The following is a 57671-nucleotide window of genomic DNA, read 5'->3' as shown; positions in this document are numbered from 1 at the left end:
CCTGATATTGCTGGTAAAGGAATTGCAAATCCATCTGGTCTTCTTCATGGGGCAATTATGATGCTCGTGCATATTGGACAGCCTGAAGCAGCAGAGAAGATTCATAACGCCTGGTTGAAAACAATTGAGGACGGTGTCTTAACAGGTGATATTGCAAAAGGAAAAGACGCTGTTGGAACGAAAGAATTCGCTAATGCTGTTGTAGAGCGGCTTGGTCAGTCTCCTTCAGTGCTAGAACCTGTCGTATATAGTAAAGAAGTGGCTGATGATCAAGAAGAAACAAATCGTCCAAACTATGTTCCTGAACGTGAACTTGATGGAACAGACGTGTTTTTATTTAATAATACATTAACGATTGACGAGATTGCTGAGAAGCTTACGCGTGCAGCATCAGCTAGCAATCATGAATTTGTGATGATGACAAATCGTGGTGTTAAAGTATATCCAAACGGATTCTCTGAAACATTTTTATCCGATCACTGGCGCTGTAGATTCCAACCAATTGAAGGAAAGAAAGAAACGCAGGGCGCAATTCGTGAGTTATTAACACAAGTTGAATCGGAGGATTTAGACTGGATTAAGATTGAGAATTTATACCGCTTTGATGGGAAAATTGCCTATTCATTAGCACAAGGACAATAAGGAACGAAAGCGTGCCAAATCGGCACGCTTTTTTATTTTACTGCACATTTTTTAGGAATTGGATAAATTAAACTGAATTGCAAAAACTACATGGAGAAACCGTGAATGTGTGGTGAATAAAATGTTTCGATGGTTGAAAAAAAGTCGTTCTCCAGAAAAATTAAAAAACCTACCTGAGCTTATTCGCAATCTCCAGGACTCAGGCGATTTTCTCCATTATGAAAGCAAGCAACAGGATAGTTCATTTTTTATTTACTACTTTAAAACGCTTGTTCACGAAACGGAATTAAATGATCATATCCTTCCATACCTAGTAGAAAAACCATTAAAGACATTGGAGGATATACCAGAAAGGGTGCCGATCCCAGGTGTTATTCTTTCGAGCGATCTGAAAGAGATCTGTGAGAAGGTGATGCGAGGCTACGTCATTATTCGATTAAATGCAAATGCAACAGAATGTGCCCTTATTCCATCACAAGTTAAAAAGGCAAGGGCTGTTACCCAACCAGAAGTAGAATTTACAGTGGTCGGCTCCAAAGAAGCATTTGTTGAATCACTTGATACGAACTTGCACTTAATTAGAAAGCGCCTGCCTGTTTATGAACTAAAAGCCTATGAAGTAACGGTTGGCAAGCTGACAAACACAAAAGTTGTCGTTCTCTACCTTGATGGTATTGCAAACGAAGAGAACGTTAATACGGTTAAACAAAGACTTGAAGATATAAAGGTCGATCAAATTGTGGATAACTCTGTCATTATGCAGTTAATTACTGATAATAAAAATTCTCCTTTTCCGCAACTGATTGATACTGAGAGGCCAGATCGGGCTACATCTGTTTTATGTGAAGGGAAGGTTGTGGTACTCTCAGATGGTTCACCACAGGCATTGATCGGGCCAACAACTCTGGTCGAGTTTTTCTCTGCATTTGAAGACTATTTTGTTAACTGGATCGTAGCATCCAGTGCTCGTTTGATTCGTATTTTTGCTATTTTATTCTCCATACTTGTTACGCCTGTTTATGTAGCGACGTTAACCTATCACTATGAATTAATTCCAAAAGATTTACTCGGTACGTTAGTTAGTTCAAGGCAGCGCATTCCGCTTCCACCAATACTAGAAGCGATCTTTCTAGAATTATCAATTGAACTATTAAGAGAAGCTGGAGCAAGGTTACCTACCAAAGTTGGGCAAACCATTGGTATTGTAGGAGGTATTGTGATTGGGACAGCGTCGGTTGAAGCTGGATTAACAAGTAACGTATTGCTGATTATTGTCGCGCTGTCAGCACTGGCCTCTTTTACAACCCCTGTTTATCGAATGAGTAATACGATTCGTTTAACACGCTTTCCGTTTCTTCTATTCGCTCATCTGTGGGGGCTTCTTGGGGTAACCATATGCTTTTGCTTCTTAATCGCTCATCTTCTTAAGCTCAAATCCTTAGGTCGACCTTTTCTTGAGCCGCTTTATCCCCTACGTGTTCAGGATTTAAAAGATGCGATTATCAGACTGCCTTTAAAATTCCAGAATAAGCGTCCGCTTCATTTGCAATCAGAAGATACCGTGCGATTTAAACCTGTTACTGAAAAAGAGAAAAATGATTTTCATGAATAAGATGAGAAAGGAGATGCTTCTTATATGGCAGGACCAGAAGTAAAAGATCAATATAAGGTATCTCCATTTCTCGTCTTTTACCTCGTCCATTCTGTCCAAGTAGGCGTAGGGGTAATGGGATTTCAACGAATTAGTACCAAATATGCAGGCAACGATGCCTGGATTTCAGTATTGGCAGCGGGACTTAGCTTGAACCTTATCATTTTTCTGATTTATAAAATTATGATGAAGGAAAAGGGGGATCTCATCTCCTTACACCATAACCTTTTCGGAAAATGGATCGGTGGATTACTAAGCTTGATTGCTATCGCTTATTTTATTGCGATGGGTATAACGGTTCTACGAACGTATATTGAGGTGGTTCAAGTTTGGATGTTTCCAGATTTAAATAAGTGGATTTTTGGAACAGTGTTCTTACTCCTCGTTTACTATTGTTTATCTGGAGGTTTTCGAGTGGTAGCTGGGATCTCCTTTTTTGGGGTTGTCATTCCTTTTTACCTGGTTCTTACCATGATATTTCCTTTGTTCTATGGACATTTTCGTGATCTACTTCCTATCTTCAATCACTCCTTAATGGAGTTGTATGAGGGAGTCAAAGGAGCTTCCCTTTCCTATTTAGGTTTTACAACTCTTTTCATGTATCTGCCATTTATTAAAGAGCCAGAAAAATCACATCGTTGGGCGCAAGGTGGTCATTTATTGACTGTTTTTATTTATACGACTGTCATGATCACGACAATCGCGTTCTTTAGTCCTGAACAACTCCAAAAAACGATTTGGGCAACATTAACGACTTGGAAAATTGCTGAAATGCCTTTTGTACAGAGATTTGAATATATCGGAATTGCTTCATGGGCACTTGTGATCTTACCGAATCTTTGCATCACCATATGGGCTGCTGGTAGAGGGATTAGAAGGTTGTCACGCGTTAGTCAGCAAAACGCAACCATTCCAATACTAGTCCTTATCTTAATTAGTAGCAGTTTGTTTGCACGACGAGAAAGTATCGACCTTTTGAATCAATATACAAGTAAGGTCGGTTTCTATTTTGTCTACATTTATGTACCATTTGTATTTGTCTTTCAGTACATCAAAAGTAAGGTGGGAAGATCGGGATGACTCGACTGTTCATTTTCATTGTGAGTATCTTACTCCTAACAGGATGTGTTCAAAGAAGTATCCTGGATGATATTCAAATGGTTACGATTATTGGCTATGATCTTCCAGAAGAAGAAAGCGAGGAAGGTCTTATAAAAGGGGTTGCGGTAGCCCCTCAATATCAAGCTGATGGAAGAATTGATAATAGTGTTTTTGTTCAAACAGCAGCACTTAGTAAAGAAATAAGAAGTCAATACAATTCAGAATCTCCTAAACCGTTCGTAAGTGGGAAACTGGAAGTCGCGCTATTTAGTAAAGACATTGCGGAGACAGAAGGCATTATTCAATTAGTAGATACGCTTCAAAGAGATCCTTCTATAGGATCGAGAGTTTTTTTAGGGGTTTCAAGTAGCGATATGGAAACGTTGCTAAGGACAAACTATGGTAATGTCGACACAGGTACATTTATTCATGATACCCTGAGTCACAATAGCAAGCATGGAATGCTCCCGGAAACTAACCTTCATGATTTTTTGTACAATTATTATTCTGAAGGCAATGATCCTTTCCTTCCTCTAGTTGAACTGGATGAAGATAAGGTGAAAATCACTGGGCTTGCTCTATTTCAAGGAGATCGAATGGTTGGATCAATTGATGCCAAACATCTTTTCACGTTTAAAGTTCTTCATCAGAAATTTTCGAGCAATGATTCTTTTACTGTCAAAATAAATGAAGAAGAACATGCAGCTATATATAATATTGCTTCAAAGCGAAACCTTAACTTAAAGAAAGTGGGGAGTAATAAAATTGAAATTCATGGAAAAGTTCTTGGGGTTATTAAAGAATATTCCGGTCAGAAGCTTACGCCTGCTAAGTTAAAAGAAATTGAAATGGCGATGGAAGAAGATATAGAAAAAAGGGGAATGGAAATGATTGAAGAATTTCAAACCCAAAATATTGATCCACTTGGACTTGGTAATGCTGTAAGAAGTGTCACGAGAGGAGATTTTAATAAGGAGGATTGGAGACAGAAATATCCTGACATGGATATTTCATTTCAAATGAACGTAACGGTTACGGAATCTGGCGTGATTGAATAAAAAATGAATCTTATAGCGCACTTAATCAAGTACGCTATAAAGTGGTTATTTTACTTCAATTTTCTTCTCGATTACTGACGTCAAGGAAACAAGCTCATTCACTACGATTGTAAGTCGTTCCTTTGCTTTTGTTTCAACCATATAGCCTTTCTCATCAAAGCATGTTGGATCTGCACAGAACTGATCAGGTATCACTAAAGCATATAGACCTCTCATAACGGTTCTCATATTATTAAGAGCATTAATGCCACCTTTTCCACCGCCACCAACAGACGCTAAAGCGGTAGGTTTAGATTTGAAATGAGAACCTCCTAAGAAATCAAGGGCATTTTTTAATGCTCCACTCATCCCGTTATGATACTCAGGTGAACAGATGACAAACGCATCTGCTTTTGTAGCATTGGTGATGAGTCGCTGGACTTCTGGGTGATCCAGATCTTCTTTTTTTCCTTTAAATAATGGAAGGTCATGGAAGCCAGCATCGAATGTAAGGACCTCAATTCCTTTCTCATCTAACTGATCAGTCACAGTATTTGTTAAATTTCGTGTCATAGACTTGTCTCTAGGACTGCCATTCATAACCATTACTTTCATTGTGAAGCTCCTTTCTACTATCTCTATATTCTTTTCATACCTCAATTGTGAGTAAATCAATCTCCTATTAGCGTATTAAAAATTTGTGAAACTTGCATCGGAAATAAGGAGGGGGAATTCTCGTACTTTAGTCTTAGGAATCTTTAAACCAGTTGAATTTTGTTGCATAGAGAGCAGCTTGAGTCCGGTCGTGGAAATTGAGTTTTGATAGTATGCTACTCACGTGTGTTTTAACGGTTTTTTCCGTAATATATAAAGCTGATGCGATTTCTTTATTGCTTTTTCCTAACGTGATCTCTTTTAATACATCTTTTTCCCTTGGGGTAAGCAAGGAGAGTTTTCGCTCTTCTTCTGCCGGGCTTTTCTGAGTCAGGTGTGACATAAGCTGATTTGTAGCAAGTGGGTGGAGGTGGCGATTACCACGATTGGCTTCACGAATCGTGTGAATCAATTCATCAGGATCAATATCTTTTAATTGATAGCCTTCTGCGCCAGCCCTTATGGCTGGAAGAACATGATCTTGATCTGAAAAGCTTGTTAAGATAATAATTTTGATATGAGGAAGACTTTTCTTTAATTGTTTAGTTGCTTCAATGCCATCCATTTCTGGCATAATTAAATCCATTAATATAACATCAGGGTTTAATTCTTTAGCTAGTTTGACTGCGTCCGTTCCGTTTGCTGCTTCTCCGATAATCTCAATATCCTGCTGTGTTTCAAGAAAAAAGCGCAATCCTTTTCTTACCATAAGGTGATCATCGGCTAGTAGTAGTTTTATTTTTCTCTCCATGTTAATCCCTCTTTCATATTGGAAGTCTAACTTGAACTTTTGTTCCATTCTTTCGTTTACTAACAATCGAAAAGGTACCTCCAAGTAGTGAGGCTCTTTCCTTCATTCCTTTAAGCCCAAGTGTGAAATCTCCAACCGCTTCTGGATTAAAACCGCTACCCTTATCAAAAACTGTAAGACAGACCTCTTGTTCAGTAATTTGGAGGTAAAGGGTAACTTCACTTACTCCTGCATGCTTATGTATGTTGTTAAGTGATTCTTGTCCGATTCGAAAAAGCGCTTCTTCAATTGGTCGAGGAAGAAGTTTAAAGCCAGAGACGTCACAAGTGGGAGAGAGACCTAATCCAATCGCGTAGGTTTTAAGCGATGTCATTAGACCGGCTTCAATCCCTACAGGTCGAAGTTGCCAAATTAATGTTCTCATTTCTTGCATCGCTTCTTGAGAGAGCTGTTGAATATCTTGTAATGCATCACTTAGTACACTTGGCATGTTAAGAATATTTCGTGCACCACGTGCAGTCATAGATAATGAAAAAAGTTTTTGGCTCACTGAATCATGCAAATCTCTTGCAAGTCTATTTCGTTCTTCTGAAAGGATAAGCTCCTGTCTTTTCTCATTAACACGTGATTGCTCGATGGCCAGAGCCATATGGTCGGCAACTGCTCGTAAGATTTCCCTATCACTTTTAGAGAAGGATTCCTCAATCACAAATAATATACCGATATGCTCGTCTCGAACCTTCACTTCTAATGCGTGAATGATAGAAGGATTTGGGTGAAGGAGGAAGGTGTTCTTTTTGAGCGCAACTGGTTTTTCGTTTTGAACAGCCTCGTTCATTTCTTGCATGGTTTCTGCAGAAAAAGCTTCGTTCACCACGCTTAGTTTTCCATCTTTATAGATCGAATGGAGAACATCATTCGGTTTGCTTTTCAGAAAGTAGCCGACTAAAGGCCAGTTGAATGACTCTCCAGTACGTTGCACAATAGCACTAATGAGATCATCGGCACATTCGTGACGCCATAATTCTCTCGTTAATGTTTCTAATTTTAAATAATTTTCCGCTCGCTTCTGTTCATCTTGATAAAGTTGTATTCGTTTAATAGCAGTACCAATTTGAAAAGCAACGGACTCAAGAAGTGTCAACTCATCGTTAGAAAACGACTCTTTACCTGGGGAACCAACGTTTAATAATCCAAATGATTCTCCGGCAGCTGTTAATGGGACGGTCGCATGGTGCGTCAGTCCTTCCGTATCACCCGTTTTAAAATGCACAGCATCTTCTAGGCGTTTACATTCTATAATATTAACGGCCTGATTTAATCGCCCGTCCCAATATTTATTTAAGCACCAACACGTGCCTTTGCACATCGGTTCTTTATCGTGTTGAGCAAGAGCAGCGGGTAGTCTGACATCAGCTTCACACGTAAATTTGTTTTTATCAGTTGATAAGAAAATCCAACCAGTCTTTAATCCGGTAACACTTAATAAATCTTCAAGAACAGCTTGAAGCATAGGCTTCAAATCTGTCGAACGATTTAATGTTTCTGCAATCGTTTTTAAGGTATATAATTCTCGTTCATCACCCATTGCTATTCCCCCAATATTCGAACAATTGACAACGTTTATTATACTATAGACGAGGTTATTCTCTAAAGAGTGGTATTTACAAGAGAGCTTGTTAGCGTCATGATCATGCTAGAGAACGGGGAGGGAAAGAATATGAAAATTAAAGAAAAAGCTACAGAACTTTCTTCAGTTCAACTGATTGTTCTTTTCTATTTATTGGCTGTTGTACTGTCGACAGTTCTCTTAAGTCTCCCAATTGCCCACCAAGCAAATGTTGAGTGGGACTTTATCGATGCCTTGTTTACAGCGGTAAGTGCCATTAGTGTGACGGGATTGACGGTTGTTTCAACCGCTGATACGTTTAGTACGGTCGGAACTTACATACTCGCGTTTGTTCTTCAATTCGGTGGAATTGGCATTATGACTCTTGGAACTTTTGTTTGGTTGTTAATGGGTAAAAAAATCGGAATGAAAGAACGCCAGTTGATTAGTACGGACCAGAATCGTGGGACATTAGCTGGACTAGTAAAATTAATGAGACAAATCCTTGGACTCATTCTCTTATTTGAGGCGATTGGAACAATAATTCTTGGCATCTACTTATTAAAGTATTATGATTCGTGGCAAGATTCATTTCTGCAAGGTTTTTTTGCTGCAGTAAGTGCTACAACTAATGCAGGATTTGATATTACGGGAAGTTCACTTGTTCCATATGCAAATGATTATTTTGTTCAAACGATCAACATGATCTTACTTATTTTGGGTGCGATCGGATTCCCTGTTCTAATTGAATTGAAAGATTATTTATTTCAAAAGAGAGAAACTGTAGCTTATCGATTTACTTTGTTTACCAAGGTTACAACCGTCACATTCTTTGCACTTATTATAATAGGAACTGTACTCATATGGATTTTAGAAGCCGGAAATTTTATGGCGGATAAATCTTGGGATCAAGCACTATTCTATTCCCTGTTTCAATCCGTTACAACGAGAAACGGCGGGCTTGCTACGATGGATGTAAGTGAATTTACTCTCTCAACTCAGATGGTATTAAGTTTGCTCATGTTTATCGGAGCATCTCCTAGTAGTGTTGGAGGAGGAATTCGAACAACTACATTTGCTGTTGCTGTTTTAACAGTTATTCATTTTGCAAGAGGCAAAAAGAGTATCAAAGTTTTTGGAAGAGAGCTTCTTCATGATGATATTATTAAATCGTTTATCGTGATTTTTACGGCGACGGGTCTTTGTGGTCTAGCAGTCGTTGTTCTTTCAGCAACAGAAACATTTTCGTTGGCTGAGATTGTGTTTGAAGTAACCTCAGCTTTTGGAACGACTGGTTTATCACTTGGCATTACTTCTGAGCTCAGTACTGCTGGAAAATGTGTGATTATCTTTCTAATGTTTGTAGGAAGAATCGGTATTATTTCCTTTTTGCTAATGATGCGTGGGAATGCTCCTGTTGAACATTATCACTATCCGAAAGAACCAATTATTACCGGATAATGAGACTTGTGTGACAAATATATCGTTAGGAATACGTTTTCATTAGAGCTGTTATTTTCTTCTAGGCAGGGGTATATGTATACTACTTCTAATTCCTAAGGAGGAAGGTATCATGTATTCAAAAATAGTAGTCGCTTATGATCGTTCTGAAGATAGTGAAAAAGCTTTACATCAAGCGGTTAAATTAGCAGAACTAAGCAAAGCTTCTATTCATTTAGTGCATGTATCAAAAGAATCAAATAAACTCTCGGCTCAACCAGCGACAAGAATACCCTATGGGACAGGCAGTATTGGCAATGAAGGACATGCTGGTGTTCCATCTCCAGTTCCTGAGGAGCAGAACGGCGTTATGATTGAAAGAAGCGAAGGAGAAGCCATACTCCGTGAAGTAAAGGAAACGCTTCATCACATGGGAGTGAATGTTCACTCTGAAGTAAGAGGCGGTGATCCTGCTAAAGAGATTGTGGACCTAGCTGTAATGATAGAGGCAGATTTAATTGTAATAGGAAGTAGGGGGTTAAGTGGGATAAAAAAATGGATGCTTGGAAGCGTTAGTGAAAAAGTTGCCCAACATTCTCCCTGTCCAGTATTAATCGTAAAATAGGAATTTCTAGCCTGGGAAACCAGGCTTTTTTTTTGTGAAAGAATGTTAAATAAAAATAACTAAAAGTTATGTTTACTTAACATTATGTTTGGTATAGAATAGATTTATAAGAGAAGAGATATGTGAGGAGTTAAGATGATGCTGAACAATCGAATTAGAGAATTAAGGGCACGTTTTCGCTTCACACAACAGGAGCTGGCTTCAAAAGTTGGGGTGACAAGACAAACGATTGCCGCTGTGGAAAAGGGAGAGTATGTCCCATCTTTACTACTAGCAATGAAGATTTGTCGTGAATTTGACATGGTTATGGAAGAAGTATTTCAATTACAGGAGGAATCAGAATGAAGTTATCTGTGATTTACATGATGAATGTCATTGTTCTTGGACTTTTTGGATGGGCAATGGTTACGTACTACGATGCAGCGTCTCAATTCCAACGGTTAATGAGTGGAAGTGGAGATGATGTCATCATTAATATTACGCCTATTTTTATTACTCTCCTGATTGTTAGCATCATCGGATTCATGATTACTCGTAATAAGAGAAGAAATAACAAAGGATGGAAAGAAGCTCTCCTACTTCCTTCCGAACTGTGTGAAGATGATGAACGGGAAAAAACGTTAACAGCTCACGCTTGTCGAAATGCCTATATTGCCATGATGTTTACTTCACCACTTTTAATTGCAGCAATGACTTTGCAACCGGTAGTGTCAAAGCAATTTCCGGCTTATCCTATTCTTGTCTTACTATTCTTACCATTTGTTCAAATTAGCGTGTTCTATTTTTCTCTTCGTAGAAAGTTGAGATGATCGGTTACCAGCAAAGCTTCACAGTTAGCTCGCTACAACTATCTTCGTTTCCAGTGTTAAGATCGACACGAAGGGCATCTGGTGTATAGGCAATGTGGAAGGGAGAAGTGATACCGGCACGCTGAATCAAGGCATGAACATGAGATTGATCATTTTTTTGAGCGGCATCTTTTAATTCATGAGCAAATTGAGCATCCTGATTCACTTTATCCAGAAGTTTTTGTCCTTCCTTCATAAGATTCGTACACGCTACAGCTGAATGCTGGAAACGGGTAACTTCAATAGGAGGAAAGTTGCGGTAATAAGGATAAGTATAGGGAGAATAAGCCCATTTGCTATAACGATCGTCTTTAAATGCCATTATCGTCCTCCTGCATACGTGATATTGTTACTGTATTACGTTCCTTAAAAAGGTGTGCGTCTACTTTGAATTTGTGAAATCTGTTTCAAACAGGTTACAATAATTCAGAAGACGTTTGAGAAGGAGCATGATGTTTTGAAGAAATATATTATTTTTACGATTAGCCTTGTATGCCTTTATTTCATCTTAAATTTAATTATTGGTTCGATTGTGAATGCAGTCTTTCAACCAGAGTGGTTAACTGCTTGGAGTAAGGGGCAGGAATTAACTGGCACAGTGACATTCGGTCTTTTATATAATCCTATTGATCTTATAAGTTTAGTGTTATCATTTGTCATCAGTGCGATCATCACATCAAAAATCAAGTACACCTAAATCGTGCCAAGGCACGATTTTTTGTTTTTATAAATGTAGAACGTATGATAAGCCTATAATCGGAAACTAGCAAGGAGAATCCATAATGAGGATAAAGCAAATAACGAAGGCATTTCCTTATGCGCTTCTACTTGAAGCTGATCCATTTCTGACTCATATCGAACATTATTTGAAAGAGGGATACTGTTACGTTGCGGCGGAAGAAGAGGAAGTAATTGGCGTCTATGTTTTAGTAATAAAAGAGGACAAAAAAGTTGAGATTATGAATATTGCTGTGAGGGAAGATAGAAGGGGAGAGGGAATAGGGAAACTTCTTATTCATGATGCAATTAATAGGTCTAGGGATCATGGAGCAAGGAAGGTTTTAATTGGGACTGGAAATTCGAGTCTCGATCAATTAGCGCTCTACCAAAAATGTCAATTTCGTATAACAGAGATTATTGAAGGGTTTTTTGATCACTACCCTGAACCTATTATTGAAAACGGAATTCCTTGTCGGGATATGATTCGACTAAGTTACGAGATAGAGTAAGCAAGATATATTTTGAATGTGAGGAAATGGATCTTTTGGAATATTCCATGTGGAAGACGACCGTCTAAAAAAGATGGTCTTTTTTCTGCTGAAACAAAGATGAATGGAGTTAAATTATTTCCTGTTAAAAGAGCAACATGATTTCAATGTTACAATGGTTAGTAGATGCGATAAAGGAGTGGCTAACGTGAAACCCGGTGAGCTAACGAAGAAGTGCAGTATGTTAGAGACAATAATTGATAACGCTTACGAATGGCTTGTCGTTGTAGATAAGGAAGGCACTATTAATTTCATGAACAAAACGTATTGTGAATTTCTAGAAGTGGATAGCTCAGAAGTTATTGGTAAGCACGTAACGGATGTCATTGAGAACACACGCATGCATATTGTTGCAAGAAGTGGAAAAGTAGAAATAGCGGACTTGCAGTATATTCGTGGAAACTACATGATTGCCAATCGTGTTCCCATTTATCACAACAAAGAACTAGTCGGAGCTGTTGGTACAGTTATTTTTCGCGATACGGAACAGTGGAAGCAAATGAATACCCATATTAAGGAGCTATTATCCGAACTGGAATATTACCGTAGCGGGTCTGCGAGGGAAAACGGCGCGAATTATTCCTTATATGATATTGTAGGTGTAACAGAATCGATTCAGAGTTTAAAAGAGAAGGTGAAGCAAGTAGCAAGCGGAAATGTTTCGGTTCTCATTCGTGGTGAAAGTGGAACAGGCAAAGAACTTTTTGCGCATAGTATTCATCAACTTAGTGAGCGTAGCAATAGACCTTTTATTAAAGTGAACTGCGGTGCCATACCGGATCAACTTCTTGAATCTGAACTTTTTGGATATGAGGAAGGTGCTTTTACTGGAGCGAAAAAAGGAGGTAAGCCTGGAAAGTTTGAGCTTGCTAATACGGGTACTATTTTTCTAGATGAAATTGGAGACATGCCACCTAATATGCAAGTGAAATTATTACGTGTTCTGCAGGATAGAGAAGTAGAGCGTGTTGGCGGAGTATCATCGAAAAAAGTTGATGTAAGAGTGATCGCAGCTACAAACCGACCTTTAGAAGCGATGGTAGAGGAACGTCGCTTTCGCGAAGACTTATTCTATCGAATCAATGTGATGCAATTGCATATTCCACCATTAAGAGAAAGAATTCAAGATGTAAAAACGCTTGCAGAATCTTTTGTAAATAAAATTTCCATGAAAGCTGGGAAGCGCGTCATAGGAATTGGAGAGGAAGCCTTTCAATTATTAAAAAAGCATAATTGGCCTGGTAACGCTCGAGAGCTAGAGAATGCGCTAGAAGCTGCTGTTCATTTAACACGTAGTGAAACAATAGAAGTCAAGTCGCTTCCCGATTACTTAAAAGATAAAGCGGGCATCATCGCGGGAAATAGGAAGTTAAGAGATATTTTAGAAGAGGCTGAAGCAGAAGCGATCCGGAAAACGCTCGTTCAATGTGAGAATGATAAAATGATTGCGGCTGAAATACTTGGTATAGGGAAAACAAGCTTATATGACAAAATCAAGAAGTATAATCTTAATTAAATTCCAGAAATCCGGAATTCGTTCCGGATTTCTGGAATTTCTTATTTTTCTAGAAAACGATGACGTTCTGACGATTAAATGAAGACTAATTCGTCGTTTTTTCCGAAAAAACGGAATGTAGGAAAAGTAAATAAATCACCCAATCATTGAATGCGCTTACAATTTTGTGAACTCTCCCACTATGGCATGATTCTTGCAACTAATCTATGAAGAAGAAAAAAGGAGTTGTGATGATGAAAAAACATTATATGAGTGGTTATGATGCAGTAAGCGAAATTGCTGATGGGTCAACTTTAATGGTTGGGGGCTTTGGATTAGTAGGAATTCCTGAGCAAATGATTTTAGGGTTAGTAGAATCAGAAGTTAAAGACCTGACGATTATTTCAAACAACTGTGGTGTGGATGATTGGGGGCTTGGACTTCTACTTAAAAACCACCAAATTAAAAAGATGATCGGATCCTACGTGGGAGAAAACAAAGAATTTGAACGGCAGGTGCTGGCAGGTGAGCTTGAAGTTGAGTTAATTCCGCAGGGAACACTTGCTGAAAGAATTCGAGCTGGCGGTGCTGGTATTCCCGCTTTTTATACACCAGCAGGGGTTGGTACGAAGGTAGCTGAAGGGAAAGAAACACGAGTGTTTCGTGGAAAAGAATATGTTTTAGAGCATGCCTTATATGCAGACTACAGTCTGATTAGAGCTTATCAGTCGGATGAGGCAGGCAATCTTGTTTATAACAAGACAGCGCGTAATTTTAATCCAATGATAGCAGCTGCAGGAAAAATCACTTTAGCTGAAGTTGAGAACATAGTAGCTACAGGTGAACTGAATGCAGATCAGGTTCATACGCCAGGAATTTATGTTCAGGGCCTTCTTGAAGCAAAGCAGGAGAAACGGATCGAACGAAAAACCATTCGTAACAGATAGGAGAGATAAGGATGAAGTCAACTAAAAGTAATGTACGAGAACGAATCGCAAGAAGAGCAGAAAAAGAAATTAAAAACGGTTATTATGTGAATCTTGGCATCGGGATCCCCACTCTTGTTGCTAACTACATATCAGATGATAAAGTGATTGTCCTTCAATCTGAAAACGGTCTTCTTGGAATTGGAGAATATCCACAAGAGAGTGAAGTGGACCCGGATCTCATCAATGCTGGGAAAGAGACCGTAACAGAAATGCAAGGCGCTTCTTATTTTGATAGCGCAGAATCGTTCGGGATGATTCGAGGGGGGCACATTGATCTCGCGATACTCGGAGGGATGGAAGTATCTGAAGAAGGTGACCTTGCAAATTGGATGATACCAGGAAAAATGATTAAAGGGATGGGCGGGGCAATGGATCTTGTTCATGGAGCAAAGAAAATCACGGTTATTATGGACCATGTCAATAAAGACGGTGCTCTTAAAATCGTAAAGAGCTGTTCGCTCCCATTGACAGGAAAAAGCGTCGTCAATCGCATTATTACTGATCGCGCGGTGCTAGACGTAATTGATAGTGGGTTAGTGGTGCAAGAAATTGCATCGGGATACACTTTGGAAGATATTAAACAATCAACAGAACCTGTCATCAAAGTATCACCAACACTGAAATATAATGCGTATTAAGAAGGAGGGCTAGTATGTTAAGTATGATCGGTTTAATTGGTGGGTTATTACTTCTCATTTACCTTACGATGAAAGGAATGAATCTACTAGTTGCGGGACCTCTCTGTGCGATCGTTGTCGCAGTACTGAGTGGATTACCACTTTTCCCACAGCTTGTGGAAGAAGGAGCTCCGAATTTCGTTGGAAATTACATGGGAGGATTTTCAGGGTTCGTTGCTTCTTGGTTTCCTATGTTTTTACTTGGAGCAATCTTTGGGAAAGTCATGGAAGATAGCGGTGCGGCAGATAGCGTCTCTAAATGGGTTGTAGAAAAGCTTGGATTAAAACAGGCGGTGCTCGCTATCGTTCTAGCCTGTGCGATTTTAACATACGGCGGTGTCAGTCTTTTTGTTGTCGCATTCTCTGTTTATCCAATGGCAGTTAGTTTATTTAAACAGGCAGATTTACCACGTCGGTTTATACCGGCGACACTTGCGTTTGGTTCAGTTACCTTCACTATGACATCTGCTGGATCTCCAGAAATTCAAAACTGGATTCCGATCGAGTATTTAAATACTAGTCCTTATGCAGGGTGGGAAGTTAGTTTAGTAGTTGCATTATTTATGGCGCTTTTTGGCTACTGGTGGTTAAAACGTATGATTTCGAAAGCTGTAGCAAAAGGAGAACGATTTGAAGCGAGAAAGGAAGATCCTGAAGTAGAGAATCGTCCACTTCCAAATCCATTACTTGGACTTGTACCACTTGTTATCGTATTGATTATCTCCTTCATTTTCCATGATAGTTTAAAGCAATCAGCACTCATCATTGCTTTACTCGGAGGGATTGTAGCAACTTATTTGTTAAATCGCAAATACTTCGAGAATTTTGGACGTGCCGTTTCTGATGGTACGCTTGGAGCATTGATTGCAATCGGAAATACAGCGGCTGTAGTTGGTTTTGGAGGAGTAGCACAGGCTGTTCCAGCATTTGAAACGGCAGTGGATTTCATGACGGGTATTCCTGGAAGTCCTCTCATTGGGGGTGCAATTGCAGTAAGTGTAATTGCTGGATTAACAGGATCAGCATCTGGTGGTCAAGTGATCGCTCTTCCAATCCTTGCTCCTCACTATATTGATGCTGGTGTGAATCCAGAAGCGCTTCATCGTACAATTGCGATCTCTTCTGGTGCACTTGATTCATTGCCTCATAATGGTTATGTTGTAACAACGATTCGGGCCATATGTGGAGAATCTCACCAGGATGCATACGGTGCAGTAGGAGCGCTTACAGTCATCGTCCCTCTTATAGGACTTGCTCTTGCTATTCTATTATTCAGCCTCGGACTTGGAATCTAGTATGAAAAAGGAGGGAGTTTGTTGTTAATAAATAAGAAAGTAGTTGTAATTACTGGAGCAGCGAGCGGGATCGGGAAGGAACTAGCGCAAGTGTTTGCAGAGAACGGTGCAAAGGTTGTCCTTAGTGATTTGGATGAGGATAAGGTCAAAAGGGCTGCAGCTGAACTAAAAGAAAATGGTATGGATACGATTGGAATTCACTGTGATGTAACGAAAGAAAACGAAGTAGAGGCATTATTTTTTCAAACGCTAAAAAAGTTTGATCGGTTAGACGTTTTGATTAATAATGCAGGTCTTCAACACGTTTCAAGTATTGAAACATTCCCAACTGAAAAGTTTGAACTGTTAACAAAAGTAATGCTTGTTGCACCGTTTATTGCAACTAAGCTAGCTTTTCCGATTATGAAGAAACAGAAGTGTGGTCGAATTATTAACATGTCTTCTATTAATGGACTTGTGGGCTTCTCAGGAAAAGCTGCTTACAATAGTGCGAAGCATGGTGTGATTGGTCTTACAAAAGTGGCTGCACTTGAAGGAGCTGAAGAAGGCATCACGGTAAATGCTGTTTGTCCAGGTTATGTCGATACCCCGCTAGTAAGAGGTCAGCTTGAAGATTTAGCTAAAAGTAGAGACGTAGCATTAGAGAGGGTACTAGAAGAAGTGATCTATCCACTCGTTCCACAAAAGCGTCTGTTAACAGTGCAGGAAATTGCAGATTACACGATGTTTCTAGCAAGCGACAAGGCAAAAGGGATTACAGGACAGGCAGTGGTCATTGATGGAGGATACACGGCACAATAATGGATTCTTTGAGTGAACCATAGTTAAATCTATTCCCTTTAAAAAACTTGTAAACGCTTTCCTTTTGTTTGTAAAATAGAGAAGAATGGAGGGGAAAACATGAAAGATGTTTTTATTTTGGAAGGTGCGAGAACGCCATTTGGAACGTTTGGAGGTTCACTTAAAAATATTAGTCCAACTGACTTAGGAATTACGGCAAGCAAGGAAGCGCTAGTAAAAAGCGGGATAGAGGCTAGTGAAATTGATCTTTCTGTCATTGGGAATGTGATTCATTCAACATCAAATGCTTCTTATCTCGCGCGTCATATTGCTCTTGGAACAGGAATACCGATCGAGAGCCCTGCACTAACAGTGAATCGTTTATGCGGTTCTGGAATGCAGGCCGTCATATCAGCTGCTCAATCGATTATGATGGGAGACGGTCAAACGGCCCTTGCCGGCGGAGCGGAGAATATGAGTTTATCGCCTTATACGTTAAGAGGAAATCGTTTTGGAGCTAAAATGGGTGCTCCAAAAATGGATGATATGCTGTTGGCTACGTTAACAGATGAGTATACTGGAACTGGAATGGGGATAACGGGAGAGAATCTTGCAGTAAAGTATGGGATTTCTAGAGAAGATCAAGATGAGTATGCAACCCAAAGTCAGCAAAAAGCAGCCGAAGCAAGAGAGAAAGGCATTTTTGCGGAGGAAATAGCCCCTGTTGAGATAAAAGGGAAGAAGGGGATGGAAAGCTTTGCGATTGATGAGCATATTCGAGAAGGTACAACAGCAGAAAAGCTAGCTGGGCTTAAACCTGCTTTCAAAAAAGATGGAACTGTCACTGGTGGGAATGCAAGTGGCATAAATGATGGAGCCGCTTCTGTCGTATTGGGAGGAGCAGATTATGTCTCTTCAAAGAATCTTAAGCCACTTGCTCGAATTGTCTCCTGGGGAATAGCGGGAGTAGATCCTTCGATTATGGGAATTGGACCAGTACCTGCTATACGGCAAGCATTAGATAAAGCAGGTATGACACTTCAGCAGATGGACTTGATTGAAGTGAATGAAGCCTTTGCCGCTCAGTATCTAGCCGTTGAAAAAGAGCTAGAGCTTGATCGCTCACGAGTGAATGTAAACGGTGGTGCAATTGCTTTAGGGCATCCAGTAGGTGCGAGTGGCACGCGCATTCTTTATACGCTTATAAAAGAATTAAAGCGTAGAAATGGAAAGTATGGGGTTGCCTCACTCTGCATTGGTGGCGGACAAGGAATTGCTATGGTGGTTGAAATCATTTAATTTGTCAGAAAAGATTGCCAATTGAATTAATATTGCGTATACTAATGGTACTAACATACGGAAAGGGGTTGTGCATGATGGTAAATAACAAAATGAATTCATTGTTAATTGCATATTGTGCACAGTCCAATTGGTAAGGTAGGAGTCTCTTCTTACTTCTGATTAATAAGATCAAAAAACCATGGGCTGTGCGACTGTGTCGCTATGTCTATGGTTTTTTATACTCAATCAGCTAATCACATACGCTGATTGTAGGATAAGAGCCGACATCACTGTACGGCTTTTTGTCATATTTACACTTATTAATCAGGAGGCTTTCAATTGAATCGAATAACATTAGGTTGGAATTCATACTTTGAAGAAAATTATCAAGCTATAGAAAATGGATTTATACCAGCTCGAGTTATAGTAGAACATCGTGGAGGTTATAACGTCTCTACAGGAGAAAGTTCTTATGCAGCAGAACTTTCAGGTAAGTTCCGATTTGAAGTAACACGGCGTGAAGCTTTGCCAGCAGTTGGTGACTGGGTCCTTATTGCTCCTAAAACGGATAACAAAGCAATAATTCACGATCTGCTACCGAGGAGAAGTAAGTTTTCAAGAAAAATTGCAGGGACGACAACTGAGGAACAAATTATAGTAGCTAATGTTGATACGGTTTTTCTTGTCAATGCATTAAATCAGGACTTTAACCCCAGTCGTATTGAAAGATACCTTGTCATGGCGTGGGAAAGCGGTGCAAATCCTGTTATCGTGCTCAGTAAAGCTGATCTTTGCTCAGATATTAAAGGGAAAGTAGATGCCCTTTCTGGTATAGCTGTAGGGGTACCGATTCATGTGGTGAGTTCAGCGACCGAAAAAGGGATTGATGACTTAAAAGTGTATTTAACAGAGGGAACGACAACAGCTTTGTTAGGTTCATCAGGTGCTGGTAAGTCTACGCTCATAAACAAGTTATACGGCAAGGAGATTCAGATTGTACAAGATATTCGCCAAGATGATGGCAAAGGAAAGCATACCACGACTAGTCGAGAACTGATTACGCTGCCTACAGGTGGTGTATTAATTGATACGCCTGGTATGAGAGAACTTCAGCTCTGGCAAACCGATCATCTTTCTCAAAGCTTCCCTGATATTGATGCATTTGCAGAGGAATGTCGTTTTAGAGATTGCCAGCATGAAGGTGAACCTAAATGTGCAGTGAGAAATGCAATAGAGGAAGGAATGTTAGAAGAAAGAAGGCTTGAAAATTATAAGAAGTTCCATCGTGAGCTAGCTTTTCTTGAGCGACAAACAAATAAGAAGGCTCAGCTTGAGGAGAAGAAAAAGTGGAAAAAAATCGCTGGAGATCGAACTAGAAAGAATCGCTAGGGTCTTTAATTTAGGAGGGAGACGACGAAATGACGGATGAGCGCTCTGTGTTAAACGATTATGCTTCGCTAATTAATTGGTTAGAATCGACTGCGATGGAGATGAGCGAAACCATCTTCTTTCAGCCTATCAAGCAAGGGAAATGGTCTCCAGCTGAAATCCTTTCACATATCATGATGTGGGACAATTATCTTCTTAAAGAAAGAATTCCTTTTATTGATATGGAAGCTAATTTGCCTAAACTTGATAACGTTGAAGAAGTAAACCAGCGCGCAGCAGAGTATGCGTTATCTGGTCTAAATAAAGAAAATTTAGTTGCTGAAACTGTAAAAGCACGAAGACGAGTGGTGGCCCGCCTTCAGCAATTTGAACCGATTCAATGGAGCAACACGTTTTATATTGAGAAGTATCCAATCTGTCTTACAGGTTATATCAAAGGTCTTATTGAGCACGATGATCACCATAAGTTGCAAGTAGAAGTTTTTATGAACGAGCAAGGATTTTCCCTGTCCCACTTTACCTCATAGCTAAACTTTCTCATCTCTCCGACTTCTGAATCAGCGGATAAGAAAGAGAGGCTGGGGTTAGGCTATAAGGTGGAGGTGAGAAGAATGGCAAAACATAAAGCAAACCCTACAACCAATGGCCTGGCTTCATCCCAACCAGAAGGACAGGGAACAGGAGTTGAAGTAGGGATAACGTACGACTCTAAACGAAAAAAGAAAAAGAAATAACAACGAAGCGCTGCTATGAGCAGCGCTTTTTAGATTGTTTTTAGCTCTTTTTCTTCCATTTTAAATTGTTTATTAGTACCATCCATTAGTAAATTTCTGCAAACTGCCTGATGTGTAAAGTATTTAGTACGCTAACGAGACGGCTTGTAGCTTCAAAGAGGTTGTCCTTTGATACAGTTGTAAGAGGTAATTTGAATCTTACAGCACCTTCATAGAGTGAGGGTGACAGCAATACATGAGCTTCTAGAAGTAGATCCCTCAATTCTTGAAGGTTTAATGCTGGCTTAAAATCAAACCAGATGGAAGTAGAGTCAGCTATTTCCAAAATTGTTATTTGGTCTTTTAGTGCATCTAATTTATTTAGTACTTGTTTTTTCCTAGCACGTAATTCTTCTTTTACCTCTTCAAAATGCTCATGAATTTCAACTGAATATAAAATGTTATGAACAATTTCAAGAAAAACGGGAGGAGGGGTCATGTTAAGTTGAATTTGAAGCGCCGATAAACGTTTTATAACATGCTCCGGTCCTAAAACCCACCCCATACTTAAACCGGGGGAAATACCAGTAATGTGTCCAACTTGTACAACGAGTTTTTGATCGGTACCAAGTTCATAATATGAGCAGCTATCATTATGATGATACCTTGTAAGCAAAGACGTTTTAACTATTTCTAGTATTGGTATACCGATTTTTTCACATTGTGTTAATATTTTTTTTCTTTGTTGGATTGTTGATGATTGTGTTATGGAAAATTGGTGCTCCATCATTGAATTTGCAATGATTAGTTTGATTCCTTCCCTTTGGAAATGATGATTTGTTAAAGGGTGATTGGCTGAATAGCGAATAACATGAATGCCGGAAGCTAGAAATAAATTTAATTGGGAAGGGTTTATTGGTTCTTCGACGGCAATTACGTCACCTGGGTTTAGAAAGCATTTTACTGATAAAAGTATCGATTGTTCAAGACTAGAGGTCAGAACGATGTTTTCAGTAGATACTGATTGATTGATAAAGCGATTGATCATATGTTTCGTTTGAAACATAGTTGGAGAAAATTGTTCTTTACCAGTAGTGTAAGCAGTTAAATCATAAGCATTTCGCGCAAGACATAAATCTGGTGCAACCTCTCCTGCGTTCAGGTTAATGAACGAGGGATCATTCATATAGTTAGAAGAATGGGTAAATAGTAACGTATTTTCGGATAAATGCTGATTTCGAAGTTTATTCCACGTTGTAGAGTGACTGGGAATGAAATCTGCTGCATCTGAACTGACTCGTGTCCCGCTTCCTTGCCTGGACGTAATGAGTCCGCTAGCCCTCAATTCAGCGTATGCTGTCGTAACAGTGCTTCGATTGACACCTAGTTGGTCGGCTAGATCGCGTTCAGCAGGAAGAGGATTCCCCGGTTGGAGAGAGCCATTTATAATAGAATCCTCATAGAAATCAACGATTTGTTTGTACAACGGTTTGCTGCTCTCTGGATTAAGTATAAATCTCGCCATTGTCCACCACCTCACTACTATTATAGAGAAAAATAGAGGGAATTGTATAAAATTTTCAAAAAAATTGGAATGGAGAAATTCACGATAAACACAGGTTTTAAGCCATTTGACGGATATTTTTGTAGAAAAAGACAAATTGGATGGTATACTTTTGGCTAAATTGGATGGTTACAGAAAGTTTTTTGAAATTTAAAATAAGTTTAATCATTCAGTTAATTGTTAATATTCAAACGAGAATCGATAATGGTTTACATAAGTTGAGTGATATGACCTCCCTGTTATAGATCTCGCAATGGTTTCCCAATCGAAGAGCTTCGTTTGAATTTATAACACAAAGGTCTACGTAAAGCTAGACCTTAACTGAATGGTACAAACAAATAGGGGGTAACACAATGAAGAAAAAGTTTTCGCTTTTGCTTTCGGTCATCTTGTTGTTAAGCCTTTTCCTTGCAGCGTGTTCCGGTAATTCGAACACATCAAGCAACACAAACAGTGAAGGAGAAGCGACAAGCGGAGATAGCGATAGCTCAGAAGGATCAGCGGAACAGGTTCTAAACTTAACAGATACACAGGATATCCCGACTATGGACTCAACGCAGGCAACAGATACTGTTGCATTTAATGCAATGAACCAGGTATTTGAAGGTCTTTATCGTCTTGATAAAGATAACAAGCCTGTTCTAGGTATGGCAGCAGAAGAGCCAGAAGTTGAAGAAAAAGACGGCGAAACTGTTTATACATTTAAAATTCGCGAAGATGCGAATTGGTCTGATGGCACACCAGTGAAAGCAGACGATTTCGTATATGCATGGCACAAAATTATTCACCCAGATACGATGGGCGGATATGCATCAATGATGGGTGCTGCAGGTATTAAAAATGGTAATGAAATTATTACTGAAGGCGATCCACTATACGGTAAAGTAGAAGAACTAGGTGTGAAAGCAGTAGATGAAAAAACACTGGAAGTTGTGGTTACACAACAAGTTCCTTATTTCTTTGATCTATTAACATTTGCATCATTCTATCCACAACCTTCGGAATTTGCTGAAGAGCAAGGCGAGAACTATTCACTTGAAGCAGATACAATGCTTTACAACGGTCCATTTACGCTAGCTGAATGGAATCACGGTGAAGGTTGGAAGCTTGCTAAAAATGATGGATACTGGGATGCTGACACAGTACAGTTGAAAGAAGCAAATTACAAAATTGTAAAAGACGAAGCAACTCGTGTTAATCTTTATGAGACTGGAAGCATTGATCGTGCTAGTCTTAGTGCAGATTTCGTTGATCAGTTTAAAGATCGCGAAGACTTTACAACAATCCTTGATACAACAATTTATTTCCTACGTATGAACCAGAAGAACGAAGCCCTTGCTAACAATGATATTCGTAAAGCACTTTATTTATCGTATGACCGTGATGGTCTAGTAAATGTACTACTAAACAACGGTTCAGTAGCAGCTCGTTACCTTGTACCAAAAGAATTCTTGTTCCTTAACGACGAAGATTTCCGTGCGCCAGCTCCAGACGGCTATCTTGCAGATCAAACTGCTGATGATGCTGCTGAGTACTGGAAGAAGGGGCTAGAAGCTCTAGGTACTGACAAAGTTGAACTTGAATTCCTTACTACGGATAGTGACCTTGCATCTAAAATTGCAGAGTATGCGAAAGATCAGTTTGAGTCTAAGTTAGACGGTCTTACAATCACAATTAACAAACAGCCTTGGAAGCAGTTCCTTGATCTTGAAGATGCTGGAGACTTTGATATCTCAACTGGTGGTTGGGGACCAGACTATCCAGATCCAATGACTTATATCTATATGTTTGAAACAGATGGCGCCTATAACCGCATGGATTATTCTAATGAAGAGTATGACAAGCTGGTTACTGATGCTAAAACTGAGACGGACGAGCAGAAGCGCTGGGAAATGATGCAAGAAGCAGAGCGCATTCTAATCGAAGAAGATACGGCGATCCTACCTACTTATCAGGGTGGCGGAGCGATTATCATGAAAGATTACGTGAAGAACTATCATATCCACAAGTTTGGTGCTGATTCTTCTCTTAAATGGGTAACGATCGAAAAGTAAAAGTTTCACTAGAAAAGCGCGAGCCATTAGGTTCGCGCTTTTCTTAAGGTTGTTGTGCTGTCTAACCAATCTGGAAGCTTTCGTTGATGAGAGAGCTGTTCATAGGCATAAGCGAGTTTAATTAATTGAGGTTCGCTGAACGCTTTACCCGTAAAGGTAATGCCAAGAGGTTTTTTGTTTGAAGTAAAGCCAGCAGGGACGGTTATAGACGGATAGCCTGCTTTTGCAGGAAGTGTTGAGCCGTAAGCTCCTACAAATAGTAATGCATCTAGTTTCTCGGTTTGCATGAGTTTGTCTAAACCATTTTCTTTTGCATTCGATAAATCCTGGAGGCGACTTTGCAAATATTGTGCTTCAGTTAAAGATCCGGTCGTTTCGTTTGATTCAATTAAAAGGGATTGTCCGTACGGAAGAGCTAATGGGTTTTGATGATAATAATTAATAATGGATTGAAGGTCACTTAAAGAAGATGTTGTGTTTTTTGCTAGATAGCTATTAACCCCGGATTTAAATTCATATCGTAAGACCTGGTAGTCTTGCTCAAGCATTTCTTGATCAGAACATAGTTGGTCAACCTTTAAGATTGAGCAACCAATTTTCTTTAGGTCTTCGGTTGCTCTATTTAAAATCTCTTGTTCTTCAGGATGCATGGAATCATAATAGCCGTTCTGGACAATTCCAATTCTCAATTCTTCATATAAAACAGGGAGTAGATAAGGTGTATAATCTTGATAATTAGGTATGGTATTTGTGGCGTGATCCAAAGGGTCTTCCCCTGATAGATGACTGAGTAGAATGGCTGCATCGGTAACATTTCGGGTCATTGGACCAGCGGTATCTTGTGAAAAAGAGATTGGAATGATTCCTGAACGACTAATTGCGCCAACTGTGGGCTTAAGCCCAACGCCAGCATTCGAACTTGAAGGGCTTAGAATGGATCCGTTTGTTTCAGTTCCAATTGCAACTGTGGCAAAATGACAAGCTACTGCAACAGCGGACCCAGAACTCGATCCTCCAACATCAAGAGCACCTGGTCCATATGGATTAAGTACTTGACCACCTCTTGAACTGTAGCCATTCGGCATTTTATCACTCATAAAGTTGGCCCATTCCGTCATATTGGTTTTGCCTAAAATAACAGCTCCAGCGCGTCTCAGCTTTGTCACTAAAAAGGCGTCATCTTTCCCGTAGGAAGTAGCTAGAGCTTGTGAACCGGCGCTTGTATGCATATGATCACCTGTATTAATATTGTCTTTAAGTAGAATTGGAATTCCGTGTAATGAGCTTCTTGCTCCTCTCAATTTGCGCTCTCGATCAAGTGAGTCTGCAATCATTAATGCATCCGGGTTAATTTCTAGAATGGCGTTAACTCTGTGATTATGATTTGCAATTTGATTAAGGTAAAATTGAACAAGCTGCTTTGAAGTAAACTTATGGGCAAGCATAGCCTGTTGGATGTCGAGGATTGTGGACTTTTCTAACCAATCGATAGATAGCATTTTTAATTCCTCCTAACGCTTTTTAAACCTATTTCGACAATAATTGGAAAAATCCCTTTTGGACATTCTATTCTTTCATGCTAATAATGGCTGAAAAAACAAAAAAACCGAACCAAGATAAGGTTCGGTTTTTGATCGTTAAGCAACTCTCGTTTGACGAGCAAACCAGGGTTTTAATTTTATGAAAAAGGCAACAAAAATACTAGCTACAATTGCACCTTTTAGTAGATTAAATGGTGTTATACCGGTTAATACCAGTGCCTGACGGGCTGAAGCAGACATTTCTTCAAATCCCATAAACCAAGTGTATGCCGGAAGGATAATTAAATAGTTCAACAATCCCATCATTGCTGACATTAGAATCGTTCCGAGCGTCAATCCCAGTGCTAATCCTTTCTGGGTTTGATTAAATTTACGGAAGATTAAAGAAGTTGGTACGATCAAGAAAACTCCAGCAATGAAGTTTGATATTTGGCCAATCGGTACACCGGTGAAGCTTCCCTGAATTCCAAAGTGAATGAAATTCTTAATTGCTTCTACAAGTATCCCTGCAACTGGACCGTACAGTATGGCAACAAATAGCGCTGGAATTTCACTGAAATCGATTTGAAGAAAGACTGGAAATCCAGGCAGTGGGAAATCTAAAAGCATTAATAAATATGAGATACTGCTGAACATCGCAACTACAATCATGCGTTGCGTTTTTGAAACACTTTTCATTTTGACATTGCTCCCTTTTTTTCGAACCACCGAAAAAGGAGATGTGGTCCCAATGCACACAAAAAACCATGAGTATGGGGCTCATGGTTACGGCATGGGGAAATAAGCAAGCTTCTATTAAATTCTAAAGAAAGCTTACTACTCCACCATCTTCTCCCATCCAGACTATACTGTCGGCTCTGGAATCACACCAGATCCTGCCCAAAAAACAGGCTCGCGGGCTTGAGGAATTGCATATCCTTCACCGCCGGTCGGGAATTACACCCTGCCCCGAAGATAGTTCGTTATATTGTTTACAGCTTTATTATACAGTGGAATGATGGATATCTCAATCATAACATCTTGAAACTAAGCTATTTTATGATAACGCTTTCAATAAAGTGTTGGAAAAACTCTCTACCTTTATAGATAGAGAGTTGCAAGAAAGCGTTCTTATTTTTTCTCAGCAAGCCAAGCAGCGACCATTTCAGCTTCTTCACCTTGAATCAAACCAGCGGGCATGCCGCCACCTTTACCATTCTTGATAATATCGAGAATTTCATCTTTCGAATATTTACCACCAACGGCTTCTAGTGCTGGTCCAGCACCGCCTCCCAGGTTTTCACCGTGGCAAGACGCGCAGTTTTGTGCAAATACTTTTTCGGCTTCTCCACCTCCAGCGGAATCGCCGCCTTCTTCACCGCCGCCTTCTTCGGCCTGTTCACCATGACTGGCTTCGTTTCCACCAGCGTGTTCTTCGGTTGTGGAAAGCCAGTATGTAAAGCCTACAACCATAACTAGGAACAAAATTATTGCAGTAATATAAGCGGATGATTTACCCATTCTGTTCACCTCCTGTATCCTCACCTTTATCATACTTTTCTAACATTCAATTATCAAATATATTTTGCTTATTTCTTCCTGAATTATGTATCTATGAGAACTAGTAAAAAAATCTTCTATTTCAATGTGCGAATTCATAGACATAGAGTGTGAAGTGAATGAAAGGGAGGAGATAAAATGAAAAGCAGCTCTCCAAGGCTGTTTGGTGATACAAGCAGTAGACAAATTCGTTTGATTTCTTTTTTTACAGTATCAGGACTTATTTTTTTGTTTATTGTAGCAGGTGTGATTTCATCGTCAGAAACGAAATACCAGCTCTCCTCTTCTATGCTACATGATTGGATCACAAGCTTTTCAACAGAAGCGATGGTGTATGGAATGGGGACTGAGAATCATTATTTCACTCAGGTATTACCTGAAGAGAGTGAGCCGCCAGCATTTTCTCTAGTCATGTTTCAATTTATTACGAGCGTTAAGCCAGGTGATATCAGGAGTCTTCTAGGGGGGGAGCTCCCTGGTTTTGCGTTATATGATGCTAAAATCCACGTTGCTGGTGAGGGAACGAATTTTACCAACCTTCCTGTCGAATCCGCTCCACCTTTGGATGATTTACTTAAAGAAAGAGAGGTACCTACGGAGAAATTAGAAATTCAAGATTCAAAAGATCAAGTTACACCGCCGCTTCAAACAACGAATGGGAAGAAAGTGGCCTTTATTTATCATTCACATAGCTATGAGTCTTACTTGCCGTTATTAGGTCTTGAAGGCGAAAAAAATGCTGATTTAGCGAATGATGGGAAAACCAACATTACGCTAGTTGGAAAATTGTTAGGTGAAGAACTAGAAGATCGGGGGATAGGCACGCAGGTTGATGATTCAAACATGGGAGCCCTATTAAATGAAAAGGGACTTGAGCATGGAAGTGCTTATGATGTATCGAGAACGATCGTACAGTCTGCGGTAGCAAGCAATGATGATTTTAACTTATTCATTGATATTCATCGTGATTCATTAAGAGCGAAGGATACAACGGTTATAATTAACAATGAGGAATATGCTCGAACGGTTTTTGTTATTGGAGAAGAAAATCCCAATTACGAGAAGAATCTCGCGCTTGCAAAAGAATTACATGCTGCGCTAAAAGCAGAATTTCCAGGGCTAAGCAGGGGGGTAATTAGTAAAAAAGGAAAAGGAGTAGATGGCATTTATAATCAAGACTTATCTCCGAATGCTATGTTAATTGAAATGGGTGGAGTGGACAATAACCTTGAGCAACTTAGTCGAACGGTTAAAGCCATTGCAGATGTCATTAGCGAACATTACTGGGGAACGGAAAAAGTAAATAAGTAAAAAAGCGAAGCGCTGTGTCAGTTCACAGCGCTTCTATAAGGCTTCTTTCTTAATAGTTAATAAGCTAGTAGCAATACCAACTGCAAAAATAGTAACAGCAGAATAGAGGGAAGCATTTAATCCAATGGTTTTGGATCCAATAAGGATAACAAGACCATCTATTAGAAAGATGATGATTCCAACATTTAACGTAACAATGCGAGAGATAAATTGAGCGAGTAAATCTGTTCCACCTGTACTTGTCTCGTATTTCAACATAATTCCAATCCCTGTACCTACGAAAAAGCCTCCTAATATGGAACTGATCAGAATAGGAAAAGAAAAGACGTATCGAAGGGGAGAAAGAAGATCAATAAAAAAAGAAGAAAGTAACAACCCATGGAGGCTATTATAAAAGTAAGGGCGAAAGTAGAGGAACGCAATAATATAAAGAGGAATACTTAAACAAATGATGGTAAGACCGGTTTGATAACCCCATATGTATTTTACAATTAAGCCGATTCCAATCATTCCACCATCAATAAGGTGGTTTGGAACTAGAAAGGCATTGATACCTGAGCCAACTAAGATACTTCCTATAACAACAGCAACTATTTTTTTATACATAAGAGGTTCACCTGCTTGTTCATAGTTGTATCAAGTTTATGTAAGAGGATTTCATTTCATTACGATCACATGAAATAACGATTGTTTATATGGAATTGATAACCAAGAGGGTTGGGAGGTTACATGGGTAAATTTATTTCCAAATAACATTTATTTCATTTTTAAGAAAGGGAGTAAGATTAGAAGAAGTTGAGGGGCGGATAAGGCGCGTGTTTTATTGAAAAAACAAAGGGAGAAAAGCTTACACGTTTAAAAAAATGTAGCATACGAATCGTAGTACATTAGAATGAGAACTTGTTATGATTCGTTGATAAGGCAGGCCATTAGCCTGTCTTATTTACATTTCACCACCTATAGAAGTAATATTTGTACAATTAATATCTTTCAAAAAGATTATACCATGACGTTCCGTAAGATGTTATTGGGAAATTGAATCTCTAAAAACAGCGAATAAACTCATGTTTTCCTCCATATTTCCCAATACAAAACCTTAAAATACTGTGATAATCTACAAATGTACCAAAAATTCGAATTATTCCGAAATGGGGGAAATGAAATGAAAAAAGGAATTGCTGTTGTTCTCGCAACTGGCTTAGCATTTGGATCTGCCCTTCCTTCTGCTTCAGCCGCTTCTACTAAAGATTTAAACGCGGAGCAGAAACAAGCTCTTGAAAAAATGGAGATCGTGAAACAAGATTGGGAAAAAGAGCGTAAGGTACCATCATTTTTATCTGGTAAACTATCCGAAAAAAGCGTCAAAACTGAAAAGGCGGTTAAATCATACCTTAAGTCGAATGAATCTCTTTTTAAAGTAAAAACACAAGATCTAAAGCTAGTTAATGAAACAACTGATGAATTAGGGATGACACACTATGAGTACGTTCAAACAGTTAAGGGTGTTGAAATCGACAGCGCAAAATTCATCGTACATACGGATGAAAACGGCGAAGTAACAGCAGTGAATGGTAACCTTCATCCAGAAGCTGCTCAGAATTATAAAGGAAGTTCAGAAGCAAAGCTTTCAGAAAAAGATGCAGTTAAAAAAGCATGGGATCATATCGATGTAAAACCTCAAAACGTTGTCTCTGACGAACCGAGCTTTGTTCGAAAGTCAGATGTCTCTGATATGGTAGAGAAAAGTGAACAGGTCGTTTATGAGAAAGATAACGAATATTATCTGACTTATAAAGTACAGCTTCAGTTCATTGATCCTTATCCAGCAAATTGGCAGGTCTATGTTGACGCTAGGGATGGCTCGGTTGTAGATGCTTATAATGCAGTTGCTGACGGTGCAGAAACAGGATATGGCTATGGCATTCTCGGTAACTATAAATCTCTCAATACTTACTATTCAAATGGCACATATTATCTTTATGACACAACAAAGCCAATGAGCGGCGTTATTGAAACGAGAACGGCTAATAATAGAACTTCACTTCCGGGAAGCTATGCGGTAGATAGTAACAATGCGTTTACCTCTAGCTCTCAAGGTGCTGAAGTTGATGCCCATTATAATGCCGGAGTTGTGTATGATTATTATAAAAATACACATAATCGCAATAGCTATAATAATAATGGAGCAACGATTCGATCAACCGTACATTATGGCTCGAATTATAACAACGCCTTTTGGAATGGTTCACAAATGGTATATGGCGATGGTGATGGGTCAGTTTTTGCACCACTGTCCGGAGCTCTTGATGTTGTCGCACACGAAATTACTCATGCGGTGACTGAAAGAACTGCAGGTCTTCAATATCAAAATCAATCAGGGGCACTTAACGAATCAATGTCGGATGTTTTTGGTTATTTCGTTGAACCTGGAGATTTCCTTATGGGGGAAGATGTCTACACACCTAACAAGTCAGGGGATGCGCTAAGAAGCTTATCAAATCCAGAAGCATATGGACAACCGTCACATATGGATGACTACTATTATACTTCCTCAGATAATGGTGGCGTGCATACAAATAGTGGGATTCCAAATAAAGCAGCTTATTTAACGATTCAAAGTATCGGAAAAACAAAAGCCGAGAAAATTTACTACCGCGCATTAAGTCTTTATATGACACCTACAACGAACTTTAGTGCAGCACGTTCGGCGTTACTTCAAGCGACTACTGATCTTTATGGAACAGGTTCGACATATAATTCAGTTGCAAACGCCTGGAATCAAGTTGGCGTCAATTAAATAATTGAAAGAAGAGTTCAAGCAGAACTCTTCTTTTTTTTTGCCTTGTTCTATAAGGATAGAGGGTAGGTGAAGTAGGATGAATGATCGAATGATGGAAATAGTAAGAAGGAAAAAGAAGAGAGTTGTGTAGGGAGAGAAACTATTGTTGCTTTATAAGTGATTGAGTTATTTTCCAATTTTGTTTGATAATGGTTATAATGAAATCAGATTAAGGATCGGAGGCGCAAAATGGAACATTTAGATATGCATCACATATTTGAACTTGGACTTATCCTTACGATGATTGCAGCTGGTATCACGGCTATTGCCAAAAAGCTAAAGCAACCATATCCCATAGCGCTTGTCATCATTGGAACGTTAATTGGATTATTTAACATTCCGGTACTTGAGCCGCTTAAAATGTTTATTACTGAGGGAGACGTTTTTAATTTCGTTATTTTAACGATTTTCCTTCCAGCTCTTCTAGGCGAGGCCGCTTTGAAATTGCCTTTTGAACATTTAAATCAAAACAAAAAACCGATCATTGCTCTGGCTTTTGGGGGAACCTTTCTTTCTTTTCTAGTGATTGGGTTTTCTACCCATTTTCTACTAGGTTTATCAATTCCCGTAGCATTCGTATTTGCAGCATTAATGAGTGCGACTGATCCAGTTAGTGTATTATCGATTTTTAAAAGTATGGGAGTAAATCACAAGCTTTCAACAGTTATAGAAGGAGAAAGTTTGTTTAATGATGGGCTTGCGGTTGTCCTATTTAAAATATCTGCTTTTTCTCTTCTAGCCTATCTCGATATGGGTTGGGGTGGACTAACGAGCGGTGCTTTTGAATTTGTAAAAGTTGTAGCGGGTGGATTACTGGTCGGTGGTGGTTTGGGCTATGCCATTTCCATCCTTACGAAGTACTTTGATGACTATCCACTTGAGATTATTTTTAGTATCCTTCTTTTCTACGGTTCTTATTTAACTGCAGAAAGCATTCATGTTTCCGGTGTAATTGCCGTCGTTGTAGCAGCATTAACATTTGGTAACTTTGGCTCAAGAGTAGGTATGAGTCCAACTACCCGATTAAATATTAATAACTTTTGGGACGTAGCTGCATTGCTAGCGAATTCAATTGTGTTTCTCATGGTTGGTCTAGAGATTACACGTATCAACTTTTCTGATCAGTGGGGAACAATAGGTCTTGCGCTCCTAATCGTGCTTATTGGAAGAAGTATTGCGGTTTATGGCAGTACGCTATTCGTCAAGGGCCTTCCATGGTCATGGAGACATGTTCTTAACTGGGGAGGTTTAAAAGGTTCTTTATCGATAGCTCTTGTTCTTAGCTTACCAGGCGATTTTGACGGACGAGATACGGTGCTAATTCTTACCTTCAGCATTGTGTTATTTTCTTTAGTTATTCAGGGGTTAACGATTAAGCCGCTTATTAGCTATTTTGGCTTAAGAGCAAAGCACAGCGGATCAAAAGAGTATGAAGATATCGTTGCTAATTTGCATCGTTATGAAGCGGGAGTAGCAGAGATTAAGAAAATAAAGACGCAGCTTTTCGTACCTGAACCAGTTTATTCGGAATTGCTAAATCGTTACCAGGATGAAATTGATAAAAGTCACCGAGAACTTGACACCTTGTTAAAGGAGTATCCGGCGCTTAAGAAAAGTCAGCTCATAACGTTAAGAAAGCACTCACTTTACGCTCAGTATGATAAGATCAACCAACTAGAACAAGAAGAAATCATTTCGGGAGAAATAGCTGGAAAGTATAAAGAGCTATTGAATAATGGTCTTGCTGAATTTGAAGAAGAGGAAGTTGTGAAAGATTCAAAAAGAACACATTAAGCTGTTACAATTGTAGCAGCTTTTTCTTATGAAGTGCATATCCTATTATTAAGCTGGACAAAGCAAGCGTAATAATGAGAAGATTTCGTTTATTATTGATTGTACGGGGTATGGTTTACAGTAAGTAAAGCAATAAGGTATAGTGTAAAAAGTCATTTTCAACCACATGAAATAAACTCACAAGGAGGACTTTTGAGAGAAAATGCCTTATCTTCAGACCGATCGTCTGACCATCATTCCTTTCTCTTTTGATTTGATCAAAGCAATGACAAATAAGAAGGAACTAGAAAAGCTTTTGCATGTCGAAGTACCGGAAGAATTTAATAACGTTCAGTTTGAACAATTTTTACCTTTTCATCTAACTGATGGCACTATTTCAAGCCATAGATGGGAAGGAATATTAATTCATACTTCAGATGAAAAAGTCATTGGTACGATGGGATATAACAATTTAGAAGCGACAAACAATCTTGAAGTTGGGTATCATTTAATTCCTGACTATCGCAATAAAGGATACGCCATTGAAATGGCTAGTGCTCTCGTTAGCTGGGCTTTTCCAGATAAGGAAAATAATGAGGGTAAAGAAGAGATGAACAACGTGATGGACCGCATTGGTTTATCTAAATTAACAGTAGAACCGCATCTCCTAAAAAACAAAATTGATGAAGAAAAGTTTATAAAAGAAAATGAATATATGTAAAACTCTGCCGACGCAGGGTTTTTTTGTAGTTGATAAAAAAGCTGGCCACCCTATTCTAAAATTTCCTCTTCACTAAGCAGACTCAGGTGTTAATGGATCAACTAATCAGGGTAATTACATTATGAAATGACGTGAAATATCAAACAATATCAAAACTATCACATATTTGCGAAATCACCGTCACCTCTCGTTACAATAAGACTATAAACAAATCAAAGGGGAGAAAGGGTGACCGATTCATGGGTTACTATGATAATAATGAAACAAGAATGAAACAAACAAAAAGTGGAAGAAACTGGTTTCTTCCAAGTGCGTTTGGCGCCATTGTAGGAGCATCCATCATGCTTTTTGCTGCGCCTTATGTCTCTAACATAGACCAGCCATCAACGAATCAAGACGCGGTAACAGCTAGCGGAAATGTAGAAACCTCTAATGTGGCTTATAACGTGTCCTCTGATATTACTTCAGCTGTACAAAAGGCACAGGATGCAGTAGTTAGTATAACAAGCTATCAGAGCGGTGGTTTTTCTTTAGAAGATCCTTCGGGTCAATCAGGGCAAGCCGCATCGTCTGGGTCTGGAGTGATTTATAAGAATGAAGGTGGTAAGGCCTATGTTGTAACAAATAATCACGTAGTCGAAGGCGCCTCTTCTGTAGAAGTGACGTTAAGTAATGAAAAAAAGGCGGAAGCAAAGGTACTTGGAACAGATGCATTAATGGATTTAGCTGTTTTAGAAATTGATGCAAAAGATGTCGAGGCCGTCGCAGAACTTGGTTCATCATCAAATCTTCAAACTGGGGAACCAGCCATTGCAGTCGGTAATCCATTAGGTTTCCTCGAAGGGTCTGTAACACAGGGAATTATTAGTAACCCAAGTCGCACCATTCCCGTGGATCTTGATCAAAATGGACAGCCTGATTACGAAGCAGATGTGATTCAAACGGATGCATCTATTAATCCCGGTAATAGCGGTGGTGCATTAATTAATATAAAAGGGCAGTTGATCGGGATTAACTCTTCAAAAATTGCCGAAGAAACAGTAGAAGGTATTGGATTTGCGATTCCAATTGAGGATGCGCAGCCAATCATTGATCAGCTTGAAATGACTGGGGAAGTGAAACGTCCGGTAATGGGTGTAACGCCTGCTTCATTAGCAGAAGTACCAACGCAATATTGGACTGGCACGCTTAATCTTCCGGAAGATGTAGAAAGTGGAGTCGTATTAATGGGAATTGCACCTAACTCACCTGCTTCGGAAGCGGGTTTAAAAGAAGGGGACGTAGTGGTTAAGCTGGATGATACAGAAGTAAAAGATTCAGCTGCACTACGGAAGTATTTATACTCGAATAAAGAAGTTGGGGACAAAATGGAAGTAACGTTCTATCGTGATGGACAACAGAAAACCGTAACAATGACATTAGCGAATCAAAATGGATTGTAAACGAAAAACCCTCTGGATTATGCATCCAGGGGGTTTTGGTTGTTAACTTGCTGTTTTGTATCAGTCAATCTTGTAAGAAGATAAAAAACTGGTGTGTCTAAAAGAGCCAGGGCCATTTTAATAACAAATTGAGAGAGGACCATTACCCATAGGTTAGGAACAGTCCCTGCAAAGGCAATTGTAATAAAAATCGTTGTATCTAAGAGCTGAGATGTAAATGTACTTACATTATTACGTAGCCATTTATGCCTATTAGAAGTTCGTTTCTTTAACAGAGAGAAGATGTAAACATCAACGTGTTGAGACACGAGGTACGCTGCAAGACTTGCTAGAACAAACCGGTAGTTTTGACCTAGTAATATTTCATAAGCAGCCTGGGTATCGGCTGCGAATGGTGCTACTGGAAGAAGCATACCAAGATAGATCATGATACTTGCGAAAATCTGAGCGATAAACCCGTACTGAACCGTTCGTTTCGCTTCTTCTTTACCGTATTTTTCGTGAATAATATCTGTGAAAAGAAACGAAAAGGCATACATCACAACGGCCGCTGGGATGACGAAGCTTCCGATCATCACCACTTTTCCTGCTAGGACGTTTGCGATCACTATCGAGGTCGCAAACAGAACATTAAACAGGACAAGATTTCGGTCGATGAATTGATTTTTCATTTTATTGCGTGGCTTTCTCACGAATGGCTGTCGTTTTAAGTTCGATACCGCCACGCGCTGATTGATAAACCGTAATGGTTACTTTTAAAGGGTCAATTGCGTATACAACATCGTCTGCAATACGTGCAGCGAGCGTCTCGCAGAAGCTTCCTTCGTCACGATAAGACCAGAGATAAAATTTCAGAGATTTAGACTCGATGCATTTCTCATCAGGTACGTAAGAAATCTCAACTCGACCAAAGTCAGGTTGTCCTGTTTTAGGGCAAACCGCTGTAAATTCAAGTGCATTAAACGTAATTTCTTGTACGTTCGGTGCATCGAATGCTTCGTTTTTTATCACTTCTCTTGCTTGTTCCACACTCTCTGGGCGAGGCATCGGACCAGAAGAGGGTAGCCAAGCTTTATCCATACTATTCATTAATAATCCTCCTTTAGTTTTGATGAAGCAGGAAGGTTACGAACTGCTGTCATTCAACGTTGTCTATTATAACAGAGGAACTTTCCGATGCGAAGTTGGAAGTTCAGGCCAAATTTATTAGTTTAGCTTTTAACATAAAGGGAAAGTAAAAAATAGCTAAGCAAACTTAGAAAGATAATAGGAGGAATCATCATGCAAACAACGACTACGACAGTAAATAATGAAAAGAATGGTAAGCTTGTAAAAGGTATTTTGGTAGGTGCTATTGTAGGTGGCGCGGTAGCGATGCTTGATTCAACTACTAGAAATAAAGTGAGATCATCAGCAGGCACGTTCAAGGACTCTTCAAAAGGATTTTATACTCGTGTAAAAGAAAATCCGGGCGAAGTGAAAGACGACTGGATGGATCGAATTCAATCAGCTTCTTCTGTTTTAAAAGAAGCAATGAACGATGCTCAAGCCCTCTATGAAAAGGTGAATGATGATGTGGTAGATCAGGTGAATCAAGTGAAAGAAGATTCAACTGAAGTTCTTTCTTCAGCAAGAGAAGCAAGTGAAGATCTAAAAGATATTGGAAGTAAAGTGAAGGATGCTGGTCAGGAAGTAACAGATTCGAATGAAAATGAATACGAGCCAACAAACATTCCTGGCAGTGAAACGCGCACACCTGGTAGCACAACAGTGAACCCGAAGACGTCTCCAAATACAACACTTTAATATAGTGAGCCCGTTAACGCTGCTTAACGTAAAAAAGACTTCCGCAATTTGCGGAAGTCTTTTTTTTTTTTTAATAAATATAAGATGCACCAATGATAATCAAAAGAATAAACAAAACTACGATTAACGCGAAACCTTGACCGTATCCATATCCACTCATCGTCTCGTTCCTCCCGTCAATATGTGTCGCTTCCTTACTAACGTATGTGGAAGAGCAAGATTGGGGACATAGGCAAATGCCCTTTTTAAAGAAAGGCGTTATATAGACCGCATCGCAACTGCAGGAAAATCAGTAAATACAGCGGAACATCCCGCTTTTTTGAGCGCAGCTATTTGATAAGGATCATTGACAGTAAAAGCACGAACAGGGATACCGCGCTTAAGTGTATTAGTTATAAAATACTCATCAACTGCACTCCACTCAATGTGAATACCGCCGGCACCGACATACTTAAGATAATCCCACGGATCAACTAGCTTTTCCATGAGGAGAATAGCGGTTTCAACTTTGCTGGTTTTCTGAGCGAAACGTTGAATACTATAGTGATTAAAGGAAGAGATAATGGTTCGATCATAAAGCTGATAATGTGTCAGCAATTCAAGTACCTTTGTTTCTAAGTGGTTATAAGGAAATCGACCATTTTTTAGCTCTATATTCAACATAAGGGAGGTGGAAGTAATCCATTCTAAAACACTTTTTAGAGAAGGTATAGAGTTTCCCTGGAAGCGACTTGAGAAAGAGTGACCGGCGTCTAGTCGCACTAAATCTTCGTATAGGAAGTCTTTCACAAAACCAATGCCATTTGTTGTTCGCTCTAGTCGTTCATCATGAATTACAACAGGTACAAGGTCTTTCGTTAATTGAACGTCGAGCTCGATTCCTTGAGCACCAGCTGTATGAGCCGCCTGAAAAGAGATGATTGTATTTTCAGGGTGTGTACCTGACGAACCTCTATGTCCATAAATATGGAAAGAAGACATATGTCACCTCTCTTTAGCTAAGGTTAATTGATCTATGTATGGTATTCGCGCTTTCGCGTGGATTTCCTTTGTCGTTGCTACTTCTAAGCTTTTTTCCTATTCGAATAAACGAGTTAAGCGTTTGAGTTGCATACATGTTAGGTGAGAAGAAAGGAGGAGAAATTTTGTTTAAGGGATTTGAATTACCAGAAGCTCACGCTCATTATTTTAGAGGGAGTTTAGAAGAGCGGTTTAATCATCAGCATTTTCAAATTTTAGGGTTCAGTTTTCCTATAAACGGCAGCTCTTTTGATCTGCATGTTCATCGAATTGAAGGGATAACGATAGAAGAGGAAGGGCATCAACATCGCTATAGCGTAGAATCTGGACCACCCATTTTATTAGCAAAGGGTGGTCATTATCATAAGTTTAGTGGGGAAACGGTATCAAAGGAAAACCACAAACATTATTTTTCAGGAGAAACGAGTCTTCCTATAGGGAATTCTCCCTTGAATTGGTAAAAAGCGATGCAGCTGCATCGCTTTTTTTACATTTTAATTTCGCGCTTGTTTTGATAGAACGTAAAGGCGAGTGCCCCTATTAAAATGGTCCCTTTAATAATATCCTGAGCATAGTAAGGAACATTTAACATCGTTAATCCATTGAGAAGAATGCCGATCAAGACAGCCCCTACAAAAGTACCGAGTGCGTTTGGTTTACCAGCACCGAGTACAGAATAGCCAATTAATGCTGCAGCCACACCGTCCATTAGAAGTGGTGCGCCAGCAGAAACCTGGCCTGTACCAATACGAGACGCGAGTACAATGCCAGCAATACTAGCAAATAGACCGCTTAACACATAAGCGAGTGTACGGTATCGCTGCACAGCAACTCCTGAAAGCCTTGCTGCTTCGCGATTACTTCCTGTCATATAAAGCAATCGACCAGCACGCGTATACGTAAGGAAAAGATGAACCAATATGACACAAAAAATCATAAAAATAGCAGGGAACGGGACGCCTGCTATTTCCCCTTGTCCAATAAAGAGAAAAGAGGGGATAAACTTGCCAGGTGCCGTTGTACCGTCATCCATTGGCATATTATTGTAGATTGAAAAGCCTTTTGTGTAAGTTAATTGAATGCCATTTACAATATACATGACAGCAAGTGTTGCAAGAAGATCAGGGATTCTAATTTTGATTGTAATGAATGCATTAATTAAACCAATGAGTATTCCTAAAATGATCGGAATTAGAAGAGCAACAAGAAGCTCCTGTCTATACCAGACGAGAGAGGCAGCACTTGCAATGGTTGCTAAACTCACCGTCGATCCAACTGAAAGGTCAAATCCTCCTACAATAAGTGTAAACGTTACCCCGAGTGCAACAAGCGTAACAATCGAGATGGACCGAAGTATATCAGCGAAATTACTATAGGTTAGAAACCGATCGTTCAAAAGGGTGAAACTTACAATAAGCGCTAATATCACGAGCAGTGTGCCGTATTTCACCAAAAAATGAACTATTTTATCTTTAAAAGGTGTGACGATAGCATTTTGTTTCTGTGTATGTGCTAATTCAGCTGCTGATTTCAATTGTTGTACCTCCTGTTGCTGCTTGCATAATGGCTGATTGATTCATGTTATCACCAGTTAAGGTGGCTGTGATTTCTCCGTCGTACATGACAAGAATCTTATCGGATATTTCCAAAAGCTCATCGATTTCACTTGAAAAATAGAGAATCCCTTTTCCTTCATCAGCGAGTTGCTTTATGAGAGACAATACCTCAGTTTTAGCTTTAATGTCGATGCCTTTAGTAGGTTCATCAAATAGAAATACGTTTCGATCTGCATCTAACCATTTTCCTATCGATGCTTTTTGTTGATTTCCTCCACTCAGGTGATGAATCGGTTGCCGAGTGGAAGAAGCTTTTATACCAAGCTGATTGATTTGGTTGGACGCATAGTTTTCTTCTTTCTTACGGTTAAGTAAGCCATTTTTTGAGTGACGGCGTAATGAAGGAAGCGTCAAATTATCGGATAACGAAAAATCCAGTAAAATCCCCGTTTTTCTTCTTTCTTCAGGTATAAGGCAAACACCCGCATCAATGGCATCACGAGGAGAGCGAAAACGATATGTGCGATTATGAAGATGAATCTTCCCTTTTTGAGGCTTTGAGGCGCCAAATAAGGCTAAGGCGGTTTCGGATTTACCCGCACCTACAAGTCCTGCAACACCAATGATTTCTCCATGATTTAATTCCAAATTGATGTTTTTTCCAGTCTCCGGAACATGTACATTCTCAGCTCGAAATAACGTGTGGTTTGATACTTGTCTTTTTCGTTCTTTCTTATTTCCAAGCGCTGAACCAAGCATATTGGTAATAATCTCATCGGCTGATACCGCTTTTGTCTCAGCGGTGAGGTGAACTTTACCATCACGTAAAATCGTAAATCGATCGCTTATTTCTTCGATTTCAGGCATACGGTGAGAAATATAGATAATACCGACACCGTTCTTTTTTAACTTGTTAATCAGGTGGAATAAAAGTTGTGTTTCTTCTATGCTAAGTGGCGCGGTAGGTTCATCAAGGATTAAATATTGAACATCATGAGCCATTGCACGAGCGATCAGAATCAGTTGTTTTTCCGAGAGTGTGCAATCGGAAGCAAGCTTATCTGGATTCAAAGGGATCCCCAGTGTCGCTAGTAATTGCTTTGTTTTTTTGCGCTCTTTTTTAGATGAGTAAAGTTTAAAAGGAGATTGATTAACGGAATCAGCCCAAATATTTTCTGCTACCGAAAGGGCAGGAAAGAGAGCAGTATCCACTTCTTGTACAACAATGCCAATGCCAGCTTTTTTGGCATCAGAAGGAGTTCGAATTGATAAGGGTTTCCCGTTATATGAAATTGAACCGCTGTCCCGTTCATAGTCCCCACAGACAATTTTCATTAGCGTGCTTTTTCCTGCTCCGTTTGTGCCTAATAAGGCGTGCACTTCACCTGCATGAATCGTGAGAGATACATTTTTTAATACAGTCGTACTGCCAAATGATTTAGATATATTTTTAATCGTTAATTGGTTCATTTAGCGTTTGCCTCTTCAACGAGTTTTTCCATCCATGGTGATGTGGCAGCGTCAGATGAACCCCATCCCTCAACGTATTCCCCAAGCTTATCCATGGAGATCGTTTCTTCAGGTAAATCGGACTGCTTTACAAGATGAGGATCAAGTGAAAAGATGTCAGGTGTATCTTCTAAAGCGATTTTTTGATAAGCAAACCGAACTTGAACACGTCCAACTTCAGCTGGATCAGTTGCAGCTGATGATAGCCACGGGCTATTTTCTTTCTGCATCATTTGAAGGTCTTCATCACTCATATCAATGCCATAAACGTTGATCTCGTCTCTGCCTGCTTGCTCGATTGCTCGAGTCGCGCCTTTAGCAAATTCATCCCATGGAGCAAATACAGCATCAATGTCTCCTTTGTTTGGGTATTGCTTTAGAATCGTTTCCATTTGTGTCTGGGTATCAAGAGCTGTATTAGCGCTTGCCGTTCCGAATTTAGCGATTTCCTTAATTCCTGGATAGCGCTCCTGGAATGCCTCGTAGATGACATTTCGTCGTTCCATCGGTGCAAATCCTCCAACCCAAACGTACACAATATTGCCTTCGCCGTTAAGGTCTTGTGCAAGTGTTTTCAGCGTGTCCCACGCAAGGCTATAATCATCCTGATCGATGACGGTAACGCCTGGGACATTAATATCACTATCAAAAACGACAACAGGAATCCCTTTCTCTACTGCTTTTTTCACTCCTGGTTCCAGTGCGTCTGCTCGTCCGTGATCGATTAAGATGGCATCGACATTTTGATTGATCGCTGTATCAAGATGTGTTGCCATCTTTGAAAGATCATTATCAGCATTATAAACCTGGACACTTCCTCCAAACTTTTCAACTTGATCTTCAACCCCTTTGACATATTGGGAAGAGAATGTTCCAAGAGAAGCTTGCATAATCGCAGCAATTTTTATCGGTTTTTGCACCTCTTTTGGAATGTCAGATGAAGTTTGCGATGTTTCGTCTTGCGTTTTTGAGGCAGTCTCTTTTGTTTCATTATTGCTTGCTTCAGGTTCACTTACAGCATCTTGCTCACTTGTGCATGCGGCAAGAACGAAGAGAAGAAGAATGGATAAAATAAGTCCTAAACGTTTCATGAATGTACCTCCGTATTTTCAATATCTGGTAAAGTAAGATGAGCAAGGTTTTCCTCGTATGGTGTTCGAATAATGCCATGCTCTGTAATGATTCCTTTGATTAAGTGATGTGGCGTTACGTCAAATGCAGGATTGAAAACCTCAATATTTTCAGCCGCGATGCGCTCTCCTTGATAGTGTGTGATTTCTTTTGAATCACGCTCCTCAATCGGAATGGCATCTCCATTAGGAATCGAATAGTCAATCGTTGAGATGGGTGCTGCAATATAAAAGGGAACATTGTAAGCCTGAGCGATATGAGCAAGGCCGAGCGTGCCGATTTTGTTAGCTGTGTCACCGTTGGCCGCAATTCGATCCGCACCGACTATTACCGCAGCGATTTTCTTTGTTTTTAAGACGTGCGCCGCCATGCTATCCGTAATAAGCGTTACGTTGATACCGGCACGTTCAAGTTCCCATGCGGTTAGTCGAGCCCCCTGGAGAACGGGTCTCGTTTCCGTTGCAATCGCGGAAATCGTGAGCCCGTTTTGTTTCGCCAAGTGGAGCGGTGCAAGGGCCGTCCCATATTTTGCGGTTGCAATTCCACCTGCGTTGCAGTGAGTAAGAATGGTATCTCCATCCTTCAATAGTTTAAGACCGTGCTCTCCGATGCGTTGGCAGACAAGTTCATCTTCTTTATGAATAAGTAACGCTTCGTGAAGAATCGCATCCTTCATTTTTTCAACAGTTGATAAAGGAAGAGTCACTCGAACAATTCGATCAATCGCCCAAGAGAGATTTACGGCAGTTGGGCGAGAAGATGAGAGGTATTCCCCTTGCTTAAGTAACTCTGCTTTAAAAGTTGATGGTTCGGTTGTTTCTGCGTGTTGACTCCAGAGAACAAGACCATACGCAGCCGCAATTCCAATCGCTGGTGCACCGCGGACAACGAGGGCAGATATGCTATTCCAAACATCTTCGATCGCCGTCTGTTTGAGATAGCTTTCTTGATGTGGTAATTTGCGCTGATCAAGCAGTAAAAGGTGATCTCCTTTCCACTGAAGAGATGGGATAGTCATTTAAACGCCCTCCTTAATCGTATCGATGTAATCTTTAATCGAATCGATGTTCTTTCGATTTAAAATGAGTTTTTTTCCAAGTGCTAAAGCTCTTCTTTCCACTGCTAGTTTTACTTCTGGATCAGTAATCGTCTCAATTTCTTCTACATGAGCAAGTCCAATCGTTCTTCGGATGATTTTACAACCAGCAAAACCAATACTATCGACAAAAATAGATTGAAGATGCGTATTGAGATAACCTCTGGAATAGCGGTTATCTTCTGAAAGGTGGGTGTCCCAAAGGGATCGGAACGTAGATTCAAATACGGTCCAAACTTCAGTGATAACACCAAAGAGATAGGCTAGATATCCGTCTTTTTCTTCATTGGTTCGATGGGCTTCCTGGGAGAGAATGCTAAGCGTAATATTGGCAATAAAAGCCCCAACATCAAATCCTGCTGGGCCATAGAAAGCAAATTCAGGATCGATTACTTTTGTTGAACCCTCCGTTACGAAGAGGCTACCTGTATGTAAATCCCCGTGTATTAACGCTTCTCCTTTTGTTAAAAAGGAATGTTTAAGCGAAGCAACTTCAGTTAGGAAACCTTGATCTTCCCACAAAATTTCAACATCTGGTCGAAGCTCTTCTGTAAATGCGTTGCTTTCAGCATTATAAAAGGGGTCTGAAAAGACGAGACTTTCCGTGATCCCACATAAATCTGGATTGCTAAACCGTTTAGCAAGCTCTTTCTTTTTTGCAGAACCAAGACCGTAGTCAGAGGTGAAAAAGAGCGTGTGAGCGAGGTAAGTCCCTACATTTCTTGCGAGCTCAGGATAGACACGTCCTTCAATAAGTCCTTTGCGCAAAATCGTATGTGATGATAAATCTTCCATCACTGTTGCCGCTTTTTCTGAGTCATGCAGATAAACAATTGGGGAAAATTCAGGAACAAGCGAATGAGCTTGCTTGAGAGCCTCGCTCTCAATTCTGGACCGATCGAGCGTAAGTGGCCAAGACTCACCAACAACCTTGGCATAAGGCAAAGCTTGTTTGACAATCCATGATTCCTCTGTTGCTTTGTTTTGAACATGGAAAACATAGTTTAAATTGCCATCCCCAATTTCCTTTACGAAAAGGGGGGAAGAGGGATCAATAAAATTGTGATGCACTAAAAAGTGAACAACGCTTTCTTGTGTAAATGGTGTATATCCCGACTTAACTTGAAAAGACATGTGTAAGTCCCCTTTCAAATATTAATGGTTGATGTACAGAAGCATTCGTAATTAAAAGGCATAAAAAAAGCCTCTTTCCGAAGAAAGAGGCTTGAAGACAGATATGCTTCACACCTCTTATCTTCCAGGATGAATAACATCCTGTTGGAAGTAGCACCGTGCCATCTAAGCCATCCTGTAAAGATGTACTTAAGAATAGGTCGGTTGCTGGGCGTCATAGGGCCAAATCCCTCAGCCTGCTCTTGATAAGAGAAAGTTTATGAAATTATTTTACAATTTTTTCGCTTGAAATGTATGTTACAGAGAAACTGATGCATTTGTCAATAATATTTTGAATTTTATTTATAAATATCTGGACGTCGATCTTCAAAGATTGGGATACGACTTCGGATAGATGGTATTTCTTCCTCATCAATCAAGCCTGTTAAGATCGTTTCCTCTTCGCCTGCTTCTGCGATAATCGTTCCCCACGGATCAATGATTAAAGAATGTCCTCCAAACGCATTGTCTGGATCTTCTCCTACACGATTACAAGCAATGACGTAACATTGGTTTTCAATAGCGCGGCTTATAAGTAAGGATCGCCAATGGTCCGTGCGCTGTTTCGGCCATTCGGCTGGAACGAACAAAACTTGTGCGCCTTCAACGGCATGAAGGCGAAGCCACTCTGGAAAGCGAATATCATAACAGATGAATCCGGCACTTGGGAGTTCTTCGAGTGTGAAGTGGCTTTTCTCATTTCCTGATACGAGGTATTTCTCTTCATTCATCAACCGAAATAGATGGGCTTTGCTATACTCATGGATAAGCTGCCCATCTCGATTGAAAACGAGCATCGTATTCGTGACGTGATCATTGTGTTGCTTTGCAATTGAGCCACCTACTATACTTACCTTATTCTTTTTGGCTAGGTCTGAAAGAAATGCAATTGACTTTTCTGCATTTTCATCCCCAATTTCGTCTAGTCTCGATAAGTCATAACCAGTCGACCACAGTTCTGGTAAAACAATAATATCTGGTTTGTCATGAACAGCCTTAGTAACAAGCTCTTTCACTTTCGAGAAATTTTCTTCAGGGTTTCCAAACGCAATATCAAATTGCAACAGAGCGATTTTTTTCATTTTCTTCTCCTCCTCGCTAACAAAATAAGCTTTACATGATTGTGTATCCAAGATAACATAATTTACTAGAATTTCACGAAAATTTTAACAGGATGTGATTCTTTGAAACAATTTCAAACATCAGATGCACTTAAACGACTACCGGAACAATTTTTTGCGAAGCTTGCTGGAAAAGTAAACCGCTATGTAGAGGCGGGTTATGACATCATTAATCTTGGACAGGGAAATCCTGATCAGCCAACACCCGATCATATTATCGAGTCTTTGCAGAAGGCAGCTGAAAACCCTTCCTATCACAAATATCCGCCATTTCGAGGACAGCCTTTCTTGAAGCAGGCTGCTGCTGATTTCTATCAGCGAGAATTTGGAGTGAATCTTGATCCAGAGAAGGAAGTTGCCGTTCTTTTCGGTGGAAAAGCAGGCCTTGTCGAGGTCAGTCAATGTTTACTAAATAAAGGTGATGTGGCACTCGTTCCAGACCCAGGTTATCCTGATTATTGGTCAGGTGTCGCGATGGCTGAAGCGGATATGCAGATGATGCCGTTGCTTGAGAAAAATCATTTCTTACCTGACTATGATGCGATTCCAGAGGATTCATTAAAAAAAGCGAAAATGATGTTTTTAAATTATCCCAACAACCCAACTGCAGCTGTTGCAACGAAGCGCTTCTTTGAGGAAACAGTCAGTTTTGCAGAGACGAATGATATTTGTGTTGTGCATGATTTTGCTTACGGTGCGATCGGGTTTGATGGAGAGCGACCGATTAGCTTTTTGGAAACAGAGGGTGCTAAAGACAATGGAATTGAAATCTATACCCTTTCCAAAACATATAATATGGCGGGATGGCGTGTAGGATTTGCAGTTGGAAATCAATCTGTTGTTGAGAGCATCAATCTCCTTCAGGATCATTTTTATGTCAGTCTATTTAGTGCGGTACAAGAAGCCGCTGCTGAAGCTTTGCTTGGATCGCAGCAGTGTGTAGAAGAACTTCGCGATACGTATGAGTCGAGACGAAATGTTCTCATTCAAGGACTCCATGACATTGGTTGGAATGTCACTTCTCCTGCGGGATCGTTTTTCGCCTGGTTGAAAGTACCCGAATCTTTTACTTCAGAAAGCTTTGCAGATTTCTTGCTTGAAAACGTCCAAATTGTTGTCGCACCTGGAAACGGCTTTGGAGAATTTGGTGAGGGCTATGTACGAGTGGGGCTATTAACGTCTGAAGAGAAGCTAAGAGAAGCAGTTGAGCGAATTAAGTCTCTTAATCTCTTTTGATTCAGAAAAATTAAAAAACAGTTTGACAGAATTTCCTGTCTCTGGCATAATTCAAATCAATTACTAAAAACGAATAATTGCATACTCTTATCCAGAGAGGTGGAGGGACGAGCCCTTTGAAGCCCGGCAACCGATTTTTAAGTTTTCTTAAAGACACGGTGCTAATTCTCGCAGCAAAAGCTGGAAGATAAGAGGAAGAGCATGGTGATAAAGACCTCTTCCTCGTGAAGGGGTCTTTTTTGTGTGATGAGCGAAAATTGAAAGGTAAAGACTGAAAGGAATGAACGTGATGAGCCGTCTTATAGCTACCTATCTTGTAAATAATGATCATCAATTAGCCCAGCGTGCCGAATCAATCGCTCTCGGTTTAACCGTGGGGACATGGACGAATCTACCTTTATTAGAAAAAGAACAGTTACAAAAACATAAAGGGGAAGTCGTTCGGGTTGAGGAGAGAGAAGGTAAAGGGATTATCGTTATCTCCTATCCAGCCATTAATTTCAGTGCTGATCTACCGGCGATTTTAACAACCGTTTTCGGCAAACTTTCTCTTGATGGAGAAATTAAACTTATTGATTTAGATTTTTCAAATGAGTTGGTTCAAGCATTTCCGGGACCAGCGTATGGTATAGATGGCATCCGCAAACTTGCAAATGTGCATGATCGACCACTTGTGATGAGTATTTTTAAAGGGGTGATTGGAAAGCCATTGCATGAGTTAGAACAACAAATGCAGGCACAAGCCCTAGGGAGAGTTGATTTTGTAAAGGATGATGAAATTCTTTTTGAAAATGAGTTGTCACCTCTTGAAAAGCGTGTTCCCGCTTTAAAAAAAGTGCTCGATCAGACGTCAGAAGTGACAGGGAAACGCACACGATATGCAGTTAATTTATCCGGAAGAACGGACAAGTTGAAAGATCGAGCAAAACGCGCGATTGAATTAGGTGCTGATGCCCTTTTGTTTAATGTTTTTACATATGGTTTAGATGTCCTGCAGTCTCTCGCAGAGGATAAGGATATCTCGGTTCCGATCATGGCTCATCCTTCTTTTTCAGGGGCTATGGCTGCATCAAGCACGTATGGAATAAGTTATTCACTTTTACTTGGAAAATTGCTTCGAACCGCTGGAGCTGATTTCTCTCTTTTTCCCTCCCCTTACGGAAGCATGGCGTTAAATCGAAACGAAGCACTCGCAACAGCCCTAGCTCTGACGAAAGAGAATCAGCTGAACAAGACATTTCCAGTTCCTTCAGCAGGCATCCATCCAGGATTGGTTCCACTCTTACTTCAGGACTTTGGAAAGGATAGTGTTATTAACGCAGGAGGAGGCGTTCATGGGCATCCAGGAGGAGCCGCTTCTGGAGGAAAAGCATTCCGAGATGCGATTGAAGCCGTTCTAACAAATCAAACTCTCGAAGAGGCATCGCTTAATAGTGAGGCACTTCACCAAGCACTTACAAAGTGGGGGAGCACAGAGGTGGTTCGATGAAAAAGCCGGTTATATTTTGTGATTTTGATGGCACGATTACAAATAGCGATAATATCGTTTCCTTAATGAAACGTTTTGCTCCGAAAGAATGGGAGCAAATAAAAGATAATATTTTAGCGCAGAACCTATCCATTCGGGAAGGTGTGGGGCAGATGTTTCATTTGATTCCTTCCAGCCGAAAGAATGATTTGCTTGATTATTTATTAGCTACAACCGAGATTAGACAGGGATTTGCTGAGTTTGTTCATTATACAAAACGAGAAGGTATCCAGCTTTACGTTGTAAGTGGAGGAATTGATTTTTTTGTCTATCCGCTTCTAAACCCATTTGAAATACCGGAAGAGAACATTTTCTGCAATGGGAGCGATTTTACGAACGAAACGATCACGATTACTTGGCCATACTCTTGTGATGATGATTGTACAAACGATTGCGGATGCTGCAAGCCAGGTATCTTAAAACAGTTTGATGGAGATACCTACCGAAAAATTGTGATCGGTGACTCTATAACGGATCTAGAGGCAGCTAAACAGGCAGACCAAGTCTTTGCAAGAGATTACTTAGCAGAGAAGTGTAAAGAACTGTCCATTCCTGCAGTTCCGTTTGAGTCGTTCGATGATATCGTTCGAAAATTGATGGAAGAAAAGGAGGGATATGATGAGCATCATTCAGAAACGTTGGAACGAACTCGCTGATATCAAAGATGAGTTAGCAGGTCGTGATTGGTTTCCGGGAACAAGCGGCAATCTCTCGATCAAAGTAAGTGAGGAGCCGCTACAGTTTCTTGTCACCGCAAGTGGTAAAGATAAAAGAAAACGAACGGAAGAAGATTTCATATTGGTCGACCGTGATGGGCAGGCAATCGAAAAAACTTCTTTAAAACCATCTGCTGAAACAATTGTTCATCAGGCCATCTATCAAAAAACAAATGCCGGATGTTGTTTGCACGTCCACACAGTGGATAACAATGTGATTTCTGAACTTTTTAGTACAGAGGGGGAGGTTACTTTTCAGGGTGTTGAATTAATAAAAGCGTTTGGGCTCTGGGGACAAAATGATCGAATAACCGTTCCGATCATTGATAACTCCAGTGACCTTTCTTTACTTGCTCAGGATGTTGTTCATGCTATCACTAGAGAAACGAAAGCTGTATTAATGAAAAATCATGGCATTACGGTATGGGGACGCGATGGTTTTGAAGCCAAAAAGTATCTCGAAGCATTTGAATTTTTATTTAGTTATCATCTTAAATTAAGAAACTTTCAATCAGTAGTAAGCGAGGGAGGAAGAAAAAATGGCGGTAATTAAAGTGAGAAATACAGGTGAAGTAATTGAGGGAAGGGATGCTGTAAGTGCATTTCTACAACAAGAGGGTGTTCTTTATGAACAGTGGCAGGTAGAAAAACTTCCTGAACAATTAAGAGGTAATTGCACTGTAACGGAAGAACAAAAAAATGAAATTTTAACTGTATTTAATGAAGAAATTCGTTCTCTAGCTGAACGCAATGGATACGGAAACTGGGATGTGGTGGCTCTTTCTGAAGAAACGCCAGACCTAGATGCCATTCTGAAGAAATTCGAACAAGTGCACGTCCATACGGAGGATGAAGTAAGAGCAATTACCGCTGGGCATGGGATTTTTGTGATTAAAGGAAGCGTCGGATATTTTGATGTTGAATTAGATCCAGGCGATGTGATCTCTGTTCCGGTGGATACACCGCACTTCTTTACATTAATGGATGATCGTCAAGTTGTAGCTGTTCGTCTATTTATTGACCCATCAGGCTGGGTTGCCCACCCTTATGAAGAGAAACAAAGTATAAACTAAAAGAAAGCGGCCGTGTGTGTTCGTCGGCCGCTTTTCTATAACCATATTTAGGTGCAAATCGTAATCAAATCTTCTAGATCTGGCCAACCAAAAGCCGATTCTAGAAGTTTTTTTCCTGCAATTTCAGTCTCTTTCTCAGCAACTTTAAATGGATGAAAGCTTTGATAAAAGTGAGCGGCTGGATTTCCGTTCAGAACCCACACAAGCATCGATTGGTATGATTCCTTCCTGAGCTCTTTCGCAACAGAACATAATAGCTTTTTTCCTGCTCCTTTTCGCTGTGCTTCTTCAAGAAGATAAATCGCATACAGCTCTCCATCATAGTGATAAGATGTTGATCTATTTTTCCCACCGTTTGCAAACCCGATAATTTCTCCTTGATCGACGGCTACAAAAATAGTGTTGCCAGCTTGAATAAACTTTTTCCAACGGGCTTCCCGTACTTGAATATCAAGTGCATTAAGATAATCTTCTGGAATAAGCTGCTGATAGGTCGATTTCCAGCTATTCACATGAACAGTTGCTATCGCTAGAGCGTCATCTACTGTCGCATTTCTAATTTTCATGGGAGCTCTCCTCATTACCTATGATTTCTTACTCCACTCACTTCTAGAAAAAGGGAATGAATCCTGCCAGTCGAATACATGAAGTAGCCATACATTATGGAAGGACTGAGTAATATGAAAAAAATGAAGCTAAAAATAGAAGGTCTCGACGTCTGCATTTATGAATGGGGAAGTCAGCGTAACCCCACCGTTCTCTTACTTCATGGTTTGACGAACAATGCGCTTGGGTTTAACGAGATCGCTGATCGTTTGCAAGATCATTTTCATTTGTTTGCGATTGATTTACCTGGCCACGGTGACACTCAGCCTTTTAATGATGAAAAAAAATATTCCTTTCAATTTCTAACCGAATGGCTCGAAAAGGTACGTTTTGAACTAAGTAATCAGCCAGTTTATTTGATTGGCCATTCTTGGGGAGCGGCTCTAGCTCTCCACTTTAGTAGTCGGTTTTCTGAAATGGTGAATGGCATTGTGATGATTGATGGAGGTTATCTCCTTTTTGAAGAAGATCTTTCTATAACGTTAGAGGGATTCCTGAAGCAAATGTCACAGTGGATAACTGAAAGTTATTATTCAACTATAGAAGAGTATGAGAAAAAGAAGAAAGAGGAAATTGGTAGATGTAGCCATGAATTGGAGCAAATGGTTCACAGGGATATGAAGGAAGTGGGGGGTGGCGTAGCAATGAAGGTAAGCGAAAATACTGTAAGAGCGATTGGAAAATCACTCTATCTTGAGTCTTGCCGCGACGTTTTCCACCAGGTACATGTGCCAACATTTCTTATAAGAGCAACCCTTCCTGAGGATGGAGAAACGATAAGACGTCAGGCAGCAGCTAGAATGCAGGAGGAGCTAGGAACTCATTGTAAGGTAAGTGCTATTCCGGAAACAGGACATGTCCTACACTGGCAAAGACCTGAAGAAACGATAAAAAAGATTAAACAGTGGTTAGAAGAAAAGGGTAACGAAAAGATCTATACACAAGCCCCTGAATAAAAGGGGTTAGGTGGTATAGATCTTTGGGAAGTTTAATGTAACGATCGTTCCTATGCCTTCGTTACTTTCAATCGTAAAAGTGCCTTTATGTTTTTTAACAATCCTCTTGCAAATTGTAAGTCCAAGTCCTGTACCGTTCTTTTTCGTAGTGAAAAAAGGTGAGCCAAGTTTTTCAAGTTCTTCATCAGCGATGCCACTACCATTATCAATTACCTGAATCTGTATGTGTTCCTTTCGTTCCATAGCTTTGATAATAATTTCTCCTTCTTCACCAATTGCGTCCATTGCATTTTTAAGCAGGTTAATAAAAACCTGTTTTAGTTGGTTACTTTCACTATAAATAGGAGAGAGAGAAGAAGGATATTCCTTTTGTAAAATAATGCTTTTCATGTTAGCTTGACCGCTTAGTAATTCAATAACTTCATCTAATATAAGATCAACACGGTTGTTTTGAAAATTGGTTTTTGTTGGTTTTGCTAGAATTAGAAATTCATCAATGATTTGCTCAATCCGATGAAATTCTGAATCCATCACTTGTACATAGCGATCAATGTCTTTATCCGTATTTCTGAATTGAATTAATTTCAAAAAACCTTTCAATGAAGTGAGTGGATTTCGTAACTCATGTGCAATTCCTGCCGCAAGTTGACCAACAATAGATAGCTTTTCTGATTGAACAAGGTGTTCTTCATTCATTCGTTTTTCTGTAATATCTTTTGCTACCCCAATTAATCTCTCAACTGAACCTCCTTCCACAAGAGGAACAAGTGTAATATCGAATAATTTGTAACCCTGCTTCGGAAAAGAGTACCCTTCCTCAAATTGAATCGTTTTCTTTCGAATAATCGCTTCTTGAAATCTTTTAATGGCTTGAATCCCCTGATCAACACCGAGAAAATCTTCTATTCTTCGACCGGATATGGCTTCTTTGGAAGTTTCATAATTGGATAGATAAGCTTCATTTACAGCTTCAATTTCATAGTGATGCACATCAATGACCCGAATTTGGAAGATCAGATCTGAAATATGATGAAAGATGATATCTAAATTTACATCTTTTAGCTCGCTTCCTTTTTCCATAGAAATCCCCCATAATCAGCTTTTTGACATCGCATTAATTGGATATTTCTACAAGATATGCGAATTCCCTTCTAATTATGATCGATATGCGTAAATGATTGACGTTTTGTAGCGATTGAACAGAGAAGTTGAATTCTGAATCTCTATTGGAAAGGCTCCTATCCATTGGAAGAAGATTGCAATTCAAATGGTCATGCTATAGAGTTAGAAGAAGTATTTTTGATGCAATCATTCATCTGATCTTGTGAAAGGAAGGGTTTCTAAAAAACATGACTAAAAGGGATAGCGTCTTTTTTCTAAGTTTGTTTTTATTCTTTTTTCATGGTGCAAATACAATCATTATTAGCTATATGCCAGTTTATTTCCAACATAGCGGTATGTCGGAAAGTAAAATAGGATCGATTCTTGCGATTGGACCATTAGCGGCAATTCTAGCTCAACCCTTTTGGGGATACCTAAGTGATAAATTTGGTACGATAAAAAAGGTTTTGCTTGTGACGCTGGTTGGAGTAGCTGTTGTTAGTGTTTTTCTTTTAACGAACAGTCATTACGTGTTTATTTTAATCTCAGCAGCGATTTTTTATGTGTTTATGTCTCCTACCGGAGCACTTGGGGATAGTCTTGCTGTTAAAACCGCTGCTAGCGTGAATAAAAACTTTGGAAGTATTCGAACATGGGGATCGATTGGTTTTGCTGTATCAACGCTAATCGTTGGTCAGTTTTTCTCTTTCTTTGGTATTAGTACGATTCTAATTCCATTCATGTTTATGATTGTGATCGCCTTTCTTACAGCGATGAGAGTATCGGATGTAAAAACGCGTAACAAACCAGTAACAGTGTTTGATGCGATGAGGATTGGGAAGAATACTAAGTTTCTATTGTTTTTAGGAACAATCTTGTTTTTAACGATTCCACATCGGGCTAATGATAGTTTCATTGGACTATATCTTACAGAACTTGGTGGGAATGAGTCTCAAATTGGGCTTGCTTGGTTTGTTGCTGTATCTAGTGAAGCTGTTATATTCGCTACCAGTCAATATTGGTTCAGAAGATTTAATGAAATTGTCTTTATCATGGTTGCAGGTGTCATCTATGCGGTTAGGTGGTTTGGGTTAGCGTACATAGGGGGGCCGGTTGCCGTTATCCTCTTTCAAGTTTTTCACGGTGTAACGTTTGGAGTTTTTTACGTTGCTGCGTTTCAATATGTGACAAAGTTAGTACCCGAGCACTTGCAAGCCACGGGACATCTTCTATTTATCTCTGTTTTCTTTGGACTATCAGGGATTCTAGGTTCATTGTTCGGAGGGTTAATCTTTGAAAAATCTTCTGGAGCAACTTTGTATGCTGTGATGGGATGTTTAACCCTAGTTGGGTGTGTTGCGTTACTTTTCTATCGCATCGTCGAAAAAAGAAAAACGAAAACAGATGAAAGTTACGCTTAGGACAGATGAAAATCTGTCCTTTTTTTATTATCCAATTATTTCATACCCGAATTATGCTGAAATAAACCAGATAGGATATTGGTGATGGTTGTCACAGAACGGTGAAAGAAACTTGACTACAATAAAGGTGTGATAAAAATAAAGTTGTGGAGCGTGAGGAGTATGTTTGTTCATTTTTTGAGAGAGAACAAGGGAGCTTCTGGCATTCTTTTTCTTATTCGATTGTTTCTAGGCTATCAATGGATCACGGCTGGATGGACAAAAATAACGAGTGGTTTTGACGCAAATGGTTTTTTGCAGGGAGCGGTTGCGAGTGCGAGTGGAGAACATCCGGCTGTTCAAGGTTGGTGGGCTACTTTTTTAGAAGGGGTAGCCATTCCCAATGTCGACTTCTTTAATGTCTTAATACCATGGGGGGAGTTTCTAGTTGGACTTGGTTTAATACTTGGTACTTTCACAACTCTTGCGGCATTCATGGGAGTCGTGATGAACTTTGCTTTCCTCTTTAGTGGTACAACTAGCACGAATCCAATGATGGTTATTCTCGGAATGCTCTTATTAATTGCCGGTTATAATGCCGCTAAAATTGGGATTGATCGATGGCTTATCCCAATTGTTAAGAAAAGCATTCATATGCGACAGGTGAAGCCAGCACTTCATCACTAAGAAAGAGGTTCCGTGAAAACGGGGCCTTTTTTGTTTTGATAATTTGTAAGGGTGGTGCAAGCGAAACATTACAGTTAAATAAAAAAAGAGGAGGAACTTGTAATAAAAAGTAAAGAGGCAGATGGGAAGGAACAACGAATTTGGTTTAGTGATTATTAATTTGGGAGGCTAAACCATGTTTGGTATATTTAAAGAAAATGAAGAACGCTATTTGAGTTGGCACAGCGCTAATCAAAATGGGTATGTTTTTAATCATTTTAAAGGAAAAGATGCGGCTTATAATAAAATTCATTTAGCTACTTGTAGGACACTTTGGCGAGAAAAAGATGAGGGTGCAAGAACGAAAGTGGAAAAGATATGTTCTGATAACCTTGATGAGCTTCTTAAGATAACAGAAGAGATGAGGCAGACAAAAGGTTATTCCTATTGCAAAATCTGTATGCCCCAATACATAGTGAAAGGTGAAAAGGTAGCCAAATATTCCTTTCGTTAAGTTATAAGGAAATTAGTATGATAACGTTACTTCTAGTAGTAGGAGAGGATACAAATGCATCAAGATCAAATTATAGTAAAAGGAAAAACCGTAGATAACAAAACACGATGCGAACATTATCACAGTGAACGAGATATTATTGCGATTAAATTCTATTGTTGTGATACTTACTATCCGTGTTTCTTGTGTCATCAAGAAACTGCTGATCATGACGTAACAGTATGGCCAAAGGAAAATTATGATAAAAAAGCTGTTTTATGTGGAAACTGTCGTTTTGAATTAACAATTCATGAGTACTTAACAGCACATTCTATGTGTCCTTACTGCCACGCTTCCTATAATGATGGTTGCAAACTTCATTACCATCTTTATTTTGACGAAAATAAATCCGTGAAATAATCGCTTTACTTCGGATGAAGATGCAGGTATTATTATTTCAATCTTTAATTGAAATTCTTTTACGATGCATTAAACTAACTCTACCGATAATAGACTGTTTGAGACACAGAAGTTCTGTGTTTTTTCTTTTGTCGTCTCCCGTTCACGTATTGTTCTTGTGTATTTTGGCAGAAGTCTTCGGTTGATTCGTTTAGTTTAATGGCACCATTAAGAAAGAAGGAAAATAATCATGAAGAAGCTGAAAGAACTATTTCTTCATCCGCCAAGAGCTTTACTGCTTCTATTTCTCATTGTAAGTACGATTGGAACTGTTTTATTGAAATTACCACAGGCAACAACTACGCCTGTCAGCTGGTTAGATGCCTGGTTTACAGCTATATCAGCTATCACAGTTACAGGGCTCGTCGTGGTAGACACGGGTTCTGTTTATACAGTTTTTGGTCAGGTTGTTATTATGCTATTAATTCAAGTTGGTGGACTTGGTATTATGTCATTTGCTGTTGTTATCTTTCTTCTAATTGGAAAGAAAATCGGGATTTCACAACGTCTTCTAATCACACAAGCATTAAATCAACAAGGAATGGGCGGCATTATTAAGCTTGTAAGAAGTCTCTTTATTTTTTCAATAGTAATTGAAATCATTGGAGCCATTCTCCTATCTGCAAGGTGGATACCGGAATATGGAATAGGGACCGGCGTTTATGTAGCCATCTTTCACGCCATTTCAGCTTTCAATAACGCTGGATTTTCCATTTGGTCTGATAGTCTTTCTTCCTATGTAGGTGATCCGATCATTAACCTTGTGATCGTAATGCTTTTTATTTTAGGAGGAATCGGCTTCACAGTTTTGATTGATCTAAAGGATAAGAAGCATTTTCGAGAGTGGAAGCTTCACACGAAGTTAATGGTGATAGGAAGTCTCTTTATTAATGCACTTGCTTTTCTCGTCATTATTACTCTTGAGTGGAATAACGCTTCTACTCTAGGCCAGTTAAATGGAGCTGGGAAGGGATGGGCGGCCTTTTTTCAAGCGTTAACTCCACGAACAGCAGGCTTTAATACGATTGATATCGGTAGTATGGAAGAAGCTTCCCTCTTCTTTACAATATGTCTCATGTTTATTGGTGCAGGAAGTGCTTCTACGGGCGGAGGCATTAAGCTGACAACGTTTATCGCTATGCTTCTTTCTGTTAACACTTTCTTAAAAGGGAAGAATGAAGTAACGATCTTTCATAAGACGCTAGCCTTTTCGGTCATTATCAAAGCACTTGCTATTACGGTTATCTCGACAGGGGTTGTTCTAGTAGGGGTTTTCATTCTTGAACTTACACAAGACTCCCCTTTTCTAGCGAATTTGTTTGAAGTTGTATCGGCGTTTGGTACCGTAGGACTATCTATGGGGATAACGGGTAGTCTAGATGGTATTGGGAAGCTCACGATTATTGTGATCATGATGGTAGGGAAACTAGGCCCCCTCACACTAGCCTTTATCTTTGCTTCTAAGAAAACACCAAAAATCAGATATCCTGAAGAAGAAGTACTGACAGGTTAAAAGGGTTTCTGATTAACTTTTTATGAATGGGCATCAGAAGGTAAAGACAATAGAGATAGCGAAAAGACCGGTTTACGTAAATACGTAAACCGGTCTTTTAAAAAGATAAGAAAATAATTCTCGAAAACTGTTGACGACATTATATCCACATGGTAAGATGTTTCTTGTCACTTCGAAACACTAGCAACAACTTACATACGAAAATGTTTTCAAAAAAAGACATTGACTAAATGAGAGATTGCTGGTAAGATAGAAGTTGTCACTCGGGAGAAACAAACCGAGATTAATAGAATTAAATCGATCTTTGAAAACTGAACGAAACGCCATGTAAGTAGTTGTTTCTACGGAAACAAAACATTGTTTTAAAAGCTAGATTAAGCTTTCTATCGGAGAGTTTGATCCTGGCTCAGGACGAACGCTGGCGGCGTGCCTAATACATGCAAGTCGAGCGAAGAGATGGGAGCTTGCTCCCTGATCTTAGCG

Annotated in this window: 59 protein-coding genes, 1 rRNA gene and 3 riboswitches (1 of these 63 running past the window's edge); of the genes, 39 read left to right on the top strand and 21 right to left on the bottom strand. The window is 39.6% G+C overall.

What is annotated here, in order from left to right:
- The 4 genes from PQ578_RS16870 to PQ578_RS16855 form a co-directional block, all read left to right on the top strand.
- Window positions 1-642, top strand: partial view of an NADP-dependent isocitrate dehydrogenase gene (locus PQ578_RS16870; RefSeq protein WP_273835592.1) — the end only. 801 nt of this gene lie to the left of the window's left edge; only the last 642 of its 1443 coding nucleotides appear in the window; the start codon falls outside the window, past its left edge; it ends in the stop codon at window positions 640-642.
- 121 nt (window positions 643-763) lie between these two features.
- Entirely contained in the window at window positions 764-2254 is a 1491-nt protein-coding gene (locus PQ578_RS16865) for a spore germination protein (RefSeq protein ID WP_273835590.1), read from the top strand.
- A 24-nt stretch (window positions 2255-2278) separates the two neighbouring features.
- Window positions 2279-3373, top strand: a complete 1095-nt coding sequence (locus tag PQ578_RS16860) for a GerAB/ArcD/ProY family transporter (RefSeq protein ID WP_273835589.1) — start codon at window positions 2279-2281, stop codon at window positions 3371-3373.
- Window positions 3370-4452 (top strand): Ger(x)C family spore germination protein, encoded by a 1083-nt coding sequence (locus PQ578_RS16855; RefSeq protein WP_273835588.1) that lies wholly within the window; start codon window positions 3370-3372, stop codon window positions 4450-4452. The genes PQ578_RS16860 and PQ578_RS16855 overlap by 4 nt, the downstream gene beginning before the upstream one ends.
- A gap of 45 nt (window positions 4453-4497) precedes the next feature.
- Here the strand turns inward: PQ578_RS16855 and PQ578_RS16850 are convergent, their stop codons facing one another.
- The 3 genes from PQ578_RS16850 to PQ578_RS16840 form a co-directional block, all read right to left on the bottom strand.
- Window positions 4498-5046, bottom strand: a complete 549-nt coding sequence (locus PQ578_RS16850; protein ID WP_224884501.1) for an NADPH-dependent FMN reductase — start codon at window positions 5044-5046, stop codon at window positions 4498-4500.
- A gap of 133 nt (window positions 5047-5179) precedes the next feature.
- Window positions 5180-5836, bottom strand: coding sequence for a response regulator (locus PQ578_RS16845; protein WP_273835587.1), 657 nt, complete (start codon window positions 5834-5836; stop codon window positions 5180-5182).
- Window positions 5837-5849: 13 nt separating this feature from the next.
- Complete coding sequence (locus PQ578_RS16840) at window positions 5850-7424, bottom strand: GAF domain-containing sensor histidine kinase (protein WP_273835586.1); 1575 nt, start codon at window positions 7422-7424, stop codon at window positions 5850-5852.
- Between the two features lie 132 nt (window positions 7425-7556).
- Between PQ578_RS16840 and PQ578_RS16835 the strand changes: the two genes are divergently transcribed.
- From PQ578_RS16835 to PQ578_RS16820, 4 genes are all read left to right on the top strand, one after another.
- Window positions 7557-8906, top strand: coding sequence for a TrkH family potassium uptake protein (locus PQ578_RS16835; protein ID WP_273835585.1), 1350 nt, complete (start codon window positions 7557-7559; stop codon window positions 8904-8906).
- 112 nt (window positions 8907-9018) lie between these two features.
- A complete protein-coding gene (locus tag PQ578_RS16830) occupies window positions 9019-9510 on the top strand; it encodes a universal stress protein (protein ID WP_224884493.1) in 492 nt (163 codons plus the stop codon).
- A 135-nt stretch (window positions 9511-9645) separates the two neighbouring features.
- A complete protein-coding gene (locus PQ578_RS16825) occupies window positions 9646-9855 on the top strand; it encodes a helix-turn-helix transcriptional regulator (protein ID WP_273835584.1) in 210 nt (69 codons plus the stop codon).
- The gene (locus tag PQ578_RS16820) at window positions 9852-10319 is read left to right on the top strand and encodes a hypothetical protein (protein ID WP_165999861.1); all 468 of its coding nucleotides are present in this window, start codon (window positions 9852-9854) and stop codon (window positions 10317-10319) included. Before PQ578_RS16825 ends, PQ578_RS16820 begins: the two co-directional genes overlap by 4 nt.
- 4 nt (window positions 10320-10323) lie before the next feature.
- Here the strand turns inward: PQ578_RS16820 and PQ578_RS16815 are convergent, their stop codons facing one another.
- Window positions 10324-10680, bottom strand: a complete 357-nt coding sequence (locus PQ578_RS16815) for a YuzC family spore coat inner layer protein (protein WP_273835583.1) — start codon at window positions 10678-10680, stop codon at window positions 10324-10326.
- 135 nt (window positions 10681-10815) lie between these two features.
- Here PQ578_RS16815 and PQ578_RS16810 point away from each other — a divergent pair, with 135 nt between their 5' ends.
- The 11 genes from PQ578_RS16810 (at window position 10816) to PQ578_RS16760 (ending at window position 20266) form a co-directional block, all read left to right on the top strand.
- Complete coding sequence (locus tag PQ578_RS16810) at window positions 10816-11055, top strand: hypothetical protein (RefSeq protein WP_160921125.1); 240 nt, start codon at window positions 10816-10818, stop codon at window positions 11053-11055.
- Between the two features lie 85 nt (window positions 11056-11140).
- Window positions 11141-11587, top strand: a complete 447-nt coding sequence (locus PQ578_RS16805; protein WP_273835581.1) for a GNAT family N-acetyltransferase — start codon at window positions 11141-11143, stop codon at window positions 11585-11587.
- Window positions 11588-11774: 187 nt separating this feature from the next.
- Window positions 11775-13142 carry a sigma-54 interaction domain-containing protein gene (locus PQ578_RS16800; protein WP_420541576.1) on the top strand — a complete coding sequence of 456 codons (1368 nt, stop codon included), beginning with the start codon at window positions 11775-11777 and terminating at the stop codon, window positions 13140-13142.
- Window positions 13143-13375: 233 nt separating this feature from the next.
- Window positions 13376-14068, top strand: a complete 693-nt coding sequence (locus PQ578_RS16795) for a CoA transferase subunit A (protein WP_273835579.1) — start codon at window positions 13376-13378, stop codon at window positions 14066-14068.
- Between the two features lie 11 nt (window positions 14069-14079).
- Window positions 14080-14748 carry a CoA transferase subunit B gene (locus PQ578_RS16790; RefSeq protein WP_273835578.1) on the top strand — a complete coding sequence of 223 codons (669 nt, stop codon included), beginning with the start codon at window positions 14080-14082 and terminating at the stop codon, window positions 14746-14748.
- Window positions 14749-14762: 14 nt separating this feature from the next.
- Entirely contained in the window at window positions 14763-16082 is a 1320-nt protein-coding gene (locus PQ578_RS16785; protein WP_273835577.1) for a GntP family permease, read from the top strand.
- 21 nt (window positions 16083-16103) lie between these two features.
- Window positions 16104-16883 carry a 3-hydroxybutyrate dehydrogenase gene (locus tag PQ578_RS16780; RefSeq protein WP_273835576.1) on the top strand — a complete coding sequence of 260 codons (780 nt, stop codon included), beginning with the start codon at window positions 16104-16106 and terminating at the stop codon, window positions 16881-16883.
- Window positions 16884-16982: 99 nt separating this feature from the next.
- Window positions 16983-18161, top strand: a complete 1179-nt coding sequence (locus tag PQ578_RS16775) for a thiolase family protein (protein WP_273835575.1) — start codon at window positions 16983-16985, stop codon at window positions 18159-18161.
- Between the two features lie 321 nt (window positions 18162-18482).
- Window positions 18483-19532: a ribosome small subunit-dependent GTPase A gene (gene rsgA / locus PQ578_RS16770; RefSeq protein WP_273835574.1), complete on the top strand. Its 1050-nt coding sequence runs from the start codon at window positions 18483-18485 to the stop codon at window positions 19530-19532.
- A 29-nt stretch (window positions 19533-19561) separates the two neighbouring features.
- Window positions 19562-20059, top strand: coding sequence for a DinB family protein (locus PQ578_RS16765; protein ID WP_273835573.1), 498 nt, complete (start codon window positions 19562-19564; stop codon window positions 20057-20059).
- An 84-nt stretch (window positions 20060-20143) separates the two neighbouring features.
- On the top strand, window positions 20144-20266 hold the full coding sequence (locus tag PQ578_RS16760) for a YuzL family protein (protein WP_098446566.1): 123 nt from the start codon (window positions 20144-20146) through the stop codon (window positions 20264-20266).
- A gap of 85 nt (window positions 20267-20351) precedes the next feature.
- Here the strand turns inward: PQ578_RS16760 and PQ578_RS16755 are convergent, their stop codons facing one another.
- The gene (locus tag PQ578_RS16755; RefSeq protein WP_273835572.1) at window positions 20352-21770 is read right to left on the bottom strand and encodes an aminotransferase-like domain-containing protein; all 1419 of its coding nucleotides are present in this window, start codon (window positions 21768-21770) and stop codon (window positions 20352-20354) included.
- A 392-nt stretch (window positions 21771-22162) separates the two neighbouring features.
- Between PQ578_RS16755 and PQ578_RS16750 the strand changes: the two genes are divergently transcribed.
- Complete coding sequence (locus PQ578_RS16750; RefSeq protein ID WP_098446568.1) at window positions 22163-23863, top strand: peptide ABC transporter substrate-binding protein; 1701 nt, start codon at window positions 22163-22165, stop codon at window positions 23861-23863.
- A gap of 26 nt (window positions 23864-23889) precedes the next feature.
- On the opposite strand, the gene PQ578_RS16745 is transcribed toward PQ578_RS16750, so the two are convergent.
- The 3 genes from PQ578_RS16745 to PQ578_RS16735 form a co-directional block, all read right to left on the bottom strand.
- Window positions 23890-25362: an amidase family protein gene (locus PQ578_RS16745; RefSeq protein WP_273835571.1), complete on the bottom strand. Its 1473-nt coding sequence runs from the start codon at window positions 25360-25362 to the stop codon at window positions 23890-23892.
- Window positions 25363-25500: 138 nt separating this feature from the next.
- A complete protein-coding gene (locus PQ578_RS16740; protein ID WP_237438720.1) occupies window positions 25501-26082 on the bottom strand; it encodes an ECF transporter S component in 582 nt (193 codons plus the stop codon).
- 144 nt (window positions 26083-26226) lie between these two features.
- A riboswitch (FMN riboswitch) is annotated at window positions 26227-26364 on the bottom strand.
- A gap of 150 nt (window positions 26365-26514) precedes the next feature.
- Window positions 26515-26904 carry a c-type cytochrome gene (locus tag PQ578_RS16735; protein ID WP_168212280.1) on the bottom strand — a complete coding sequence of 130 codons (390 nt, stop codon included), beginning with the start codon at window positions 26902-26904 and terminating at the stop codon, window positions 26515-26517.
- A gap of 177 nt (window positions 26905-27081) precedes the next feature.
- Between PQ578_RS16735 and spoIIP the strand changes: the two genes are divergently transcribed.
- Window positions 27082-28254: a stage II sporulation protein P gene (gene spoIIP / locus PQ578_RS16730; RefSeq protein ID WP_273835570.1), complete on the top strand. Its 1173-nt coding sequence runs from the start codon at window positions 27082-27084 to the stop codon at window positions 28252-28254.
- Between the two features lie 33 nt (window positions 28255-28287).
- Here spoIIP and PQ578_RS16725 read toward each other — a convergent pair whose 3' ends face one another.
- Window positions 28288-28860, bottom strand: coding sequence for a YitT family protein (locus PQ578_RS16725; RefSeq protein ID WP_273835569.1), 573 nt, complete (start codon window positions 28858-28860; stop codon window positions 28288-28290).
- A gap of 556 nt (window positions 28861-29416) precedes the next feature.
- Between PQ578_RS16725 and PQ578_RS16720 the strand changes: the two genes are divergently transcribed.
- The 4 genes from PQ578_RS16720 (at window position 29417) to PQ578_RS16705 (ending at window position 35029) form a co-directional block, all read left to right on the top strand.
- Window positions 29417-31051 (top strand): M4 family metallopeptidase, encoded by a 1635-nt coding sequence (locus PQ578_RS16720; protein WP_273835568.1) that lies wholly within the window; start codon window positions 29417-29419, stop codon window positions 31049-31051.
- Between the two features lie 231 nt (window positions 31052-31282).
- Window positions 31283-32887, top strand: coding sequence for a cation:proton antiporter (locus PQ578_RS16715; protein WP_273835567.1), 1605 nt, complete (start codon window positions 31283-31285; stop codon window positions 32885-32887).
- A gap of 202 nt (window positions 32888-33089) precedes the next feature.
- The gene (locus PQ578_RS16710) at window positions 33090-33587 is read left to right on the top strand and encodes a GNAT family N-acetyltransferase (protein ID WP_273835566.1); all 498 of its coding nucleotides are present in this window, start codon (window positions 33090-33092) and stop codon (window positions 33585-33587) included.
- A gap of 239 nt (window positions 33588-33826) precedes the next feature.
- Window positions 33827-35029: a S1C family serine protease gene (locus PQ578_RS16705; protein ID WP_273835565.1), complete on the top strand. Its 1203-nt coding sequence runs from the start codon at window positions 33827-33829 to the stop codon at window positions 35027-35029.
- A 17-nt stretch (window positions 35030-35046) separates the two neighbouring features.
- Here PQ578_RS16705 and PQ578_RS16700 read toward each other — a convergent pair whose 3' ends face one another.
- Both PQ578_RS16700 and queF read right to left on the bottom strand, forming a co-directional pair.
- Window positions 35047-35700: a queuosine precursor transporter gene (locus PQ578_RS16700; RefSeq protein ID WP_273835564.1), complete on the bottom strand. Its 654-nt coding sequence runs from the start codon at window positions 35698-35700 to the stop codon at window positions 35047-35049.
- A gap of 1 nt (window position 35701) precedes the next feature.
- Complete coding sequence (queF, locus tag PQ578_RS16695; protein WP_273835563.1) at window positions 35702-36118, bottom strand: preQ(1) synthase; 417 nt, start codon at window positions 36116-36118, stop codon at window positions 35702-35704.
- Between the two features lie 192 nt (window positions 36119-36310).
- Here queF and PQ578_RS16690 point away from each other — a divergent pair, with 192 nt between their 5' ends.
- Window positions 36311-36835, top strand: a complete 525-nt coding sequence (locus PQ578_RS16690) for a YtxH domain-containing protein (protein WP_273835562.1) — start codon at window positions 36311-36313, stop codon at window positions 36833-36835.
- Window positions 36836-36905: 70 nt separating this feature from the next.
- On the opposite strand, the gene PQ578_RS16685 is transcribed toward PQ578_RS16690, so the two are convergent.
- Window positions 36906-36995, bottom strand: a complete 90-nt coding sequence (locus PQ578_RS16685) for a YjcZ family sporulation protein (RefSeq protein ID WP_098446576.1) — start codon at window positions 36993-36995, stop codon at window positions 36906-36908.
- Between the two features lie 98 nt (window positions 36996-37093).
- The gene (locus tag PQ578_RS16680; protein ID WP_273835561.1) at window positions 37094-37816 is read right to left on the bottom strand and encodes a glycerophosphodiester phosphodiesterase; all 723 of its coding nucleotides are present in this window, start codon (window positions 37814-37816) and stop codon (window positions 37094-37096) included.
- Between the two features lie 164 nt (window positions 37817-37980).
- Between PQ578_RS16680 and PQ578_RS16675 the strand changes: the two genes are divergently transcribed.
- Window positions 37981-38316 (top strand): YmaF family protein, encoded by a 336-nt coding sequence (locus PQ578_RS16675; protein ID WP_273835560.1) that lies wholly within the window; start codon window positions 37981-37983, stop codon window positions 38314-38316.
- A gap of 26 nt (window positions 38317-38342) precedes the next feature.
- On the opposite strand, the gene PQ578_RS16670 is transcribed toward PQ578_RS16675, so the two are convergent.
- From PQ578_RS16670 to PQ578_RS16645, 6 genes are all read right to left on the bottom strand, one after another.
- Window positions 38343-39308 (bottom strand): ABC transporter permease, encoded by a 966-nt coding sequence (locus PQ578_RS16670; protein ID WP_420541585.1) that lies wholly within the window; start codon window positions 39306-39308, stop codon window positions 38343-38345.
- Window positions 39309-39372: 64 nt separating this feature from the next.
- Entirely contained in the window at window positions 39373-40881 is a 1509-nt protein-coding gene (locus PQ578_RS16665; RefSeq protein ID WP_273835559.1) for a sugar ABC transporter ATP-binding protein, read from the bottom strand.
- Window positions 40878-42011 carry a sugar ABC transporter substrate-binding protein gene (locus PQ578_RS16660; RefSeq protein ID WP_273835558.1) on the bottom strand — a complete coding sequence of 378 codons (1134 nt, stop codon included), beginning with the start codon at window positions 42009-42011 and terminating at the stop codon, window positions 40878-40880. Before PQ578_RS16660 ends, PQ578_RS16665 begins: the two co-directional genes overlap by 4 nt.
- Window positions 42008-43069 (bottom strand): S-methyl-5-thioribose-1-phosphate isomerase, encoded by a 1062-nt coding sequence (gene mtnA / locus PQ578_RS16655; RefSeq protein WP_273835557.1) that lies wholly within the window; start codon window positions 43067-43069, stop codon window positions 42008-42010. The genes PQ578_RS16660 and mtnA overlap by 4 nt, the downstream gene beginning before the upstream one ends.
- A complete protein-coding gene (gene mtnK, locus PQ578_RS16650) occupies window positions 43070-44281 on the bottom strand; it encodes an S-methyl-5-thioribose kinase (RefSeq protein ID WP_273835556.1) in 1212 nt (403 codons plus the stop codon).
- A 114-nt stretch (window positions 44282-44395) separates the two neighbouring features.
- Window positions 44396-44533, bottom strand: a riboswitch (SAM riboswitch).
- 86 nt (window positions 44534-44619) lie between these two features.
- The gene (locus PQ578_RS16645; protein WP_273835554.1) at window positions 44620-45402 is read right to left on the bottom strand and encodes a carbon-nitrogen family hydrolase; all 783 of its coding nucleotides are present in this window, start codon (window positions 45400-45402) and stop codon (window positions 44620-44622) included.
- A gap of 102 nt (window positions 45403-45504) precedes the next feature.
- Here PQ578_RS16645 and PQ578_RS16640 point away from each other — a divergent pair, with 102 nt between their 5' ends.
- The 5 genes from PQ578_RS16640 to PQ578_RS16620 all read left to right on the top strand — a co-directional run bounded on the left by PQ578_RS16640 (window position 45505) and on the right by PQ578_RS16620 (window position 49994).
- Window positions 45505-46677 (top strand): pyridoxal phosphate-dependent aminotransferase, encoded by a 1173-nt coding sequence (locus tag PQ578_RS16640; protein WP_273835553.1) that lies wholly within the window; start codon window positions 45505-45507, stop codon window positions 46675-46677.
- Window positions 46678-46761: 84 nt separating this feature from the next.
- Window positions 46762-46871, top strand: a riboswitch (SAM riboswitch).
- Between the two features lie 95 nt (window positions 46872-46966).
- Window positions 46967-48166 carry a 2,3-diketo-5-methylthiopentyl-1-phosphate enolase gene (locus PQ578_RS16635; RefSeq protein WP_273835552.1) on the top strand — a complete coding sequence of 400 codons (1200 nt, stop codon included), beginning with the start codon at window positions 46967-46969 and terminating at the stop codon, window positions 48164-48166.
- Entirely contained in the window at window positions 48163-48861 is a 699-nt protein-coding gene (locus PQ578_RS16630; RefSeq protein ID WP_273835551.1) for a 2-hydroxy-3-keto-5-methylthiopentenyl-1-phosphate phosphatase, read from the top strand. Before PQ578_RS16635 ends, PQ578_RS16630 begins: the two co-directional genes overlap by 4 nt.
- On the top strand, window positions 48824-49474 hold the full coding sequence (locus PQ578_RS16625) for a methylthioribulose 1-phosphate dehydratase (protein ID WP_273835549.1): 651 nt from the start codon (window positions 48824-48826) through the stop codon (window positions 49472-49474). The genes PQ578_RS16630 and PQ578_RS16625 overlap by 38 nt, the downstream gene beginning before the upstream one ends.
- Window positions 49461-49994, top strand: a complete 534-nt coding sequence (locus PQ578_RS16620; RefSeq protein ID WP_273835548.1) for an acireductone dioxygenase — start codon at window positions 49461-49463, stop codon at window positions 49992-49994. The genes PQ578_RS16625 and PQ578_RS16620 overlap by 14 nt, the downstream gene beginning before the upstream one ends.
- A gap of 47 nt (window positions 49995-50041) precedes the next feature.
- Here PQ578_RS16620 and PQ578_RS16615 read toward each other — a convergent pair whose 3' ends face one another.
- A complete protein-coding gene (locus PQ578_RS16615) occupies window positions 50042-50560 on the bottom strand; it encodes a GNAT family N-acetyltransferase (protein ID WP_273835546.1) in 519 nt (172 codons plus the stop codon).
- 114 nt (window positions 50561-50674) lie between these two features.
- On the opposite strand from PQ578_RS16615, the gene PQ578_RS16610 reads away from it, so the two are divergent.
- Window positions 50675-51556, top strand: coding sequence for an alpha/beta fold hydrolase (locus PQ578_RS16610; protein ID WP_273835544.1), 882 nt, complete (start codon window positions 50675-50677; stop codon window positions 51554-51556).
- A gap of 6 nt (window positions 51557-51562) precedes the next feature.
- Here PQ578_RS16610 and PQ578_RS16605 read toward each other — a convergent pair whose 3' ends face one another.
- Entirely contained in the window at window positions 51563-52636 is a 1074-nt protein-coding gene (locus tag PQ578_RS16605) for an ATP-binding protein (RefSeq protein WP_273835542.1), read from the bottom strand.
- A gap of 269 nt (window positions 52637-52905) precedes the next feature.
- On the opposite strand from PQ578_RS16605, the gene PQ578_RS16600 reads away from it, so the two are divergent.
- From PQ578_RS16600 to PQ578_RS16575, 6 genes are all read left to right on the top strand, one after another.
- Window positions 52906-54078 (top strand): MFS transporter, encoded by a 1173-nt coding sequence (locus PQ578_RS16600; protein ID WP_273835541.1) that lies wholly within the window; start codon window positions 52906-52908, stop codon window positions 54076-54078.
- A gap of 162 nt (window positions 54079-54240) precedes the next feature.
- Entirely contained in the window at window positions 54241-54744 is a 504-nt protein-coding gene (locus PQ578_RS16595) for a DoxX family protein (protein WP_273835539.1), read from the top strand.
- Window positions 54745-54919: 175 nt separating this feature from the next.
- On the top strand, window positions 54920-55237 hold the full coding sequence (locus PQ578_RS16590; RefSeq protein WP_273835538.1) for a hypothetical protein: 318 nt from the start codon (window positions 54920-54922) through the stop codon (window positions 55235-55237).
- Window positions 55238-55291: 54 nt separating this feature from the next.
- The gene (locus PQ578_RS16585) at window positions 55292-55636 is read left to right on the top strand and encodes a CHY zinc finger protein (protein ID WP_273835537.1); all 345 of its coding nucleotides are present in this window, start codon (window positions 55292-55294) and stop codon (window positions 55634-55636) included.
- A 229-nt stretch (window positions 55637-55865) separates the two neighbouring features.
- Window positions 55866-57188 carry a TrkH family potassium uptake protein gene (locus tag PQ578_RS16580; protein ID WP_273835536.1) on the top strand — a complete coding sequence of 441 codons (1323 nt, stop codon included), beginning with the start codon at window positions 55866-55868 and terminating at the stop codon, window positions 57186-57188.
- A 383-nt stretch (window positions 57189-57571) separates the two neighbouring features.
- Window positions 57572-57671, top strand: a 16S ribosomal RNA gene (locus tag PQ578_RS16575); the annotation flags it as partial.

It is taken from the genome of Guptibacillus sedimenti (genome assembly GCF_028610665.1).
In the GTDB taxonomy this organism is placed as follows: Bacteria; Bacillota; Bacilli; order Bacillales; family Guptibacillaceae; genus Guptibacillus; species Guptibacillus sedimenti.
Note: the sequence above shows the minus strand (reverse complement) of the source record. Positions and strands in the feature narration are given on the sequence as shown.

Bases quoted from the DNA above. Each gene is read 5' to 3' on its own strand.
- PQ578_RS16625 (WP_273835549.1), top strand. From the start codon at position 48,824: ATGAGCATCATTCAGAAACGTTGGAACGAACTCGCTGATATCAAAGAT.
- PQ578_RS16745 (WP_273835571.1), bottom strand. From the start codon at position 25,362: ATGCTATCTATCGATTGGTTAGAAAAGTCCACAATCCTCGACATCCAA.
- PQ578_RS16755 (WP_273835572.1), bottom strand. From the start codon at position 21,770: ATGGCGAGATTTATACTTAATCCAGAGAGCAGCAAACCGTTGTACAAA.
- PQ578_RS16860 (WP_273835589.1), top strand. From the start codon at position 2,279: ATGGCAGGACCAGAAGTAAAAGATCAATATAAGGTATCTCCATTTCTC.
- PQ578_RS16705 (WP_273835565.1), top strand. From the start codon at position 33,827: ATGGGTTACTATGATAATAATGAAACAAGAATGAAACAAACAAAAAGT.
- PQ578_RS16790 (WP_273835578.1), top strand. From the start codon at position 14,080: ATGAAGTCAACTAAAAGTAATGTACGAGAACGAATCGCAAGAAGAGCA.
- PQ578_RS16725 (WP_273835569.1), bottom strand. From the start codon at position 28,860: ATGTATAAAAAAATAGTTGCTGTTGTTATAGGAAGTATCTTAGTTGGC.
- PQ578_RS16820 (WP_165999861.1), top strand. From the start codon at position 9,852: ATGAAGTTATCTGTGATTTACATGATGAATGTCATTGTTCTTGGACTT.
- PQ578_RS16720 (WP_273835568.1), top strand. From the start codon at position 29,417: ATGAAAAAAGGAATTGCTGTTGTTCTCGCAACTGGCTTAGCATTTGGA.
- PQ578_RS16805 (WP_273835581.1), top strand. From the start codon at position 11,141: ATGAGGATAAAGCAAATAACGAAGGCATTTCCTTATGCGCTTCTACTT.
- mtnA (WP_273835557.1), bottom strand. From the start codon at position 43,069: ATGACTATCCCATCTCTTCAGTGGAAAGGAGATCACCTTTTACTGCTT.
- PQ578_RS16825 (WP_273835584.1), top strand. From the start codon at position 9,646: ATGATGCTGAACAATCGAATTAGAGAATTAAGGGCACGTTTTCGCTTC.
- PQ578_RS16635 (WP_273835552.1), top strand. From the start codon at position 46,967: ATGAGCCGTCTTATAGCTACCTATCTTGTAAATAATGATCATCAATTA.
- PQ578_RS16610 (WP_273835544.1), top strand. From the start codon at position 50,675: ATGAAAAAAATGAAGCTAAAAATAGAAGGTCTCGACGTCTGCATTTAT.
- PQ578_RS16840 (WP_273835586.1), bottom strand. From the start codon at position 7,424: ATGGGTGATGAACGAGAATTATATACCTTAAAAACGATTGCAGAAACA.
- PQ578_RS16765 (WP_273835573.1), top strand. From the start codon at position 19,562: ATGACGGATGAGCGCTCTGTGTTAAACGATTATGCTTCGCTAATTAAT.
- PQ578_RS16795 (WP_273835579.1), top strand. From the start codon at position 13,376: ATGAAAAAACATTATATGAGTGGTTATGATGCAGTAAGCGAAATTGCT.
- PQ578_RS16750 (WP_098446568.1), top strand. From the start codon at position 22,163: ATGAAGAAAAAGTTTTCGCTTTTGCTTTCGGTCATCTTGTTGTTAAGC.
- PQ578_RS16735 (WP_168212280.1), bottom strand. From the start codon at position 26,904: ATGGGTAAATCATCCGCTTATATTACTGCAATAATTTTGTTCCTAGTT.
- PQ578_RS16710 (WP_273835566.1), top strand. From the start codon at position 33,090: ATGCCTTATCTTCAGACCGATCGTCTGACCATCATTCCTTTCTCTTTT.
- PQ578_RS16785 (WP_273835577.1), top strand. From the start codon at position 14,763: ATGTTAAGTATGATCGGTTTAATTGGTGGGTTATTACTTCTCATTTAC.
- PQ578_RS16775 (WP_273835575.1), top strand. From the start codon at position 16,983: ATGAAAGATGTTTTTATTTTGGAAGGTGCGAGAACGCCATTTGGAACG.
- PQ578_RS16850 (WP_224884501.1), bottom strand. From the start codon at position 5,046: ATGAAAGTAATGGTTATGAATGGCAGTCCTAGAGACAAGTCTATGACA.
- PQ578_RS16740 (WP_237438720.1), bottom strand. From the start codon at position 26,082: ATGAAAAGTGTTTCAAAAACGCAACGCATGATTGTAGTTGCGATGTTC.
- PQ578_RS16600 (WP_273835541.1), top strand. From the start codon at position 52,906: ATGACTAAAAGGGATAGCGTCTTTTTTCTAAGTTTGTTTTTATTCTTT.
- mtnK (WP_273835556.1), bottom strand. From the start codon at position 44,281: ATGTCTTTTCAAGTTAAGTCGGGATATACACCATTTACACAAGAAAGC.
- PQ578_RS16835 (WP_273835585.1), top strand. From the start codon at position 7,557: ATGAAAATTAAAGAAAAAGCTACAGAACTTTCTTCAGTTCAACTGATT.
- queF (WP_273835563.1), bottom strand. From the start codon at position 36,118: ATGAATAGTATGGATAAAGCTTGGCTACCCTCTTCTGGTCCGATGCCT.
- PQ578_RS16865 (WP_273835590.1), top strand. From the start codon at position 764: ATGTTTCGATGGTTGAAAAAAAGTCGTTCTCCAGAAAAATTAAAAAAC.
- PQ578_RS16855 (WP_273835588.1), top strand. From the start codon at position 3,370: ATGACTCGACTGTTCATTTTCATTGTGAGTATCTTACTCCTAACAGGA.
- PQ578_RS16605 (WP_273835542.1), bottom strand. From the start codon at position 52,636: ATGGAAAAAGGAAGCGAGCTAAAAGATGTAAATTTAGATATCATCTTT.
- PQ578_RS16815 (WP_273835583.1), bottom strand. From the start codon at position 10,680: ATGGCATTTAAAGACGATCGTTATAGCAAATGGGCTTATTCTCCCTAT.
- PQ578_RS16585 (WP_273835537.1), top strand. From the start codon at position 55,292: ATGCATCAAGATCAAATTATAGTAAAAGGAAAAACCGTAGATAACAAA.
- PQ578_RS16645 (WP_273835554.1), bottom strand. From the start codon at position 45,402: ATGAAAAAAATCGCTCTGTTGCAATTTGATATTGCGTTTGGAAACCCT.
- PQ578_RS16595 (WP_273835539.1), top strand. From the start codon at position 54,241: ATGTTTGTTCATTTTTTGAGAGAGAACAAGGGAGCTTCTGGCATTCTT.
- PQ578_RS16760 (WP_098446566.1), top strand. From the start codon at position 20,144: ATGGCAAAACATAAAGCAAACCCTACAACCAATGGCCTGGCTTCATCC.
- PQ578_RS16590 (WP_273835538.1), top strand. From the start codon at position 54,920: ATGTTTGGTATATTTAAAGAAAATGAAGAACGCTATTTGAGTTGGCAC.
- PQ578_RS16845 (WP_273835587.1), bottom strand. From the start codon at position 5,836: ATGGAGAGAAAAATAAAACTACTACTAGCCGATGATCACCTTATGGTA.
- PQ578_RS16620 (WP_273835548.1), top strand. From the start codon at position 49,461: ATGGCGGTAATTAAAGTGAGAAATACAGGTGAAGTAATTGAGGGAAGG.
- PQ578_RS16580 (WP_273835536.1), top strand. From the start codon at position 55,866: ATGAAGAAGCTGAAAGAACTATTTCTTCATCCGCCAAGAGCTTTACTG.
- PQ578_RS16615 (WP_273835546.1), bottom strand. From the start codon at position 50,560: ATGAAAATTAGAAATGCGACAGTAGATGACGCTCTAGCGATAGCAACT.
- PQ578_RS16830 (WP_224884493.1), top strand. From the start codon at position 9,019: ATGTATTCAAAAATAGTAGTCGCTTATGATCGTTCTGAAGATAGTGAA.
- PQ578_RS16660 (WP_273835558.1), bottom strand. From the start codon at position 42,011: ATGAAACGTTTAGGACTTATTTTATCCATTCTTCTTCTCTTCGTTCTT.
- spoIIP (WP_273835570.1), top strand. From the start codon at position 27,082: ATGAAAAGCAGCTCTCCAAGGCTGTTTGGTGATACAAGCAGTAGACAA.
- PQ578_RS16685 (WP_098446576.1), bottom strand. From the start codon at position 36,995: ATGAGTGGATATGGATACGGTCAAGGTTTCGCGTTAATCGTAGTTTTG.
- PQ578_RS16690 (WP_273835562.1), top strand. From the start codon at position 36,311: ATGCAAACAACGACTACGACAGTAAATAATGAAAAGAATGGTAAGCTT.
- PQ578_RS16700 (WP_273835564.1), bottom strand. From the start codon at position 35,700: ATGAAAAATCAATTCATCGACCGAAATCTTGTCCTGTTTAATGTTCTG.
- PQ578_RS16630 (WP_273835551.1), top strand. From the start codon at position 48,163: ATGAAAAAGCCGGTTATATTTTGTGATTTTGATGGCACGATTACAAAT.
- PQ578_RS16665 (WP_273835559.1), bottom strand. From the start codon at position 40,881: ATGAACCAATTAACGATTAAAAATATATCTAAATCATTTGGCAGTACG.
- PQ578_RS16715 (WP_273835567.1), top strand. From the start codon at position 31,283: ATGGAACATTTAGATATGCATCACATATTTGAACTTGGACTTATCCTT.
- PQ578_RS16680 (WP_273835561.1), bottom strand. From the start codon at position 37,816: ATGTCTTCTTTCCATATTTATGGACATAGAGGTTCGTCAGGTACACAC.